The 56,716-nt window shown below is 71.0% G+C and carries 49 protein-coding genes, 1 tRNA gene and 2 pseudogenes (1 of these 52 cut by a window edge); 25 read left to right on the top strand and 27 right to left on the bottom strand.

Annotated elements, in window-relative coordinates:
• From AC3ETA_RS27700 to galU, 5 genes are all read right to left on the bottom strand, one after another.
• Positions 1–499 carry the 5' portion of a GNAT family N-acetyltransferase gene (locus tag AC3ETA_RS27700; protein ID WP_432195623.1) on the bottom strand. It extends 107 nt beyond the left edge of the window, so 499 of the gene's 606 nt are visible here — the first part of the coding sequence; it begins with the start codon at positions 497–499; the stop codon falls past the left edge of the window.
• A gap of 20 nt (positions 500–519) precedes the next feature.
• Positions 520–1,056, bottom strand: coding sequence for a MogA/MoaB family molybdenum cofactor biosynthesis protein (locus tag AC3ETA_RS27695; protein WP_432195622.1), 537 nt, complete (start codon positions 1,054–1,056; stop codon positions 520–522).
• Complete coding sequence (moaC, locus tag AC3ETA_RS27690) at positions 1,053–1,547, bottom strand: cyclic pyranopterin monophosphate synthase MoaC (protein WP_432195621.1); 495 nt, start codon at positions 1,545–1,547, stop codon at positions 1,053–1,055. Before moaC ends, AC3ETA_RS27695 begins: the two co-directional genes overlap by 4 nt.
• 86 nt (positions 1,548–1,633) lie before the next feature.
• Positions 1,634–2,959: a molybdotransferase-like divisome protein Glp gene (gene glp / locus AC3ETA_RS27685; RefSeq protein ID WP_432195620.1), complete on the bottom strand. Its 1,326-nt coding sequence runs from the start codon at positions 2,957–2,959 to the stop codon at positions 1,634–1,636.
• Between the two features lie 4 nt (positions 2,960–2,963).
• Positions 2,964–3,866 (bottom strand): UTP--glucose-1-phosphate uridylyltransferase GalU, encoded by a 903-nt coding sequence (galU, locus tag AC3ETA_RS27680; RefSeq protein WP_432195619.1) that lies wholly within the window; start codon positions 3,864–3,866, stop codon positions 2,964–2,966.
• A 92-nt stretch (positions 3,867–3,958) separates the two neighbouring features.
• On the opposite strand from galU, the gene AC3ETA_RS27675 reads away from it, so the two are divergent.
• Positions 3,959–4,573 (top strand): 5-formyltetrahydrofolate cyclo-ligase, encoded by a 615-nt coding sequence (locus AC3ETA_RS27675; protein ID WP_432195618.1) that lies wholly within the window; start codon positions 3,959–3,961, stop codon positions 4,571–4,573.
• Positions 4,574–4,643: 70 nt separating this feature from the next.
• Here AC3ETA_RS27675 and AC3ETA_RS27670 read toward each other — a convergent pair whose 3' ends face one another.
• Positions 4,644–7,421, bottom strand: coding sequence for a penicillin acylase family protein (locus AC3ETA_RS27670; protein WP_432195617.1), 2,778 nt, complete (start codon positions 7,419–7,421; stop codon positions 4,644–4,646).
• Between the two features lie 258 nt (positions 7,422–7,679).
• Here AC3ETA_RS27670 and AC3ETA_RS27665 point away from each other — a divergent pair, with 258 nt between their 5' ends.
• The 6 genes from AC3ETA_RS27665 to mscL all read left to right on the top strand — a co-directional run bounded on the left by AC3ETA_RS27665 (position 7,680) and on the right by mscL (position 13,419).
• A complete protein-coding gene (locus tag AC3ETA_RS27665; RefSeq protein ID WP_432195682.1) occupies positions 7,680–9,176 on the top strand; it encodes a potassium/proton antiporter in 1,497 nt (498 codons plus the stop codon).
• Between the two features lie 282 nt (positions 9,177–9,458).
• Positions 9,459–10,751 (top strand): MFS transporter, encoded by a 1,293-nt coding sequence (locus AC3ETA_RS27660; RefSeq protein WP_432195616.1) that lies wholly within the window; start codon positions 9,459–9,461, stop codon positions 10,749–10,751.
• A 67-nt stretch (positions 10,752–10,818) separates the two neighbouring features.
• The gene (locus AC3ETA_RS27655; RefSeq protein ID WP_432195615.1) at positions 10,819–11,154 is read left to right on the top strand and encodes an FmdB family zinc ribbon protein; all 336 of its coding nucleotides are present in this window, start codon (positions 10,819–10,821) and stop codon (positions 11,152–11,154) included.
• Positions 11,155–11,238: 84 nt separating this feature from the next.
• The gene (locus AC3ETA_RS27650; protein ID WP_432195614.1) at positions 11,239–12,081 is read left to right on the top strand and encodes an S-methyl-5'-thioadenosine phosphorylase; all 843 of its coding nucleotides are present in this window, start codon (positions 11,239–11,241) and stop codon (positions 12,079–12,081) included.
• A gap of 198 nt (positions 12,082–12,279) precedes the next feature.
• Complete coding sequence (locus AC3ETA_RS27645) at positions 12,280–12,831, top strand: hypothetical protein (protein WP_432195613.1); 552 nt, start codon at positions 12,280–12,282, stop codon at positions 12,829–12,831.
• Between the two features lie 129 nt (positions 12,832–12,960).
• Entirely contained in the window at positions 12,961–13,419 is a 459-nt protein-coding gene (gene mscL / locus AC3ETA_RS27640; RefSeq protein ID WP_432195612.1) for a large conductance mechanosensitive channel protein MscL, read from the top strand.
• A 4-nt stretch (positions 13,420–13,423) separates the two neighbouring features.
• Here the strand turns inward: mscL and AC3ETA_RS27635 are convergent, their stop codons facing one another.
• On the bottom strand, positions 13,424–13,609 hold the full coding sequence (locus AC3ETA_RS27635; RefSeq protein ID WP_432195611.1) for a hypothetical protein: 186 nt from the start codon (positions 13,607–13,609) through the stop codon (positions 13,424–13,426).
• A gap of 160 nt (positions 13,610–13,769) precedes the next feature.
• On the opposite strand from AC3ETA_RS27635, the gene AC3ETA_RS27630 reads away from it, so the two are divergent.
• From AC3ETA_RS27630 to AC3ETA_RS27615, 4 genes are all read left to right on the top strand, one after another.
• Positions 13,770–15,008 (top strand): low temperature requirement protein A, encoded by a 1,239-nt coding sequence (locus tag AC3ETA_RS27630; RefSeq protein ID WP_432195610.1) that lies wholly within the window; start codon positions 13,770–13,772, stop codon positions 15,006–15,008.
• A 47-nt stretch (positions 15,009–15,055) separates the two neighbouring features.
• The gene (locus tag AC3ETA_RS27625; protein WP_432195609.1) at positions 15,056–16,084 is read left to right on the top strand and encodes a P1 family peptidase; all 1,029 of its coding nucleotides are present in this window, start codon (positions 15,056–15,058) and stop codon (positions 16,082–16,084) included.
• Between the two features lie 180 nt (positions 16,085–16,264).
• Entirely contained in the window at positions 16,265–17,479 is a 1,215-nt protein-coding gene (locus tag AC3ETA_RS27620; protein WP_432195608.1) for a L,D-transpeptidase, read from the top strand.
• A gap of 189 nt (positions 17,480–17,668) precedes the next feature.
• A complete protein-coding gene (locus AC3ETA_RS27615; protein ID WP_432195607.1) occupies positions 17,669–18,415 on the top strand; it encodes a DUF6227 family protein in 747 nt (248 codons plus the stop codon).
• Positions 18,416–18,460: 45 nt separating this feature from the next.
• On the opposite strand, the gene AC3ETA_RS27610 is transcribed toward AC3ETA_RS27615, so the two are convergent.
• The 5 genes from AC3ETA_RS27610 to AC3ETA_RS27590 form a co-directional block, all read right to left on the bottom strand.
• A complete protein-coding gene (locus AC3ETA_RS27610; RefSeq protein WP_432195606.1) occupies positions 18,461–18,724 on the bottom strand; it encodes a hypothetical protein in 264 nt (87 codons plus the stop codon).
• Positions 18,725–18,843: 119 nt separating this feature from the next.
• Positions 18,844–20,946: a PTS fructose transporter subunit IIABC gene (locus AC3ETA_RS27605; protein WP_432195605.1), complete on the bottom strand. Its 2,103-nt coding sequence runs from the start codon at positions 20,944–20,946 to the stop codon at positions 18,844–18,846.
• A 172-nt stretch (positions 20,947–21,118) separates the two neighbouring features.
• Complete coding sequence (gene pfkB / locus AC3ETA_RS27600) at positions 21,119–22,066, bottom strand: 1-phosphofructokinase (protein ID WP_432195604.1); 948 nt, start codon at positions 22,064–22,066, stop codon at positions 21,119–21,121.
• Between the two features lie 12 nt (positions 22,067–22,078).
• Complete coding sequence (locus tag AC3ETA_RS27595; protein ID WP_432195603.1) at positions 22,079–22,840, bottom strand: DeoR/GlpR family DNA-binding transcription regulator; 762 nt, start codon at positions 22,838–22,840, stop codon at positions 22,079–22,081.
• A 172-nt stretch (positions 22,841–23,012) separates the two neighbouring features.
• Positions 23,013–24,461, bottom strand: a complete 1,449-nt coding sequence (locus tag AC3ETA_RS27590; RefSeq protein ID WP_432195681.1) for an MFS transporter — start codon at positions 24,459–24,461, stop codon at positions 23,013–23,015.
• Positions 24,462–24,745: 284 nt separating this feature from the next.
• Here AC3ETA_RS27590 and AC3ETA_RS27585 point away from each other — a divergent pair, with 284 nt between their 5' ends.
• Positions 24,746–25,711, top strand: coding sequence for a helix-turn-helix transcriptional regulator (locus AC3ETA_RS27585; protein ID WP_432195602.1), 966 nt, complete (start codon positions 24,746–24,748; stop codon positions 25,709–25,711).
• A gap of 426 nt (positions 25,712–26,137) precedes the next feature.
• Here AC3ETA_RS27585 and AC3ETA_RS27580 read toward each other — a convergent pair whose 3' ends face one another.
• Both AC3ETA_RS27580 and AC3ETA_RS27575 read right to left on the bottom strand, forming a co-directional pair.
• Positions 26,138–26,746, bottom strand: a complete 609-nt coding sequence (locus tag AC3ETA_RS27580) for a TetR/AcrR family transcriptional regulator (RefSeq protein ID WP_432195680.1) — start codon at positions 26,744–26,746, stop codon at positions 26,138–26,140.
• Between the two features lie 422 nt (positions 26,747–27,168).
• The gene (locus AC3ETA_RS27575) at positions 27,169–28,167 is read right to left on the bottom strand and encodes a sigma-70 family RNA polymerase sigma factor (protein ID WP_271664309.1); all 999 of its coding nucleotides are present in this window, start codon (positions 28,165–28,167) and stop codon (positions 27,169–27,171) included.
• Between the two features lie 203 nt (positions 28,168–28,370).
• On the opposite strand from AC3ETA_RS27575, the gene AC3ETA_RS27570 reads away from it, so the two are divergent.
• Complete coding sequence (locus AC3ETA_RS27570) at positions 28,371–28,901, top strand: GNAT family N-acetyltransferase (protein WP_432195601.1); 531 nt, start codon at positions 28,371–28,373, stop codon at positions 28,899–28,901.
• A gap of 31 nt (positions 28,902–28,932) precedes the next feature.
• On the opposite strand, the gene AC3ETA_RS27565 is transcribed toward AC3ETA_RS27570, so the two are convergent.
• A complete protein-coding gene (locus AC3ETA_RS27565; RefSeq protein ID WP_432195600.1) occupies positions 28,933–29,718 on the bottom strand; it encodes a dioxygenase family protein in 786 nt (261 codons plus the stop codon).
• 121 nt (positions 29,719–29,839) lie between these two features.
• On the opposite strand from AC3ETA_RS27565, the gene AC3ETA_RS27560 reads away from it, so the two are divergent.
• Positions 29,840–30,391 (top strand): MarR family winged helix-turn-helix transcriptional regulator, encoded by a 552-nt coding sequence (locus AC3ETA_RS27560; RefSeq protein WP_432195599.1) that lies wholly within the window; start codon positions 29,840–29,842, stop codon positions 30,389–30,391.
• A 116-nt stretch (positions 30,392–30,507) separates the two neighbouring features.
• Here AC3ETA_RS27560 and AC3ETA_RS27555 read toward each other — a convergent pair whose 3' ends face one another.
• Entirely contained in the window at positions 30,508–32,052 is a 1,545-nt protein-coding gene (locus tag AC3ETA_RS27555) for an MFS transporter (protein ID WP_432195598.1), read from the bottom strand.
• Positions 32,053–32,251: 199 nt separating this feature from the next.
• Complete coding sequence (locus AC3ETA_RS27550; RefSeq protein ID WP_432195597.1) at positions 32,252–32,896, bottom strand: TetR/AcrR family transcriptional regulator; 645 nt, start codon at positions 32,894–32,896, stop codon at positions 32,252–32,254.
• 292 nt (positions 32,897–33,188) lie between these two features.
• Here AC3ETA_RS27550 and AC3ETA_RS27545 point away from each other — a divergent pair, with 292 nt between their 5' ends.
• Together AC3ETA_RS27545 and AC3ETA_RS27540 are read left to right on the top strand one after the other, a co-directional pair.
• The gene (locus tag AC3ETA_RS27545) at positions 33,189–34,475 is read left to right on the top strand and encodes a M6 family metalloprotease domain-containing protein (RefSeq protein ID WP_432195596.1); all 1,287 of its coding nucleotides are present in this window, start codon (positions 33,189–33,191) and stop codon (positions 34,473–34,475) included.
• A gap of 166 nt (positions 34,476–34,641) precedes the next feature.
• Positions 34,642–36,324, top strand: a complete 1,683-nt coding sequence (locus tag AC3ETA_RS27540) for an IclR family transcriptional regulator domain-containing protein (protein WP_432195595.1) — start codon at positions 34,642–34,644, stop codon at positions 36,322–36,324.
• A gap of 248 nt (positions 36,325–36,572) precedes the next feature.
• Here AC3ETA_RS27540 and AC3ETA_RS27535 read toward each other — a convergent pair whose 3' ends face one another.
• The gene (locus AC3ETA_RS27535) at positions 36,573–37,160 is read right to left on the bottom strand and encodes an NADPH-dependent FMN reductase (RefSeq protein WP_432195594.1); all 588 of its coding nucleotides are present in this window, start codon (positions 37,158–37,160) and stop codon (positions 36,573–36,575) included.
• A 244-nt stretch (positions 37,161–37,404) separates the two neighbouring features.
• On the opposite strand from AC3ETA_RS27535, the gene AC3ETA_RS27530 reads away from it, so the two are divergent.
• Positions 37,405–37,480: transfer RNA gene (locus AC3ETA_RS27530), tRNA-Arg, on the top strand.
• A gap of 68 nt (positions 37,481–37,548) precedes the next feature.
• Here the strand turns inward: AC3ETA_RS27530 and AC3ETA_RS27525 are convergent.
• The 3 genes and pseudogenes from AC3ETA_RS27525 to AC3ETA_RS27515 all read right to left on the bottom strand — a co-directional run.
• A pseudogene (locus AC3ETA_RS27525) lies at positions 37,549–37,851 on the bottom strand (tyrosine-type recombinase/integrase); the annotation flags it as partial.
• A gap of 13 nt (positions 37,852–37,864) precedes the next feature.
• On the bottom strand, positions 37,865–38,089 hold the full coding sequence (locus AC3ETA_RS27520) for a hypothetical protein (RefSeq protein ID WP_432195593.1): 225 nt from the start codon (positions 38,087–38,089) through the stop codon (positions 37,865–37,867).
• Complete coding sequence (locus AC3ETA_RS27515) at positions 38,086–38,277, bottom strand: hypothetical protein (protein WP_432195592.1); 192 nt, start codon at positions 38,275–38,277, stop codon at positions 38,086–38,088. The genes AC3ETA_RS27520 and AC3ETA_RS27515 overlap by 4 nt, the downstream gene beginning before the upstream one ends.
• 277 nt (positions 38,278–38,554) lie before the next feature.
• Between AC3ETA_RS27515 and AC3ETA_RS27510 the strand changes: the two genes are divergently transcribed.
• Entirely contained in the window at positions 38,555–39,259 is a 705-nt protein-coding gene (locus tag AC3ETA_RS27510; protein WP_432195679.1) for a GntR family transcriptional regulator, read from the top strand.
• Positions 39,260–39,358: 99 nt separating this feature from the next.
• The gene (locus tag AC3ETA_RS27505) at positions 39,359–39,619 is read left to right on the top strand and encodes a cold-shock protein (RefSeq protein WP_432195591.1); all 261 of its coding nucleotides are present in this window, start codon (positions 39,359–39,361) and stop codon (positions 39,617–39,619) included.
• Between the two features lie 396 nt (positions 39,620–40,015).
• Here the strand turns inward: AC3ETA_RS27505 and AC3ETA_RS27500 are convergent, their stop codons facing one another.
• Positions 40,016–43,405, bottom strand: coding sequence for a HelD family protein (locus tag AC3ETA_RS27500; protein WP_432195590.1), 3,390 nt, complete (start codon positions 43,403–43,405; stop codon positions 40,016–40,018).
• Positions 43,406–43,505: 100 nt separating this feature from the next.
• The gene (locus AC3ETA_RS27495) at positions 43,506–43,877 is read right to left on the bottom strand and encodes a hypothetical protein (protein WP_432195589.1); all 372 of its coding nucleotides are present in this window, start codon (positions 43,875–43,877) and stop codon (positions 43,506–43,508) included.
• Positions 43,878–43,972: 95 nt separating this feature from the next.
• Here AC3ETA_RS27495 and AC3ETA_RS27490 point away from each other — a divergent pair.
• Positions 43,973–44,425: pseudogene (locus AC3ETA_RS27490) on the top strand (tetratricopeptide repeat protein); the annotation flags it as partial.
• Here the strand turns inward: AC3ETA_RS27490 and AC3ETA_RS27485 are convergent.
• Positions 44,420–46,036: a PH domain-containing protein gene (locus AC3ETA_RS27485; RefSeq protein ID WP_432195588.1), complete on the bottom strand. Its 1,617-nt coding sequence runs from the start codon at positions 46,034–46,036 to the stop codon at positions 44,420–44,422. The pseudogene AC3ETA_RS27490 and the gene AC3ETA_RS27485 sit on opposite strands and share 6 nt — an antisense overlap.
• Before the next feature lie 626 nt (positions 46,037–46,662).
• Between AC3ETA_RS27485 and AC3ETA_RS27480 the strand changes: the two genes are divergently transcribed.
• The 4 genes from AC3ETA_RS27480 (at position 46,663) to AC3ETA_RS27465 (ending at position 52,162) form a co-directional block, all read left to right on the top strand.
• Positions 46,663–47,109, top strand: coding sequence for a hypothetical protein (locus tag AC3ETA_RS27480; protein WP_432195587.1), 447 nt, complete (start codon positions 46,663–46,665; stop codon positions 47,107–47,109).
• Between the two features lie 308 nt (positions 47,110–47,417).
• Positions 47,418–48,398, top strand: a complete 981-nt coding sequence (locus tag AC3ETA_RS27475) for a hypothetical protein (RefSeq protein ID WP_432195586.1) — start codon at positions 47,418–47,420, stop codon at positions 48,396–48,398.
• Positions 48,399–48,461: 63 nt separating this feature from the next.
• Complete coding sequence (locus AC3ETA_RS27470) at positions 48,462–50,525, top strand: ATP-binding protein (RefSeq protein WP_432195585.1); 2,064 nt, start codon at positions 48,462–48,464, stop codon at positions 50,523–50,525.
• Between the two features lie 5 nt (positions 50,526–50,530).
• Entirely contained in the window at positions 50,531–52,162 is a 1,632-nt protein-coding gene (locus tag AC3ETA_RS27465; RefSeq protein WP_432195584.1) for an ABC transporter substrate-binding protein, read from the top strand.
• A gap of 576 nt (positions 52,163–52,738) precedes the next feature.
• Here the strand turns inward: AC3ETA_RS27465 and AC3ETA_RS27460 are convergent.
• The gene (locus AC3ETA_RS27460; protein ID WP_432195583.1) at positions 52,739–53,053 is read right to left on the bottom strand and encodes a hypothetical protein; all 315 of its coding nucleotides are present in this window, start codon (positions 53,051–53,053) and stop codon (positions 52,739–52,741) included.
• Complete coding sequence (locus tag AC3ETA_RS27455; RefSeq protein ID WP_432195582.1) at positions 53,050–54,765, bottom strand: MFS transporter; 1,716 nt, start codon at positions 54,763–54,765, stop codon at positions 53,050–53,052. Before AC3ETA_RS27455 ends, AC3ETA_RS27460 begins: the two co-directional genes overlap by 4 nt.
• 68 nt (positions 54,766–54,833) lie before the next feature.
• Between AC3ETA_RS27455 and AC3ETA_RS27450 the strand changes: the two genes are divergently transcribed.
• Complete coding sequence (locus tag AC3ETA_RS27450) at positions 54,834–55,325, top strand: MarR family winged helix-turn-helix transcriptional regulator (protein ID WP_432195581.1); 492 nt, start codon at positions 54,834–54,836, stop codon at positions 55,323–55,325.
• Positions 55,326–55,392: 67 nt separating this feature from the next.
• Here the strand turns inward: AC3ETA_RS27450 and AC3ETA_RS27445 are convergent, their stop codons facing one another.
• Positions 55,393–56,529, bottom strand: a complete 1,137-nt coding sequence (locus AC3ETA_RS27445; RefSeq protein WP_432195580.1) for an alpha/beta hydrolase family protein — start codon at positions 56,527–56,529, stop codon at positions 55,393–55,395.
• Between the last annotated feature and the right edge of the window lie 187 nt (positions 56,530–56,716).

Here is a 56,716-nt window from a genome sequence, read left to right as displayed (position 1 = left end):
CGTCGATGTGGAGATATCGCGGACGCAGCCCCTCCTCGCGGAATCCGAGTTTCTCCACGACCCGGCGGCTCGGCCCGTTCTCCGGGCGAATGCAGACCTCGATGCGGTGCAGACCAACGGTCCGGAAACAGTGGTCCACGACCAGCGCCACCGCCGTCGGCATCACGCCGCGGCCCGCCACCGACTCGTCCACCCAGTAGCCGACATGGCCGGAACACATCGAGCCCCAGGTGATCCCGGCCACGGTCAACTGCCCCACCAGCCGCCCCTGGTACTCGATGACGAACGGCAGCATCCGGCCCGCGCCCGCCTCGGAGCGCAGGTGGCGGACCATCTGACGGTAGGTCGGCCGGTGCGCGATCGGCCCGCTGGGCGTGGGCGGCGGAATCGTCGCCTCCCACGGGCGCAGCCAGTCCCGGTTGCGTCGGTTGACCTCGCGCCAGGCCCGCTGGTCGCGCATCTTTATCGGCCGGAGGACGATGTCGCCGTCCCCCAGCACGACGGGCCAGGATGGGCTGTTCAGCTCGCACCCCCGCTGCTCGGTCTGGGGTGGTCGCCGCCGCGGATCTGGTCGACGGCGTGGATCAGGAGGGGCTGAAGGACGGCCAGTCCGTCCTTCACCCCGCCGCTGGAGCCCGGCAGGTTCACGATCAGGGTGCGCCCCGCCACGCCGGCCAGGCCCCGGGAAAGTGCCGCGGCCGGCACCTTCTCCCGGCCGAACGCCCGGATGGCCTCCGCGATGCCCGGCACCTCGTGGTCGATCACCTCACGGGTCGCCTCGGGGGTGCGGTCGGTGGGCGAGATTCCGGTGCCGCCGGTGGTGACGATGACGTCGTACCCGGCGTCGACACCGGCGCGCAGGGCGGCGCCGACCGGGTCGCCGTCGGGGACGACCTGCGGTCCGTCGACCGCGAAGCCGAAGCCCTTGAGGCCCTCGGCGATCAGCGGGCCGCCCTTGTCCTCGTAGATCCCGGCGGCGGCCCGGTTGGAGGCGGTGACCACCAGGGCGCTGTACGGCGCGAGCAGTGCGCCGCCGATTGCCGCGTCCAGTGTCATGCCCGGCTCCAGTCGCCCGACTTGCCGCCCGTCTTCTCCTCCACCCGTACGTCCGTGATGACCGCTCCCTTGTCGACCGCCTTCACCATGTCGATCACGGTCAGCGCCGCGACGGAGACGGCGGTGAGCGCCTCCATCTCGACGCCCGTGCGGTCCGTGGTCTTCACGGTGGCCAGGATCTCCACGGCGTCGTCCGCGACCGACAGGTCCAGTTTCACACCGGAGAGCGCGAGCGGGTGGCACAGCGGGATGAGGTCCGGGGTGCGTTTGGCGCCCATGATGCCCGCGATGCGCGCGGTGGCGAGGGCGTCGCCCTTGGGGACCCCCTCGCCGCGCAGCAGCTCGATCACGCGGGGTGAGACGAGGACGCGTCCGCTGGCGCGGGCGGTGCGCGCGGTCACGTCCTTCTCGGAGACGTCGACCATGCGGGCGGCGCCCGCGTCGTCGATGTGCGTGAGGCGGTCCTGCATGGGTCGGTCCTGCGTGTTCATGCTCGTGCGACGCTCCCGGTCCGGGCCCGTCGCGGTGCGGCGCACGGGCCTGCTGTGCGCGACACGGTACCGCCAAGCAGGGCCGCTCAGCCGAGCAGGACCACCTCGACCTCGGTGCCGGGCTCGACGCTCTCGGTGTCCTCGGGGACCACGATCAGCGCGTCCGCGTGCGCGAGGGCCGCGATCAGATGGGAGCCGGCACCGCCGACCGGGCGCACCACCCCGTCGGCGTAGCTCCCGCGCAGGAACTGTCTGCGCCCCTTCGGCGAGGTCAGCGCCTCGCCGGCGGCGAGCTTCGCGGTCGTGCGGGGCCGGTGCACGTCCTGAAGACCCATCAGGGCGCGGATCGCCGGGCGCACGAAGATCTCGAAGGAGACGTACGACGACACCGGGTTGCCCGGCAGAGCGAGCAGCGGGGTGTGGTCGGGGCCGATGGAGCCGAAGCCCTGGGGCTTGCCGGGCTGCATGGCCAGCTTGCGGAACTCGATGCCGCTGCCTGCCTCGTCCTCGTCGCCGACGTGCGACAGCGCCTCCTTGACCACGTCGTACGCCCCGACGCTGACGCCGCCCGTGGTGACCATGAGGTCGGCGCGCACGAGCTGGTCCTCGACGGTGGACCGGAGCGTCTCGGCGTCGTCGGCGACGGCGCCCACGCGGTAGGCGATCGCGCCGGCGTCGCGGGCTGCCGCGGTCAGGGAGAAGCTGTTGGAGTCGTAGATCTGGCCCTCGGCCAGCTGCTCGTCGGGCTGGACGAGTTCGCTGCCGGTGGACATGACGACCACCCTCGGGCGCGGGCGCACTCGTACCGTGCCGCGGCCGATGGCGGCGAGCAGGGCGATCTGCGACGGCCCGAGTACGGTGCCCGCCGCGAGCGCCTTGTCGCCGGCCTTGACGTCGCTGCCCTTGGCGCGCACGTGCGCGCGTGCCTTCGCCGGCCTGTAGACGTGCACCTGGCCGCTCGCGCCCTCGGGGGCGGCGCTCCTGGCACGCATCCCGGTGACCGGGCCCTCGCCGAGCCCTCCGTCGGTCCACTCCACCGGGACGACCGCCTCGGCGCCGGGCGGCAGCGGGGCGCCGGTCATGATGCGGGCGGCCTGGCCGGGGCCCACCTGGGGCGCATCGGCCTGGCCCGCCGCGACGTCGCCGACGACTTCGAGCACCGCCGGGTACTCCTCGCCGGCGCCCTCGACATCCGCGACCCGCACCGCGTACCCGTCCATGGAGCTGTTGTCGAACGGCGGCAGGGAGACCTGCACCGTGACGTCGTCGACCAGCACGCAGCCCTGGGCGTCGAGCAGTTGCAGCTCGATGGGTTCGAGGGGGCGGACGGTCGTGAGGATGTCCTCCAGGTGCTCGTCCACCGACCAGAGGTGGTCCTGACCGGCGGGGCGGGGCTCGGCGGCGGTGCTCAACTCGCTACATCTCCTCGGCTACGTAACTGCGAAGCCAGGTCCGGAAGTCCGGGCCCAGGTCTTCACGTTCGCACGCGAGTCTGACAATGGCACGCAGGTAGTCGCCTCGGTCGCCGGTGTCATACCTGCGGCCCTTGAAGACGACGCCGTGCACGGGGCCGCCGACCTTCTCGTCCTGGGACAGCTGCTGGAGCGCGTCGGTGAGCTGGATCTCGCCGCCGCGGCCCGGCTCGGTCTTGCGCAGTATCTCGAAGATGTGCGGGTCGAGGACGTAGCGGCCGATGATGGCGTAGTTGGACGGGGCGTCCGCGGCGGCCGGCTTCTCGACGAGGTCGTGCACCTTGACCACGTCACCGTCCTCGGTGGGGTCCACGGCCGCACAGCCGTAGAGGTGGATCTGCTCGGGCGCGACCTCCATGAGCGCGATGACGCTGCCGCCGTGCTGCTCCTGCACCTCGACCATCCGCTTCAGCAGCGGGTCGCGCGGGTCGATGAGGTCGTCGCCGAGGAGGACGGCGAAGGGCTCGTGGCCGACGTGCGGGGCGGCGCACAGGACGGCGTGACCGAGACCCCTGGGGTCGCCCTGGCGCACGTAGTGCATGGTGGCGAGGTCGCTGGACTCCTGCACCTTCGCGAGCCGGTCGGCGTCGCCCTTCTTCTGAAGGGCGGACTCCAGCTCGTAGTTGCGGTCGAAGTGGTCCTCCAGGGGGCGCTTGTTGCGGCCCGTGATCATGAGGACGTCGTCGAGGCCCGCGGAGACGGCCTCTTCGACCACGTACTGGATCGCCGGCTTGTCGACGACCGGCAGCATCTCCTTGGGAGTGGCTTTGGTGGCCGGCAGGAAGCGGGTGCCCAGACCCGCTGCGGGGATGACAGCCTTGCTGATCCGAGGGTGAGACTGAGTCATGCCCGCAACCTTATCCGGTGCCTTTGTAGGGAATCTGAGGCTCCGGTTATTTGGCTCTCATATGAGCACATTGGGAAGGTACGGGAGAACCAATGAGTCACACCGGACGTCCGGCCGAGCCTGACAAGCGAACGTTGCGGCGAGAGTTCCTCACGGTGAGAAGCAGGTTGACGGCGGATGACGTGCGGTCATCGGCGACGGCACTGGCCGGTCGCGCACTGGAGCTGCCCGAACTGGCGCACGCGGGCACGGTGGCGGCATACGTCTCGGTCGGGAGCGAACCCGGCACTCTCGCGCTGCTGGACGCGCTGCGCGCGCGGGGCGTGCGGGTGCTCCTCCCCGCGCTCCTGCCCGACAACGACCTCGACTGGGGCGCGTACGCCGGGCAGGACTCCCTGGAGCGCGTCCAACACGGCGGAAAGATGGCCCTCTTCGAGCCCGGCGGCGAGCGTCTCGGCCCGGACGCCGTGACCGGCGCGGACGTCGTGCTGCTGCCCGGCCTCGCGGTCGACGCGCGCGGGATGCGCCTGGGCCGCGGCGGAGGCTCCTACGACCGTGTCCTCGCCCGGCTGGAACGCGCGGGAGCCCGGCCCCCGCTCGTGGTGCTGCTGTACGACACGGAGGTCGTCGAGCGCGTCCCCGAGGAGCCGCACGACCGGCCGGTGCACGCGGTGGTGACGCCCTCGGGGGTACGGCGGTTCGGCTGACGCGCCGGGTCCGGAGAACGCGGGAGGCCGCCACGCGTGCGTGGCGGCCTCCCGAATCGGCTGAGCCGGGTCAGGGCTTGAGGACGAGCGTGGCGTCCGTGGCGTCCTCGACCGCCTTGTCCGAGAAGGACCAGTCGAGCAGTTCGCCGTCGGCCCACTTGTCCGTCTGGTCGGTGTAGTGCGCGTTGTAGGCGTGCCCGGAGGCGCCGGTGAGGTTGATCCACTTCGACTTGTCGAGGTCGCCGAGGTTGACCACCATCCGCATCGACGGCACCCAGACGACACCGTAGCCGCCTGCCGCGTTCCAGCCGCTGGCGTTGACGGTGGCCTCGCCGCCGCTGAGCTTCCAGGGGCCGCGGTTGAGTGCGTACTGGAGGAACCCGGGGCCCTCGGTGCCGAGGGTCTGGTTCTTCAGGAACAGGCGGTGCAGTCGGCCCCAGTTCCAGGTGTCGATGTCCTTGCCGAGCTTGGCGGTCAGCTCCCAGCGGGCGTCGATCATCGCGCGCTTGAACAGGTCGTCGCGGTTGTCGGCCGCGGGGCGGGCGCGTGAGGCGGGCGTCGTCCACCAGTCGCTGTCCTCGTCGTTCATCAGGCTGCGCACGACCTCGAACCAGCGGTCGCCGCCGTCCGGCTGCGCCTGGTCGGGCTCGCGCTCACCGCACTCGCGCACCTTCTCCGTCTCGTCGGCGGGGCCGGTGGTGTTCACCGGGTCCACCCACAGGCACTGGCCCTCGACCCGCAGTTCCTTGGGCAGCTTGTTGCCGAAGGCGAGCTTGAGGATGTTGCGCCAGACCGAGTTGAAGTAGGCGGCCGCCGCCGAGTCGGCGTCCTGGGTGTAGTCCCAGCCCTCCAGGAGGTCCTGGGCCTCACGGATGGCCGCGGCGTTGCGGACGTCCTTGTCGGCGATGTCGATCTTCAGCAGCTTGGGCACGAGCAGCTTGGCGATCTCGCTGCTGTTGTCGAGCTGCATCTGGCGCATGTCGTCGGTGGAGATCTTGCCGCCGTCGTCGATCTTCGACTGGATCAGGTCGTTGATGCGCTGGCTGCGGGCGCCGTAGCCCCAGTCCGTGGTGAGCGTGTACGGGTACTCGGCCTTGTCGATCACGGCCTGGTTGGCGGTGACGATGTAGCCGCGGGCCGGGTCGTACTCGTAGGGCAGCTCGTCGTCGTCGATGTAGCCCGTCCAGCGCGACTTCGCGTCCCAGCCCGGCGCCGGGACGGAGCCGTCGTAGCCCTGCGGCCGGGTGGGGATCTTGCCGGGCAGCGTGTAGCCGATGTGGTTCTCGGTGTCGGCGTAGATCAGGTTCTGCGAGGGCACGTCGAACAGGGCCGCCGCGGCGCGGAAGTCGGTCCAGTTCTTCGCCTTGTCCATGGCGAAGACGGCGTCCATGGTGGTGCCCGGGTCAAGCGCGGTCCAGCGCAGCGCGATGCCGTAGCCGTCGCCGCGGTCGGGGGCGGCGGTGTCGACGGTGGCCTTGCGGCCGACCTTCACCAGCTCGTCGCTGCGGTCGGAGAGCAGGGGCATTCCGTCCTTGGTCTGACGGACGACGATCTTCTTCGGTGAGCCGCCGGCGACCTCGATGGTCTCCTGGCGGGTGGTGAAGGGCACCGTCTTGCCGTCGTACAGGTAGCCGTCGCCGGAGAGCTTCTCCAGGTAGAGGTCGGTGACGTCGACGCCGGAGTTGGTCATGCCCCAGGAGATGTTCTGGTTGTGGCCGATGACGACGCCGGGCATGCCCGCGAAGGTGTAGCCGCTGACGTCGTACTGGCACTTGCTGGAGACCGTGCGGCAGTGCAGGCCCATCTGGTACCAGACGGACGGCAGCGAGGCCGACAGGTGCGGGTCGTTGGCCAGCAGTGGCTTGCCGGCGATCGTGTACTTGCCGCCGACCACCCAGGAGTTGGAGCCGATGCCGTTGCCGTTCACGCCGACGGCGGTGGGGAGGTCGTCCAGGACTTCCTGGAGACCCGCCAGCTGGTTCTGAAGGCCCGAGGTGGCGGAGGAGGTTCCGGTGCCCGCGGTGCCGCCCGCGGACGAGCCCGTGCCCGACGCGGAGCCCGTCGAGCCGAAGGTCTTGGTGACCTCGTCGTACTGGCCCGCCTGGACGATCGTCTTGTTGCGGCTGTACGGGTACTGCGGGTACAGGTCCGCGATCTCCTTGGGACCGAGGCGGCTGGTCATCAGCGCGCGGTCGATCTCGTCCTGCATGTTGCCGCGCAGATCCCAGGCCATCGCCTTCAGCCAGGCGACCGAGTCGACCGGGGTCCACTTCCCGGGCTTGTAGTCGTTGGTGAAACCGAGGGCCGCGTACTCCAGCGAGATGTCCTTGTTGTCCTTGCCGTCCAGATAGGCGTTGACGCCCGCGGCGTAGGCCTGGAGGTACTTCTTGGTGGACGCCGACAGCGTCTTGTCGTACTCCTGCTTCGCGATCCGGTCCCAGCCCAGGGTGCGCAGGAACTCGTCGTTGTCGACCTGGCTCTTGCCGAACATCTCCGACAGCCGCCCGGACGTCATGTGCCGGCGCACGTCCATCTCCCAGAACCGGTCCTGGGCCTGGACGAAGCCCTGCGCCATGAACAGGTCCTCGTCGGAGGACGCGTATATCTGCGGGATGCCGTAGTCGTCGCGCTTGACGTCGACGGGCCCGGACAGGCCCTTGAGCGTGATCGATCCCTTGGTCTGCGGGAACGACGCGCGGACGGTGCTGATGGACCAGTACGCCCCGCCGGCCACGCCCGCTACGACGGCCAGCACCAGCACGAGGACGAGCAGGCGGGCTCTGCGCCCCTTCTTCCTGCCGGACTTGCCGGGCTGTCGACCCGTGGAGGCGGTGGTGTTGGGGGGCATCGCTGTCCTTGCTGTCCTAACGCGAGCGGCAGGCGGTCCTGGAGTGCTGGAGCAACCATAGGCGCAGGGCCAAGTCCAACTTGACGCGGAGTAGGGAACCAGCACGGACGGACGTTCGATCATGCCCCGAGGACCGTCAAGAAATCGTCAAGAGTTAGGTAAGGTAACGAAGTAGTTGGGTGCGGAGAACCGCCACTTCGTGTCCTATGTACATGAGCCCCGCGCGCGTGCGCGTAGGCCAGGGAAAGGGAACGGCCGCTGACTGTCCACGACCTCAACCAGCTCCTGCTCGTCTGCTCGCTCGTCCTGCTCGTCGCCGTCGCAGCGGTTCGGATCTCCTCGCGCAGCGGGCTCCCCAGCCTGCTCGTGTACCTGGGCATCGGTGTGCTCATGGGCCAGGACGGCATCGGCGGCATCCGCTTCGACGACGCCGAGCTCACCCAGGTCATCGGATACGCGGCGCTGGTCGTGATCCTGGCCGAGGGCGGTCTGGGCACGAAGTGGAAGGAGATCAGGCCGGCCCTGCCGGCCGCCTCCGCGCTGGCGCTGGTCGGGGTCACGGTGAGCGTCGGGGTCACCGCGACGGCCGCGCACTACCTGGTCGGACTGGAGTGGCGCCAGGCGCTCATCATCGGGGCGGTCGTCTCCTCCACGGACGCCGCCGCGGTGTTCTCCGTACTGCGCAAGATCCCGCTGCCCGCGCGCGTGACCGGCACGTTGGAGGCGGAGTCCGGCTTCAACGACGCCCCCGTGGTCATCCTGGTGGTCGCCTTCTCCGAGCACGGACCGATCGAGCACTGGTATGCGCTGGCGGGCGAGATAGCGATGGAACTCGCCATCGGCGCCGCCATCGGCCTCGCGGTGGGCTGGCTGGGTGCCTGGGGCCTCAGGCATGTGGCGCTGCCCGCCTCCGGCCTGTACCCGATCGCCGTCATGGCCATCGCCGTCACCGCCTACGCGGCCGGCGCCATGGCGCACGGCAGCGGCTTCCTGGCCGTCTATCTCGCCGCGATGGTGCTAGGCAACGCGAAGCTGCCGCACTGGCCCGCCACCCGCGGGTTCGCCGACGGGGTCGGCTGGATCGCCCAGATCGGCATGTTCGTGCTGCTCGGCCTGCTGGTCACCCCGCACGAGCTGGGCGACGACATCCTGCCGGCACTCGTCATGGGGCTGGTGTTGACCATGGTGGCGCGCCCGCTGAGCGTCATCACCTGCCTGGTGCCGTTCCGTGTGCCCTGGCGGGAGCAGGCCCTGATGTCCTGGGCCGGGCTGCGCGGCGCCGTGCCCATCATCCTGGCCACGATCCCGATGGTGAGCGGGGTGCAGGGCAGCCGGACCATCTTCAACATCGTCTTCATCCTGGTCGTCGTCTACACCCTGATCCAGGGGCCGACGCTGCCCTGGCTCGCCCGCAAGCTGAACCTCGGCCAGGGCCCCACGCCCGCCGACCTGGGCATCGAGTCGGCGCCGCTGGAGCGGCTGCGCGGGCATCTGCTGTCCTTCGCGATCCCCGAGGGCTCCAAGATGCACGGCGTCGAGATCAACGAGCTGCGGCTGCCTCCGGGCGCCGCCGTCACCCTGGTCGTCCGCGACGGAAAATCGTTCGTTCCGATGCCCACGACGGTGCTGCGGCGCGGGGACGAACTGCTCGTCGTCGCCACGGACCCGGTGCGCGACGCCGCCGAGCACCGGTTGCGCGCCGTGGGCGCCGGGGGCAAGCTGGCCGGCTGGCTGGGGACGGACGGGGCGGACTGATCGCAGGCGGCTCGGGGCGCAGGGCGGCCTGTTCACAGGCGAGAGGGTGCGCAGTGCTCATTTTCACAAGGTCAATGGCGCCTGCTCCCTGTACTATGCAGGCGTAACCCCAGATCGAACCAACTCTGCCTGACGCAGAGCTGGCGCGACCGTATGGCGGCCGGGACGTCCTTCCTCGAAGTGGGCTCCGGTATCTACCGCAGTTCCGCGCAAGAGGACAGCTCTCGGCGCCGCCCCCCACCCACAGGGGCCGTGCTACCAGGTGGCAGAAAGGCACGGGCCGTGGCGTCCACGGTCACCCACGAGGCGTCGAAGGACTCGTCGGCCGCCTCCCGCCCCGGATACGGACAGCTGCTGCGCACCCGCGGCGCCTGGACGTTCCTGGTCCCCGGCTTCGCGGCACGCCAGCCGTTCGCGATGCTGACCATCTCCATCGTGCTGCTGGTCCAGCACACCACCGGTTCCTACGGTGCGGCGGGCGCCGCCGCGGCCGTCACCGGCGTCTCCATGGCAGTGTTCGCGCCCTACAGCGGCCGCCTCGCCGACCGCTACGGACAGCGTGCCGTCCTGGTCCCGGGCGTCCTCGTGCACACCGTGTCCGGTCTGGCCCTGACCGCGCTGGCACTGGCCCACGCGCCCCTGTGGGCACTGTTCGTGGCCGCCGTGCCGACCGGCGCCTCCGTGCCGCAGGTCGGCCCCATGGTGCGGGCCCGCTGGGGCGTGAAGCTCCAGGGCTCGCCCCTGATGACGACGGCCGCGGCCTTCGAGTCGGTCACCGACGAGCTGACCTTCGTCGTCGGCCCGCTGCTGGCCACCGCCCTGTGCACCGCCGTCGACCCGGCCGCGGGCCTGGTGACCGAGGCCGCGCTGACGCTGCTCGGCGGTCTGCTGTTCGCCGCGCAGAAGAGCACCCAGCCCTCCGTCACGGCCGCCGGGCACGCACGCGTGGAGCACGCCTCCGCGCTGCGCGTCCCCGGGGTGCGCGTGCTGATCGTGACCTTCCTCGGCATCGGTTCCGTCTTCGGCGGCATGCAGGTCTCGCTTGCCGCCTTCACCGAGTCGATCGGCGAACCCGGGCTCAACGGCGTCCTCTACGGCGCTTTCGCCGCGGGCAACATGCTCTCCGGCATCGCCTGCGGCGCGATCGCCTGGAAGGTGGCCCCGCAGCGTCGCCTCGTCATCGGCTACGCCGCCCTGGCGCTGGCCGCGTCCGGTCTGTGGGCCGCGCACTCCGTGCTCGTCCTGGCGGGCCTCGGCCTGCTCGTCGGCATGTGCATCGCACCCGCGCTGATCACCGGCTACACCCTGGTCGAGAGCCTGGTTCCGGCCGGTGCCCGCACCGAGGCGTTCACCTGGCTCACCGGCGCGGTGGCGCTCGGCCAGGCCGCCGCCGTGACGGTCGCCGGGCAGCTGGAGGACCGCCTGTGGGGCGGCGCCGGTTTCCTGGTGCCGATGGGCGGCACGCTGCTGGCCCTCACGACTCTGCTGGCACTGCGTTCACGGCTCGTGGCGCGATCCGCCGGCCGTACGGTCGCACGTGGCGTGGGTCACCGCGTGCCGGTGGCAGTGGACTGAGCGGCTGGAATACGTCACTATGGACCGTCGTTAGCACTCATCGAGTGAGAGTGCCAGGAGGAAGACAGTGCCGACCTACCAGTACCAGTGCACCGAGTGCGGCGAGGGCCTCGAGGCGGTGCAGAAGTTCACCGACGACGCCCTGACCGAGTGCCCCAGCTGCCAGGGACGCCTCAAGAAGGTCTTCTCCGCGGTCGGCATCGTCTTCAAGGGCTCCGGCTTCTACCGCAACGACAGCCGCGGTTCCTCGTCGAGCAGCTCGCCGGCTTCCTCGAAGTCGTCGTCCGCCTCGGCCGACTCCTCCTCGACGTCGTCCTCCACCTCGTCGGCCTCGTCCTCCTCGGACTCCAAGCCGTCGAGCGCCGGCAGCTCCTCCAGCAGCTCCAGCAGCTCCGCCGCGTAGGACGCACCGCTTACTTCTTACGGGACCCTGTCGTCGTACGGCGACAGGGTCCTCGGCATATCCGGGTCCGGTTAGGGTGCGGACATGGCGAACAAGGCGAACGTCGAACTCGGCGTGATCGGCGGCTCCGGTTTCTACTCGTTCCTCGACGACGTGACCGAGATACAGGTGGAGACCCCTTACGGGCCGCCCAGCGACTCCCTCTTCCTCGGCGAGATCGCCGGCCGGCGGGTCGCCTTCCTGCCCCGGCACGGGCGCGGCCACCATCTGCCGCCGCACCGGATCAACTACCGGGCCAACCTCTGGGCACTGCGCTCGCTCGGTGTGCGCCAGGTCCTCGGCCCGTGCGCGGTGGGCGGCCTGCGGCCCGAGTACGGACCGGGCACGCTGCTGGTGCCGGACCAGCTGGTCGACCGTACGAAGTCCCGGGTGGGGACGTACTTCGACGGGCTGCCGCTGCCGGACGGCACCGTGCCGAACGTGGTGCACGTGTCGCTGGCCGACCCGTACTGCCCCACCGGGCGCGCGGCCGCGCTGAAGGCGGCGCACGGGCGGGACTGGGAGCCGGTGGACGGCGGCACGCTGGTCGTGGTGGAGGGGCCGCGCTTCTCCACCCGTGCCGAATCGTTGTGGCACCAGGCGCAGGGCTGGTCGGTGGTCGGCATGACCGGCCATCCCGAGGCGGCGCTCGCCCGGGAACTGGAGCTCTGCTACACATCATTGACGCTGGTCACCGACCTGGACGCGGGCGCCGAGACGGGCGAGGGCGTCTCCCACGACGAGGTGCTGCGGGTGTTCGCGGCGAACGTGGACCGGCTGCGGGGGGTTCTCTTCGACGCGGTGGCTGCGCTGCCGGCGAACGAGGACCGGGACTGCCTGTGCACGAAGGCGCTCGGCGGGATGGATCCGGGCTTCGAGTTGCCGTAGGAGTGGGGACGGGCTGGGGCCGGCCGGTCTCGCGGAGCGCGGCCCGGCTGTGACCGGGTGTCCCGGAGCGGTGGAACTTCTCGTTCGGGTGGGCGAGTTTTCCACAGCCGGTCGGTCGTCCACAGGCTCCGGCGGGCTGCGGCGCGATGGCTCATCGTGAACGGGCAAGCCGTTCCGTCGTCGCAGGTGGTGGTCCCCGTGTCCGTTGCTCCGCCGTTCCCTTCCTCCTCCTCTTCCCCGCGCGTTCCCCTGCCGCCGGGCACCGATGCCCCGGCCACCTGTGAGGTACCGCACTTCGCTCCGGTACGGGTGCGGGGCGGGCGGCATCGGCTGCGCCGGCTCGTGCGGCACCGCAGGCGGGCCCTTGCGGCCGGGCTCGCCGTGACCGCGGCGGCGCTCGTCGCGGCGGGACCGCGGGAGGCCGACGGGGCGCGAGGGCATCCGGCGGCGGAGCCGGTGCGGCAGCACCGGGCGGTCGAGCGGGTGTCCGCGCCGGTACGGATCGCCGACGGGGCCACCGTGCGGCTGCTGCGGCCCGGCGACCGCGTCGATGTGATCGCCGCGCAGGAGACCGCGACGGGCGGTGACGCGCGGGTGGTCGCGCGCGGGGCGCGGGTGACGAAGGTGCCGGAGCCGCCGGACGCCGCCGTGGAGAGCGGGGCCCTGGTCGTGCTGTCGGTGCCGCGTGCCACGGCCGCCCGCCTCGCGGGAGCGAGCGCGACGGCCCGCCTGGCGGTGACACTGTGCTGAGTCCGATCAAGGGCGACCCGCTGTCAAGTCGCTCGATGGAGGGGACCGATTGGACAGGACGGCCGAGCGCTGACGTAGGTTGCGGAGCGGTCTGTTCCACAAGCTGTGTGTGCGAGGGGTGGCTCGGAAGTGAGCGAGAACAAGGGACCGAGCGTCTGGGAGGGCTTCAAGGCCTTCCTGATGCGCGGAAACGTCGTCGATCTGGCGGTGGCGGTGGTGATCGGTGCCGCCTTCACCAACATCGTGAACGCGGTGGTGAAGGGCGTCATCAATCCGCTGGTCGGAGCGATCGGCACCAAGAACCTCGATCACTACAGTTCGTGCCTGAGCTCGTCGTGCGAGGGCGAGCAGGGCATCCAGATCCTGTGGGGCTCGGTGCTCGGCGCGACGCTCAGCTTCGTGATCACCGCGGCCGTCGTCTACTTCCTGATGGTCCTGCCCATGGCGAAGTACCTGGCCCGCGTGGAGGCACGCCGCAAGGCGAAGGAGAGCACGCACGAGGTCATCGAGGTGACCGAGCTGGAGGTGCTGAAGGAGATCCGCGACGCGCTGGTCGCCCAGCGCGGCTCGGGGCACAACGAGCAGTAACGGCTCAGATGTGGTGGGGCGGCTTCTCGTCGAGGAACCGCTTCAGGTCGGCCGCGCTGTCGCCACCGCCCGGCCGGTCGCCCCACCCACGGTCCGTGTCGTCCGAGGACTGCTGGTCCAGCGGGTCGTCGAAGACGATCGCGGTCTTCGGCTCGCGCGGCTCGGAGGCGGGGTCGGGGGCGGTGCTCATGCGTCCAGGGTACGGCCCCCGCCGGGACGTCCCTCGCGACGGCGGCTCCCGTGGCAGTGGCCGCGGGGCGGACGGCGACCGGGCAGACCACGGCCGTCCCCCGTACGCGGGTGATCCTCTACGGGAGAAATTCCCCGCTCCATCTGCTGTGCTTGTCCCCATGACGTCCAGTTCCACTCCCGCGCCGGACTCGCCCCGACCCCAGGGACGCCGACGCCCGTTGCGCAGGCTCAGCGCCCGTGGTCGTGGTGAGACCCACCGGGCCGCCACTCCGCTGGAACTCTTCTTCGACCTGTGTTTCGTCGTGGCCATCGCCCAGGCCGGCATGGAGCTGGTCCACGCGGTCGCCGAGAGCCACGCGGGCGAGGGGATCCTCAACTACGCGATGGTCTTCTTCGCCATCTGGTGGGCCTGGATGAACTTCACCTGGTTCGCCTCGGCCTACGACAACGACGACGTCCTGTACCGGGTCGTCACCCTGCTCCAGATCGCCGGTGTGCTCGTCCTGGCGGCCGGGATCTCCCGGGCGTTCGAGGACCACGAGTACCTGGCGGTGCTGATCGGCTATGTGATCATGCGGCTCGCCCTGGTGGGGCAGTGGCTGCGGGTGGCCCGGTCGAGTTCGGGGCCGGAGCGGAAAATGGCTCTGCGGTACGCCTGCGGCGTGCTGCTGTGTCAGATCGGCTGGGTGGGCCTGGTGGTCCTGCCCGAGGACGTCCGGCCCTGGTGGTTCCTGGTGATGGCGATCCTGGAGATGTGCGTGCCGCCGTTCGCGGAGCGGGAGCACCCCACCTCCTGGCACCCGCACCACATCGCCGAGCGGTACGGCCTGTTCACGATCATCGTGCTCGGCGAGACCATCGCGGCGGCCACGGTCGCGGTGAAGACCGGCATCGACGAGAACGACGCCCTGGGCGATCTGCTGCCGATCGCCGCCGGTGGCCTGCTGATCATCTTCGCCGCCTGGTGGATCTACTTCGTGGTGCCGATCCACGGACATCTGCGCTCCAACAAACAGGCGTTCCTGTGGGGTTACGGCCACTACGTGGTCTTCGCCTCGGCGGCCGCGATCGGCGCCGGCCTGGAGGTGGCGGTCGAGCAGACCGTGGGCAAGGCGCACATCTCGACGCTGGCCGCGTCGGCCGCGGTGACCCTGCCGACGGCGCTGTACCTGCTCACGGTCTGGCTGCTGCACTCGCGCCACTTCAAGGTGGGCATCGCCCAGCAACTGGTGCTGCCGACCGCTGCCCTGCTGGTGATCTGCTGCACCTTCCTGGGCGACTGGGCGGTGCTCGCGGCAGGCATCGTCTCGGCGCTCACGGTGGCGACCGGGGAGACACTGTCGGCACGCAGGACGTCCAGGGACCGCGGGACGGCGACGAGAACACCGGTGGCCTGACCGCCGGTACAGCGCCGCGCAGGGCAGGGCTGGACGAGACTGGTCCCATGACAGTTGACGCTCTGACAGATGTCGCCGGGCTGCGGGTGGGGCACGAGACGCGGGCCGGGGGCGGCTGGCTCACCGGCACGACCGTCGTCCTCGCGCCCGAGGGCGGGGCCGTCGCCGCCGTGGACGTGCGCGGTGGCGGGCCCGGCACCAAGGAGACCGACGCCCTCGATCCGCGCAACCTCGTGCAGAAGGTCGAGGCGATCGTGCTGACCGGCGGCAGCGCGTATGGGCTCGACGCGGCGTCCGGGGTGATGGCCTGGCTGGAGGAACAGCGGCGCGGGGTGCGGGTGGGGGTGGATCCTGCGCATGTCGTGCCGGTGGTGCCCGCCGCCTGTGTCTTCGACCTGGGGCGGGGCGGCGACTTCCGGGCCCGGCCGGACGCGGCCACCGGACGGGCGGCGGTCGAGGCGGCCGCGGCGTGTGAACCCGGCGCGCCAGTGCGGGAGGGGTGCGTGGGTGCCGGTACGGGAGCCACGGTCGGGCAGGTCAAGGGCGGGATCGGCACCGCGAGCACCGTCCTCGACTCGGGGATCACGGTGGCCGCGCTGGTCGTGGCCAACGCGGCGGGGTCGGCCGTGGATCCCGAGACCGGGGCGCTGTACGCGGAGTTGTTGCAGGGGCGGATCAGGTATCCGGAGGAGGACGTCCACCGGGCGGCGCGGCTGCGGCTCGCCGAGATCGCAGCGAAGAACGCGCCGCCCCCGCTGAACACGACGCTGGCCGTGGTCGCCACCGACGCGGACCTGTCGAAGGCGCAGGCGCAGAAGCTGGCCGGCACGGCGCACGACGGCATCGCGCGAGCCGTGCGGCCGGTGCATCTGCTCAATGACGGGGACACCGTGTTCGCGATGGCCACCGGGGAGCACCCGCTCGACGCCGGGCATCCGCTCGCGCTGAACGAGGTCCTCGCGGCGGGCGCGGACGCGGTGACCCGGGCGATCGTGCGGGCCCTGCGGGCGGCCGAGTCGGTGGACGGACCGGGTGGACTGTGGCCGTCCTACGCGGAGTTGTACGGGGAGGCGTAGGGATCTGCGGCGGCGGGGGCCGGCCGACGGCCCCTCCCCGCCGCTCCGTGTCGGCAATTGTCGCGGTTCTGTCACGTGACTGCATTCACCGCGAACGCTGGGAACCCGGTCCGGGGGCGGTCACCTCTTCCCCCCTGGAACGGAACGCATCCCGCAGATCGCATGAAGATGGAGCAGATCGTGACAACGCCGGACATAGCAGCGCGGCGCGCACTGGGGGCCTGTGCCGCCCTGATGATCGGCGCCCTGACGCTCACCGCCTGCGGCGGCAGCGCCAACGCCGACAACGACGACAAGGCCGGCAAGGACTCCAAGTCGTCCGCCGCGACGATCGAGATCTCGGCGAAGGACGGCTCGAACGGGGCGTCGATCAACTCGACCGGCGTGAAGGTCAGCGACGGCAAGCTGACCGAGGTGAAGATGACGGTGGCGGAGAGCGGGCAGCCCGTGCCGGGCTCCCTGTCCGCCGACGGCGGCACCTGGAAGCCGAAGGAGCAGCTGGAGCGCGGAACAAAGTACCGCATAGCCGCCACCGCGAAGGACGGCGAGGGACGCAGCACCGCCGCCGGCTCCACCTTCACCACGGTCTCCTCGGCCAACAGCTTCATCGGGACGTACACGCCCGACGACGGCACCACGGTCGGCGTCGGGATGCCGGTGTCGTTCAGCTTCGACAAGGCGATCGGCGACAAGAAGGCCGTCCAGTCGCACATCACCGTCTCCTCCAGCAGCGGGCAGAAGGTGGTCGGGCACTGGTTCGGCGAGCAGCGGCTCGACTTCCGGCCCGAGGAGTACTGGAAGGCCGGCTCCAAGGTCACGATGAAGATCGACCTGGACGGCGTCGAGGGCGCGAACGGCGTCTACGGCGTGCAGAAGAAGACGGTCACCTTCACCATCGGCCGCTCGCAGGTCTCCACGGTCGACGTCGACACGCAGACGATGACGGTCGTGCGGGACGGAAAGACGATCAAGTCGGTGCCGATCTCCGCGGGCAGCTCGGAGTTCACCACGTACAACGGGCAGATGGTGATCACCGAGAAGTTCGAGAAGCTGCGGATGGACAGCAGGACCGTCGGCCTCGCCAACGCGTACGACATCCCGGATGTGCCGCACGCGATGCGGCTGACACAGTCGGGCACCTTCATCCACGGCAACTACTGGTACAACAAGGGCAACCCGCCCTTCGGCCGCCAGGGCACCAGCCATGGCTGCGTCGGTCTGCAGGACGTGCAGGGCGGGCAGGGGGACACGCCGTCGAAGTGGTTCTTCGAGAGCTCGACCGTCGGCGACGTCGTGGTCGTCAAGAACTCTCCCGACAAGACCGTGACGCCGGACAACGGGCTCAACGGCTGGAACATGGCGTGGAGCGAGTGGGTCGCGGGCAGCGCCGTGTGATCTCCGTGTGATCCACCGAAGTGCCGTCCGAGCAGGGATTCTTGACAGTTCGTCGGGCCGCGCGGGAACTTCTCGCGCGGCCCGCGCGTTTTGCCGGACGTACGTTTTCTCGGTTCCCGGACATGATGTCCGACCGAGGGGCTACGGTATGCACCCACAAGGTGACATGCAGCAACGCCGGGAGAAACCTTGAGCGTTCCGTACGAGACGGCAGCGTACGAACCACCCGAGTCGGCGGAGTCTCCGGAGGAGCATCTCGCGCGACTCCTCGGCCGTGCCCTGAATTCCTTCGAGCTGCCCGACGAGGCGATACGACGGCTCGACTGCGCGCTGGCGCACGACAGCTCGCTGCACTCCGCGCACCACAGCGCGGGGCTGCACCGCGAGACGTACCGGCACACCTGGCTGCTCGCCGACGGCTCGGCGCTGACCCTGTGGGAGCTCGTCCACAACACCGCGCGCGGCCGCGATCCGCAGCACGAGGTGTACGCCGACGAGGAGGAACTGCGCGCCGCGACCGCACGGCTGCCGCTGCCGCCGGACGCCCCGGACTTCGAACTGCCGGTGACGGTGCAGCTGTCGCCGATACCCGCGCCCCGGCACGCGTACGTGCCGGACGACTCGGCGGACCACGCGCGTCGGCTGCTGCGCCGGGCGGAGAACGCCGACCGGCCGGGCACGGAGACGGCCGCGCTGCTGACCACGGCGTTCGCGCACCAGATCACGCAGGCGTTCGGGCGCCCGTGCCGTGCGGGCCGCGCCGGACTGTGCTTCTCGCTCTACGAGCACGCCTTCCTGCTGCGCGACGGCGAGGAGGTCTCCCTCTGGGAGGTCGAGCACACGGCGACGCCGGACGGGCGGCACATGTGCGAGGTGTACGTCACCGAGGACGCGGCGCGGGACGCGATGGAGCGGCGGGCGGCGCAGGTGTCGTAGCGCCGAAGCGGCATCGGTGGAGCGCCGGTTGGGGCCGCCGGCCGGTCAGTGACCGTCGCGGGCGTCGCCGAGCCGGCGCACCAGGCCCGCGAAGGCGTCCCGTTCCGCCGGGGTGAGTTCGACGACCTCCAGCGCGGGGGCGGTCTGCCGCTGGTGCGGGAGCCCGGGGAGCATCGGGGCGGCCTGCCAGACGGTCGCCTCGGGGCGGTTGCGGCGCAGGAGGCGGACGAGTCCCATCACCCAGAGCACGGCCGCCAGGGCGAGGACGACGGGGCCCAGCAGTTGGAGGACCGAGACATTTTCCGGCATGCGCCCCAGTAGACACCACGGTCCGGGCCTATCGGCCCGGACCGTGACGTATATCGCAGGTGCCGTGAACAACTCACAGCGCCCGAAAGGGACAGGTGGCCGGCTCCTCCGGCGGCGAGTTACGCCGCCACCGGCTGCTTGGCCTCCGTGGTGGCGGCTGCCGGGGACTTCGCGGCCGGTGCGCCGTCCGGGGCCGTCCGGCGCATGCCCTTCAGCACGATGACCAGGCCCGCCGTGACGGCCGTACCGGCCGCGATGGCCAGCAGGTAGAGGAACGGCTTGCCGATCAGGAAGGTGACCCAGATGCCGCCGTGCGGGGCGCGCAGGGTCGAGCCGAAGGCCATCGTCAGCGCGCCGGTGACCGCGCCGCCCGCCATCGAGGCGGGGATCACGCGCAGCGGGTCGGCCGCCGCGAACGGGATCGCGCCCTCGGAGATGAAGGAGGCGCCCAGCACCCAGGCGGCCTTGCCGTTCTCGCGCTCGGCGGTGGTGAACAGCTTCTTGCGGATGGTGGTGGCCAGGGCCATGCCGAGCGGCGGGACCATGCCGGCGGCCATGACGGCGGCCATGATCTTCATCGCGGAGTCGCTGGGCGCCGCGACCGAGATACCGGCCGTCGCGAAGGTGTAGGCCACCTTGTTGACCGGGCCGCCGAGGTCGAAGCACATCATCAGGCCGAGCAGGACGCCGAGGAGGACGGCGTTGGTGCCGGAGAGGCCGTTCAGCCAGTCGGTCATGGCCTTCTGCGCCTCGGAGATCGGCTTGCCGATCACCACGAACATCAGGAAGCCGACGACCGCCGAGGAGACCAGCGGGATCACCACCACCGGCATGATGCCGCGCAGCACCGGTGGGATGTCGATGCGCTGGATGGCGAGGACCACACCACCGGCGATCAGGCCGGCGACCAGACCGCCGAGGAACCCGGCGCCGATCGTCACGGAGATCGCGCCGCCGACGAAGCCGGGCACGAGACCCGGCCGGTCGGCCATGCCGTAGGCGATGTATCCGGCGAGGACCGGGACGAGGAAGCCGAAGGCCGCCGCGCCGATCTGGAACAGCAGCGCGCCCCAGCTGTCGACCTGACCCCAGTCGAAGTGCTCGGTGACCGACTTGGCCTCGTTGATCTGGTAGCCGCCGATCGCGAAGCCGAGGGCGATCAGCAGACCGCCGGCGGCGACGAACGGGACCATGTAACTCACGCCGGACATCAGCCACTTGCGCAGCTTGGTGCCGTAGCCCTCGCCGGGCTCGCCCGCGCGCTCCACCGGAGTGCCGGGCCGGGCGGCCGCGGTGGCCTCGCCGCGCTCGGCCTTGGCGCGGACCTCGGCGATGAGGGCTGCCGGACGGTTGATGCCCGCCTTCACGCCGACGTCGACGGTGGGCTTGCCGGCGAACCGGTCCTTCTCGCGTACGGCCACGTCGTGGGCGAGGATCACGCCGTCCGCCGCCGCGATGACGGCCGGGTCGAGCCGGGTGAAGCCGGCCGAGCCCTGCGTCTCGACGACGAGTTCGACGCCTGCCTCACGGCCCGCGTTCTCCAGCGACTCGGCCGCCATGTAGGTGTGGGCGATGCCGGTGGGGCAGGAGGTGACGGCGACGATCCGGAAGGGGCGCTCGTCGTCGGCGGGAATCCCGGCCGGGGCGCCCGGCGCCGGGGCGTTCACGCCCTCGGTGTGCGCTCCCGGCACCGGGGCCGTCGTGTCCGTGGCGGCGTCGGCGGAGGCCGCCACCGACGACGCCACGGAGTCTTCGGAAGGCGCGGCCTCGGCCGCCTGGGGCTCCTCGCCCCGGATCAGCGCCGCCGCGGACGCCGGGTCCCCCACCGACCGCAGCGCGTGAGTGAACTCGGTGTTCATCAGCTGCCGGGCCAGCGAGGACAGAATCGTCAGATGGGCGTCGTCGGCGCCCGCCGGAGCGGCGATCAGGAAGATCAGGTCGGCCGGGCCGTCCGTCGCGCCGAAGTCGATGCCGGCGGCGCTGCGCCCGAAGGCCAGCGTCGGCTCGGTGACGTGCTCGCTGCGGCAGTGCGGGATGCCGATGCCGCCGTCGAGCCCGGTGGGCATCTGCGCCTCCCGGGCGGCCACGTCGGCGAGGAAGCCCTCCAGGTCGGTCACCCGGCCCTTGGCCACCATGCGCTCGGCGAGGGCGCGCGCCGCCGCTTCCTTGGTCTCGGCGGACAGGTCGAGATCGACCAGGTCCGGGGTGATCATGTCGCTCATCGCGGGCTCCTTCGCACGCGTATCGCCCGGGGAGTCTCGTGGGCGGAGAAGGGGACGGGGACGCCGTGGGGGGTGGCGTGGGTGGGGTGGGGGGCCGGGGTCGCGGGGAGTAACACCGAGCTTCGCCACCCGTGGGCCGTATCGGCAAAGACCGTGACTGGCGCCGCGTTCGTCATGACACCGGCTCCTGCAGTACGCGGTCCACCGGCACCTCGGCCGTGACCGTCACCGCCGCCAGGTCCAGGTCGGCCGGGGACGGCATCACGCTGCCGGGGAGCTGTACGGCCGCTGCGCCATGGGCGACGGCCGAGGCGAGGGCCTCCGGGCCGCTCCCCCCGGCGATCAGGAACCCGGCGAGGGAGGAGTCGCCCGCGCCGACATTGCTGCGTACGGCGTCCACCCGCGCGCTGCCGAACCAGGCGCCCGCGTCGTCGACGAGCAGCTGTCCGTCCGCACCCAGGCTCGCGAGCACGGCGCGCGCGCCCATCCCGCGCAGTTCCTCGGCGGCCTTCACCGCGTCGCCCACGGTGGCCAGAGGGCGCCCGACGGCCTGCGCGAGCTCCTCGGCGTTCGGCTTCACCACGTCCGGGCGGGCGCGCAGCGCTTCGAGGAGGGCGGGCCCGGAGGTGTCCAGCGCTATCCGCGCGCCGCCCGCGTGCGCCCGGGCGACGACATCGGCGTACCAGGACGGCGCGAGTCCGCGCGGCAGGCTGCCGCAGCAGGCGATCCAGTCCGCGTCGCGCGACTGCTCGCGGACCGTCTCCAGAAGGAGTTCCTGCTCGGCCGCCGACAGCTCGGGGCCGGGTGCGTTGATCTTCGTGAGTACGCCGTCCGACTCCGCGAGCGCGATGTTCGAGCGGGTGGCGCCGGCGACCGGGACCGGCGCGACCTCGATGCCCTGCGCGTCGAGCAGGTCGGCGACGAGCGCGCCGGGCGCGCCGCCGAGGGGCAGCACCGCGACCGTGCGCCGCCCGGCTGCCGCGACCGCCCGCGAGACGTTCACGCCCTTGCCGCCCGGGTCCATGCGCTCGCCGGTGGCGCGGACGACCTCGCCGCGGTCGAGGGAGGGGACCTCGTAGGTGCGGTCCAGGGACGGATTCGGGGTGACGGTGAGGATCATGCGCACTCGTTTCTAGACACACAGCACTTCCGTACCGCCGCGCTCGATGGCGGTGGCGTCTTCGGGGCTCAGCCCGCTGTCGGTGATCAGCAGGTCCACGTCGCTCAGGTCACCGAAGCGGGCGAAGTGCTCCTGGCCGTGCTTGGAGGAGTCGGCGAGCAGCACCACCCGGCGGGCCGCGGCCACGGCCGCGCGCTTCACGGCCGCCTCGGCGAGGTCGGGGGTGGTCAGACCGTGCTCGGCGGAGAAGCCGTTGGCCGCGACGAACAGGACGTCGGCCCGGATCTCGCCGTACGCCCGCAGCGCCCAGGCGTCCACGGCGGCGCGCGTACGGTGCCGCACGCGCCCCCCGATCAGATGGAGCTGGATGCCGGGGTGGTCCGCTAGGCGGGCCGCGATGGGCAGGCTGTGCGTGACGACGGTGAGGGACGCCTCCAGCGGCAGCGCGGCGGCCATGCGGGCCACCGTCGTGCCGGCGTCGAGGATCATCGTGCCCTCGGCGGGCAGCTCGGCGAGGGCCGCCTTGGCGATACGGTCCTTCTCGTCGGCCGCCGTGCCCTCCCGCTCGGCGAGGTCCGGCTCGAAGTCCAGGCGCCCGACGGGGATGGCACCACCGTGCACCCGGCGCACGAGCCCGGCGCGGTCGAGGGCCTTCAGGTCCCGGCGGATGGTCTCCGCCGTCACCTGGAACTCCTCGGCCAGCGACAGGACGTCCACCCGGCCGCCGTCGCGGGCCAGCCGGAGAATCTCCTGCTGCCGCTCCGGTGCGTACATGTCCGTTTGCCTCCGAACTGTGCCCGAACTTGTGGTTTCGCGAGGAGGCTACGCCCGGATTTCCGGAAAGTAAACAGGTTCGGGCCCAATCGGGCATGACTGGGCCTTCAGTACGGGGAACACGGAAACGACAAGGGGCCCGGCACCGAAGTGCCGGGCCCCTCCCCCGCTCTCAGCCCGCGAGCGCGGGCTCCTTGTCCGTCGCCGGCCCCGGGTCGTCGGCCCCCTCGACGTGCTGCGCCGGCCGCTTGGGCAGCGCCGACATCAGCAGGAAGATGACGCCCAGCACCGCGGCGACCCACCACAGCGCGTGCTGGAAGCCGTCCGCGAAGGCCAGGCCGGCCGCTGTGCGCTCCCTGGCCTCCGCCAGCCGGTCGTCGACGACCCCGTAGAAGACCACCGAGACCAGACCGAGGCCGAGCGCGTTGCCCATCTGCTGAACGGTGTTGATGAGGCCCGACGCCGAACCGGAGTGCTCGCGCGGCACCTCGGAGAGGATCGCGTCCGTCAGCGGCGCCACGATCAGACCCATGCCGACGCCCATCACAACCAGCGGCAGGGCCATCTGCCAGGGGGCGATGGACAGGCCGTAACGGTTCGCCTCCCAGATGTAGAGCAGGACGCCGAGCGCCATGACCAGCGCGCCCGCCTGGAGCACCTTGCGGCCGAAACGCGGGACCAGCTGCTGCACGGACAGACCGGCCGCCGTCGAGACCGCGATCGAGAACGGGATGCCGGTCAGACCGGCCTTCAGCGGGCTCCAGCCCAGACCGAACTGCATGTACAGCGTCCAGACCAGGAAGAAGATGCCGAGCGCCACACCGAACACGGTCTGTACGGCGATGCCGGCCGCGAAGCTCTTCACCTTGAACAGCGACAGTTCGACGAGCGGCGAACCATCGCGGGCCGCCTTCCGACGCTCGAAGGCCACCAGCACCGCGAGGACGACGAACGCGCCCGCCATCGACACGTACCCCCACACCGGCCAGCCCAGCTCACGGCCACGGGTCAGGGGGTAGAGCAGCATCAGCAGACCGACGGTGACCAGCGCGACGCCGACGAGGTCCAGCTTCAGCGCCTTCGGCGCCTTGGACTCGGTGATGAAACGGCCGCCCAGGATCAGACCCGCGATGCCGACGGGCAGGTTGATCAGGAAGATCGGGCGCCATTCGAGACCGAACAGGTTCCACTCCGTCAGCAGCGCGCCGAGCAGCGGACCGGTGACCGCGCCGAGTCCGACGACCGCGCCGAACAGCCCGAAGACCTTGCCGCGCTCGTGCGCCGGGAACGTGGCGTGCACGATCGACAGGACCTGCGGGACCATCAGTGCCGCCATCGCGCCCTGGAGGATGCGGGAGGCGACCAGCATCTCGGGGTTGGCGGCGAAGCCGCACAGGGCCGAGGCCAGCGTGAAGCCGCCGATACCGATCAGGAACAGCTTCTTCCGGCCGTGTATGTCACCCAGACGGCCGCCGGTGATCAGACCGGCGGCGAAGGCGAGCGCGTAGCCGGCGGTGATCCACTGGATCTGGCTGAACGACGCGCCGGCCTCCCGCTGGATCGACGGAATGGCGATGTTGACGATCGTGACGTCGACGAGGTCCATGAAGGCCGCGGTCATCACGATCGCCAGGGCGAACCATCGACGGCGGTCGGTGGCCGCGGTGGCCGCGGTGGCCGCGGTGGCCGCGGTGGCCGCGGTGGCTGCGGGGGCCGCGGTGGCCGCGGTGGCCGCGGTGGCTGCGGGGGCCGCGGTGGCCGCGGTGGGCTGGGGGGTGCGCTTGCTGGTGGGCTGCGGCTGGTCGCTGGTCACTCGCGCCGGTTCTGTCTCGGTTGCGGTCATGGCTCAAAGCTATGGCCCCATTAGGTCAGATCATGTCCTAGTTCTACGGCATCCTCGAAATCATGACGACGGACACTCCGGCACGGCTCCTGACACTCCTCTCCCTCCTCCAGACGCCCCGCGAGTGGCCCGGCGGTGAGCTCGCCGACCGGCTCGGGGTGTCCCGGCGCACGGTGCGGCGTGACATCGACCGGCTGCGGGACCTCGGATATCCCGTGCAGGCGACCATGGGGGCCGACGGTGGCTACCGGCTCGTCGCGGGCAAGGCGATGCCGCCGCTCGTGCTGGACGACGAGGAGGCGGTGGCGATCGCGGTCGGGCTGCGGGCCGGGGCCGGGCACGCGGTCGAGGGGGTGGAGGAGGCGTCGGTGCGGGCGCTGGCGAAACTGGAGCAGGTGCTGCCGTCGCGGCTGCGGCACCGGGTGAGCACGCTTCAGGCCGCGACGACGGCGCTGACCAGTGGGGACGGGGCGAGTATCGCGCCCGAGACGCTGACCGTGATGGCGTCGACCGTGGCGGGGCGGGAGCGGTTGCGGTTCGCGTACCGGGCGAAGGACGGGACGGAGTCGCGGCGTCTGACCGAGCCGTATCGGCTGGTGTCGACCGGGCGGCGTTGGTATCTCGTGGCGTACGACCTCGATCGGGGGGACTGGCGGACGTTCCGGGTGGACCGGGTGAGTGAGCCGTTCGCCACCGGGGCGCGGTTCGCTCCGCGGGAGTTGCCTACGGGGAATGCGGCGGAATATCTGCGGCAGTCGGTGTGGCGGCGGCAGGAGGCGTACGAGTTCTCGGTGACGTTCGATGCGCCGGTGGAGTTCGTGGCGGCTCGGGTGCCTGGGTGGGTGGGGGTGCCGGAGGCCGTGGACGGCGGGGAGCGGTGCCGGCTTCGGGGGGCCGTGGGGGACGCGGTGGAGTGGATGGCGGTGCGGCTGGCGATGGTGGGCTGCGAGTTCGTGGTGGACTCGCCGGAGGAACTGGTGCGGTGTGTGCGGGAGTTGGGCGGGCGGTTGAGTCGGGCCGGGGGGTGATGCCTGCGGCGGCCTGTGCGGGGTGGTGGGGGTACGCGTAGCGCCTGCGGGTGTGGGGTGGGTCGGGGCCGTGCCGGGGGGTCTCCGTCCTCGGTCGGGCGGTTGCCCGGCATGAGAAGGGCGCTGTTCGTTGACGCCCGCCGCTGCGGGCGGACACCCCCCGGCACGTCCCCTCACCGCCGTACGCGGCTGCAACGCCCTGCCTCCAGGGGCGCGGGGAACTGCGCGAACGGTTGTGGCGGCGACGGTCACGGCTTGGCGCAGGCCCGCTGCAACGCCTGCCTCCAGGGGCGCGGGGAACTGCGCGAACGGTCGCGACGGCGACGGTCACGGCTTGGCGCAGGCCCGCTGCAACGCCTGCCTTCAAGGGCGCGGGGAACTGCGCGATCAGCCCCCACGGACCCGCAGCCGGACACCTCGGCCCCCTCAGACCGCCGTGATGTCCTCCCACGGAAAGTTCCGCAGGGCGTCCAAGTTGCGCAGAGCCTGCGCCGCCGGGCCCTGGGGGCCGTCCGCGGGGGCGTCACCCGTTGCCCAGGTCTCTACGGCCACGCGGACCGACGCCGCCGCCACCGCCGCGGCGAAATGGTGAGCGGCAACGTTGTCGGTACCGCTTCTTTGCGCCAAAGCCTCGGCCAGTTTCGCCTCCGACTCGTGGCACACCTCGGCCCAGACCTTGCGCAGGGCGGGGTTCGAGATGGCGAGGCGGACCAGGGTGCGGGCCCACTCCCAGGAGGCCGCCGAGACGCCCGCGCCGGGGGTGAGGGTGTGGCGCAGGGCGTGCTCCAGGGCCTGAGGGACGGGCAGCTCGGCGGGGGCGTTGCGGACCGCCTGGGCCCAGCGGTCGGCGCCCACCGCGTAGAGCGGGGACACCGCCTCCTCCTTGGTGGCGAAGTAGCGGTAGAACGTGCGCGGCGCGATGCCGGCGGCCTGGGCGATGTCCTCGGCTCGGGTGGCCCGCAGTCCCCGTCGCACGAAGAGCGCGGCCGCGGCGCGGGCGATCTCCATACGGGTGGCAGCCTTGCGCCGCTCCATCAGGGAGGGCGACGAGGTGGCCGAGGGCTGTGCGGGGGTGGGGCTGGTCACGTTCGGCAGGCTATGCCCATGTGGCACAATCTGCCATCCGGGCGGGCCACCCCGTGGTTCAGGTACGGGGTGACCCGCCCGTCCGGACGTGCGGAAGCAGAAGGAGCCGGGCCCCGGCACCCAGGGGGGATGGGCGCCGAAGCCCGGCTCGGGGAAAGTCCCGGCGCCGGGGGGAGTGCGTCGGGACTTGGTCCGGTGGTGGTGAGGTTCGTCGGTCGGTCTGCGTCCGGGGCCCGAGGCGGTCGCCTCGGGTCCGAACTCCCTTGCCCGCAGGTCTTGTTCCCGGTGGCCCCTGCATTGAAGCGGCGTTACATCGCCATGTTTGCGCGGTCTTTGGCCACCGGGCGTACGCCCCCGCCTGTGCCCGAGAGTCAGGCCGCCGCGTCGAAGCCGGTGCTGCGCGCCAGCTTCTTCAGCTCCAGCAGGGCGTGCTTCTCGATCTGCCGGATCCGTTCGCGGGTCAGGCCGTGCTCCTTGCCGACCTCGGTCAGGGTGCGCTCGCGGCCGTCCTCGATGCCGTAGCGCATCTTGATGATGGACGCCGTGCGCTGGTCGAGGCGGCCGATCAGGTCGTCCAACTCCTCGCTGCGCAGGAGGGTGAGGACCGACTGCTCGGGCGAGACCGCCGAGGTGTCCTCCAGGAGGTCACCGAACTGCGTCTCCCCCTCGTCGTCCACCGACATGTTGAGGGACACCGGGTCACGGGCCCAGTCGAGGACGTCCGCGACGCGCTCCGGCGTCGAGCCGAGCTCGGCGGCGATCTCGGTGTGCTCGGGGTCGCGGCCGTGCTCGCGGTTGAACTCGCGCTGGACGCGCCGGATACGGCCCAACTCCTCGACCAGGTGGACGGGGAGGCGGATGGTGCGGGACTGGTCGGCTATCGAGCGCGTGATGGCCTGACGGATCCACCAGGTCGCGTACGTCGAGAACTTGAAGCCCTTGCGGTAGTCGAACTTCTCCACCGCGCGCACCAGGCCGGCGTTGCCCTCCTGGATCAGGTCGAGCAGGGGCAGGCCGCTGCGCGGGTAGCGCCGGGCCACCGCGACGACCAGGCGGAGGTTGGAACGGATGAAGATGTCCTTGGCGCGCTCTCCGTCGGCGACGAGGGCTTCGAGCTCGTCGCGGGTGGCGTCGGCCTTGGCCTCCTCGTACCCGTCGAGGACCTGCCTGGCGAACACACCCGCCTCGATGATCTGCGACAACTCGACCTCTTTGGCTGCGTCGAGAAGCGGCGTACGCGCGATCTCGTCGAGGTACATGCCGACCAGGTCGCGGTCCGCGATCTCGCCGCCATGGGCGCGAACACTGCTTGCCGCGTCGGCGGTCCCGCCGGTGGCGGACTGACGACGGGCGACGGCACGGGTTGCCATGCGTGCTCCCTTGCGGTGGGGTCCCCCCGCTCGAGCGCACTCGAGAGAAGGGGAGGGCGGGCGGTGGTTCGTTGAACGTTCGGGACTCTTGTCGAGTGCCCGCCGTTCGATGGAAACAACGACTGGAATCAGGACAGAATTCCCAACCCGCCCCCCTATTTTTCTGATCTTGCAGTATCCTGCCGGGCCACAGGGGAGGACCGATGCCGTCGGGGTGTACAGAAGTGCAGGTCAGGCCGGGAGTCGAGAGTGACCTCGATGCCCTCGTCGCCATCTACAACCACTACGTACGCGAGACGCCCATCACCTTCGACACCGCGGTCTTCACGCCGGAAGAGCGCCGCCCTTGGTTGCTCTCCCACCCTGAAGACGGCCCGTACCGCCTGATGGTTGCCACGGAGCCGGACTCCACGGGCGACTCACAGCGGATTCTCGGCTACGCCACATCGAGCCCGCACCGGCCGAAGCCCGCGTACGCGACCTCCGTCGAAGTGACGATCTACCTCGCGCCGGAGGCCGGCCGGCGCGGCGTCGGCACCCTGCTCTACACGTCCCTGTTCGACGCGCTCGCCGGCGAGGACCTGCACCGCGCCTACGCGGGCATCGCCCAGCCGAACGAGGCGTCCGTCCGGCTGCACGAGCGGTTCGGCTTCCGGCACGTCGGCACGTATCGCGAGGTGGGCCGCAAGTTCGGCCGCTACTGGGACGTGGCCTGGTACGAGAAGGACCTCTGAGCCCATCGGCACAGGCGGCTGCGACGGGCTCTCAGCCGAACTGCACCGAGCGCTTCGCCAGCCCCATCCAGAACCCGTCGATCACCGACTTCTGCGCCGCCTGCTCGCCGGCCGCGTCCGCCGCGCCCATCGTCACGAAGAGCGGGGCGAAGTGCTCGGTGCGCGGGTGGGCGTAGCGGCCGGCCGGGGCCTTGTGCAGGAAGTCCAGCAGGGCGTCCCAGTCACGGCTCTCCAGCGCCCCGCGGCCCCAGTCGTCGAACTCCACGGACCAGGCGGGGATGCCGCCCTGGCGCAGTGCGGCCAGGTTGTGGGTGAAGAAGCCGGAGCCGACGATCAGCACACCCTCGTCGCGCAGCGGCGCCAGCTTGCGCCCGATCTCCATCAGCTCGACGGGGTCGAGGGTCGGCATGGAGACCTGGAGGACGGGAATGTCCGCCTCGGGGTACATCTCGACGAGGGGCACGTAGGCACCGTGGTCGAGGCCGCGGTCCGGGATGTCCTGCACCGGGGTGCCGGGGGCACGCAGCAGTCTGCGCACGGACGCGGCGAGTTCGGGTGCGCCGGGGGCCGGATAGGTCACCCGGTAGTAGTGCTCCGGGAATCCCCAGAAGTCGTGGACGAGAGGAACGCGCTCGGTGGCACCGATGGCGAGGGGGGCCTCCTCCCAGTGGGCGGAGACCATGAGGATCGCCTTGGGGCGCGGCAGCCCGGCGGCCCAGGCCGCGAGCTCGCCGGGCCAGACCGGGTCGTCCGCGAGCGGTGGGGCGCCGTGGCTGAGATAGAGGGCGGGCATGCGCTCCTGTGCGGCGGCGGACATGACGACGGCTCCCTCCGGAGACCTGAGGCCTTCAGGTGCTTTAAGTCTAAACATTCCTTACGGGAAAACCGTACGGCCAGGTAGTTAAAATTTCAAGGAGAGCTCTCGTACAGTGGAGTACATGAACACGGCATCGACCCCCGCGCCGCCCCCGTCCGCGCCCGCACCCGCCCCGTCCGCGCCCACGCGGGAGACCCGCTGGCTCACCGACGAGCAGCAGCGGGTCTGGCGCACCTATCTGGACGCGGTCACGCTGCTGGAGGACCACCTGGACCGCCAGCTCCAGCGGGACGCGGGCATGCCGCACATCTACTACGGCCTGCTGGTCAAGCTCGCCGAGTCGCCGCGCCGCCGGCTGCGGATGACCGAGCTGGCGATGTACGCCAAGATCACCCGCTCCCGTCTCTCGCACGCCATCGCCCGGCTGGAGAAGAACGGCTGGGTCAGGCGCGAGGACTGCCCCGACGACAAGCGGGGCCAGTTCGCCGTGCTGACCGACGCCGGCACGACGGTGCTGCAGGAGACCGCGCCGGGCCATGTGGAGGCCGTGCGGCAGGCGATGTTCGACCGCCTCACCGAGGAACAGCAGAAGGCCCTCGGCGAGATCATGCGGATCGTCGCCGAGGGCCTGCAGCCGACGGAAGCGGGTGCGGACCTGCCCTGGCTCCGCTGAACCGCTCATTCAGTGGGGCCTGGGCAGGTCCTGGAGGCCGTACGTACGGAGCGTCCCCATCCCCGTACGTACGCCTGGTCCCAAGGGGGTACGACCGGACGGTCGTCGTCGCGCGACTAGTGCGCGACGACCGGCACCGCCACCTCGTCCTGGGCGCCCTCCTCGGAGGAGGCCACCGTCGAGCCGCCCGGGCGGCCGGCGTTGACGAGGGTCAGCGCGATGCCCGCGGCCACGACCAGGATGCCGACGGCGAACCAGATGGCGCTGGTGTAGCCCTGCACCATGCCCTCCAGCTGGACCAGCTGCTGCTGGGACTTGTTGGAGGCGCCGGCGATGTGGTCGGCGATGTAGGACGTGGTCGCCGAGGCGGCGATCGTGTTCAGCAGGGCCGTACCGATGGCGCCGCCCACCTGCTGCGAGGTGTTGACCATCGCGGAGGCGACACCGGCGTCCTGCGGCTTGACGCCCTGGGTGGCCAGGGACATGGCCGGCATGAACGCGGTACCCATGCCGAGGCCGAGCAGCAGCATCGCGGGCAGCAGGAGCGCGGCGTAGGAGGAGCCGATCTCCAGCTGCGTCAGCAGCAGCATGCCGAGCGCGGCGACCAGGAAGCCGGGGCCCATCAGCAGCCGCGGCGCGACCCGGGTCATCAGACGGGTGCCGATCTGCGTGGAACCCGTGATCATGCCCGCGATCATCGGCAGGAAGGCGAAGCCGGTCTTCACCGGCGAGTAGCCCTTGACGATCTGGAGGTAGTAGGTGAGGAAGAGGAACAGGCCGAACATCGCGATGATCGCGAGGCCGAGCGAGAGGTAGACACCGCCGCGGTTGCGCTCGGTGACCACGCGCAGCGGCAGCAGCGGGGCCTTGACCTTGGACTCGACCAGGACGAACGCCAGCAGCAGCACGCCGGAGGCGACGAACATGCCGATGGTCAGCGAGTCGCTCCAGCCCTCGGACTCGGCACGCGTGAAGCCGTAGACCAGCGAGACCAGACCGAGGGTGGACAGGATCACGCCGGGGATGTCGAGCGCGGAGCGGTTGCGGCCGCCCTCGGGCTCACGGATGACGTACCAGGCACCGGCCGCGGCGACGATGGCGAACGGGATGTTGACGAAGAACGTCCAGCGCCAGTCCAGGTACTCGGTGAGGAATCCGCCGAGGATCAGACCGACCGCACCGCCACCACCGGCGATGGCGCCGTAGATACCGAAGGCCTTCGCGCGCTCCTTGGCGTCCGTGAACATCACGGCGAGCAGGGAGAGCGCGGCCGGGGCGAGCAGCGCGCCGAACGCACCCTGGAGGGCACGGGCGCCGAACATCATGGCCTCGTTGGTGGCGGCGCCGCCCAGCGCGGAGGCCGCGGCGAAGCCGCCCAGACCGACGACGAAGGCGCGCTTGCGGCCCCAGAGGTCGGCGATACGACCGCCGAAGAGCAGCAGACCGCCGAAGGCGAGGGCGTAGGCCGTGACGACCCACTGCCGGTTGCCGTCGGAGATGCCCAGGTCCTGCTGGGCGGAGGGCAGTGCGATGTTCACGATGGTCGCATCCAGGACGACCATCAGCTGGGCTATCGCGATGAACGCGAGCGCTTTCCAGCGGTTGGGGTCGACGGCGGCGCCGAGGGCGCTGCCGGGAGCCTTCGCGGCTGTTTCAGACATGGGGATACCCACTTCGGGACTTCGTGACGGAAAAAGCGAAAGGAAAGGGGACGGCTCGTCGGCTGTGACGGCCGGTGAGATTCAGGTTCGGGTGATTCGAATACGTCGGTCGATTCGAATACGTCGGTTGAATACGTACAGTTGCTTCGAATACGTACGGTGTGGTGACTGCCGTGGCGCTCTGAACTGAGCGGTCGGGTCAGGCCTTGCGCATGTCCTCCATGGTCAGCGCCGTGCCCGGCAGGACCGAACGGGCCGGGGCCCGCAGTCCGTCCAGGAACAGCTGAAGATGACGGTGGACATAGCGGTCGGCCAACTGGCACCCGGTACCGGCCGGGGGCCGGCTGAGCTGGGCCGCGGCGATCATGACGTCGCCGACGTCCACGTCGGAGCGGAGCTGGCCGGCCGCCTTGGCGCGGTCCATGATCTCTCCGACGAGGCGCTCGCACCGCTCGCGCGAGGCCTCCAGGTCCGGGTGGTTCTGGTCGAAGGTGCTCTGGACCATCGGGCACAGCGCGCTGATCCGCTCGTCGGCGGCGGCGTGCACGAAGCGCTCCAGGGCCTCGAAGGCATCCCCGGTCTGCGTGAGCGCGAGCTCGGCCGCCGCCACCGTACGGTTGATGACGGAGCAGACGACCTCGCGGACGAGTGCGTCGCGGTCGGGGAAGTTGCGGTACACCGTGGCGTTGCCGACGCCGGCCCGGCGGGCGATCTCGTCGAGCGGCACGTCGGGGCCGAACTCGACGAACATCTCCCGGGCGGCGGTGACGATCCGCTCCCGGTTGCGCAGGGCGTCGGCACGCGGCCGGGGCGCCTTGCGCGCTACGGGGGTCACGGTCTGCACGGCGTACTCCTGATGCTGCTGGGGTGGCGGTCGTTGCCGCCGGGTGACGATCCGGGGACGCCGTCCCCGTTTCGCTCGGACACATGGCTAAACGGGGAGACGATCCCCGGTTATTTCCCGACCGGGAAAAGATTCCATGTGACCTGAGTCACATGCGATCGAGTATGCGTTTCCCGGGAAGAAACCCACGTTCGGTCTCCTCCAGCGCGCGCCCAAGCACCCCTCGACACAGGGTGATCGAGAGGGTGCAGCACGCAGGCCGGCGGGCTGCCATGGACTGAAGGGCCCATGCATGCAGCCGAGCCGTCGGATACGCCCCCGCCGTGTCGCCGCCCTCGCCTCCGTGACCGCCCTGACCTTCGCGGTCAGCACCTCGGCAGGCACCGGGCACCTCACGGCGGGTAACTCGACGGTGGCCGGGGCGGGCCCGATCTCGCCGGAGCACCCCTCCGCCCTGCGCCCCTGCATGATCACCGGCCGGCCCACCATCCAGATGTCCGAAGGAATGCCGACCGCGCGCGGCTACTCCCGCTCCACCGGCACCGTCCGCGCCCTCACCGTCATGGTCGACTTCCCCGACGCGCCCGGTCCGGGCCGCGCGCTCGACCGCTTCGACGAGTTCTTCCCCCAGACCCAGGACTGGTTCCGCACCAGTTCCTACGGCCGCCTCGACTACCGCCCCGAGACCCCGATATCCGGCTGGCTGCGGATGCCCAAGTCCTTCCGGGCCTACGGCATAGAGCGCGGCGCCCCCTTCGATCCCGGGTACCGGCGGCTGGTCCAGGACTTGGTGGTCGCCGCCGATCCGAAGGTGGACTTCCGGGAGTACGACTTCCTGAACGTCCTGGTCACCCCGAACGCCGGCCCGTCGGCCCTGGACACGGTCCTGTCGGTGACCTTCGCGGGCAACACCGAGGCCCCGGTCGCCGACGGCGTCTCGGTGGCCAACGCGTCCTTCGTCTACTCCCGCCAGGACGACGGCTCCGGCACCTACCACCGCACCGGCTACCGGGTCCTCCCCCACGAGAACGGCCATGTCTTCGGCCTGCCCGACCTCTACACCGCCGAGGGCGGGGGCGCGGTCGGTCACTGGGACATCATGAGCGAGGACTGGGGGGCCAACAACGACATGCTGGGCTGGCACAAGTGGAAGCTGGGCTGGCTGGACGGCGCGCAGGTACGGTGCGCCGCGAACCCGGGGACCGCGGAGTACGCCCTGACCCCGCTGGCCCGCGAAGGCGGCCCGAAGCTGATCTTCGTGCCGCTGAGCCGCCGCAGCGGCTACGCCCTGGAACTGCGCACCCGCGAGGGCAACGACGAGTCCGTGTGCCGCCCCGGCGTCCTGATCTACAAGGTCGACGCGGACGTGGACACCGGGATGGGCCCGGTCAAGGTCCAGGACTCCCACGAGGACAGCGGCGGCTGCACCCGCAGCCCGAACGTCCACGCGGAACTGTCGGACGCGACGTTCGGCCCCGGGGAGGAGTTCCGGGACGAGGGGCGGGGGGTGAAGGTGACGGTGCTGGGGGTGGATCTGGCGGGGAGTTATCGGGTGCGGGTCGGGGTGGGGCGGGGGTGATGGGGGGGAGTTGAGGGTTCGGCCGGAGTATCCACGGGGGCTCGGCGCCGGAGTATCCACGGGGGCTCGGCGCGGATATCGGTGCTCGGGTGTGTGCCCGGGTCGCCGCGTGCGTGCGCGGGGCGGATTACGGTTGAGGCTGCCGCGAACGCCGTACGGAGAGCCGATGCCCGCGAAGACGACCCTGGACGACGACCGTGCCGTGCCCGCGGAGGCGGTCACGCCGCTGATCCGGGGTGTGACGGTACTGCGGCGGCTGACCGAGGCCGGCGGGACGCTGAGCGCGAGCGGCCTGGAGCGCGGCACCGGCCTGGCGCGCTCGACGGTGGACCGGATCACGTCCACGCTCGCGCGCATGGGATACGTCCGCCTCGACGGCCGCGACATCATGCTGGCCCCGCGCGTGATGGAACTCGGCAACGCCTACCTGGCGGCCCTGGCCCTGCCCTCCCTCCTCGCCTCGCACGCGGACGCGCTCGCCGACGAGCTCGACGAGTCCGTGTCCCTGGCGGTCGCCGACCGCGACGGCATCCGGTTCATCCACCAGGCGACCCGCCGCCGCGCGATGTCCCTCAGCTTCCGCATCGGCGACCTCCTCCCGGCCGAACGCACCTCGCCGGGCCCGCTGTTCGCGACGGAATGGACGGACGAGCGGTGGCGGGCGTGGCGCGAGCGCAGGGCGGCGGACCCGGACGACCGCGGCTTCCCGGCCGCGCCGTGGCAGTCGCACACGTCCTCCGACGAGGACTTCGAACGCCGGGCGGCGCGGGCGCGCAAGGACGGCTGGGCGCTGGACGACCAGTTGATCGAACCGGGGCTGGTCGCGGTGTCCGTACCGGTACGGGATCCACGGGCGGGCGGCCGTATCGCCTGCGTGGCGAACGTCGTGAGCCACACCAGCCGGCACACCGCCGCCGACCTGCGCGACACGCTCCTGCCCCGCCTGCGGACGGCGGTGGCGGACATGGAGCGGGAGCTGCGCGAGGCGCCGGAGCCGCGCCCCGCGACCGCTCCGGCGGGCCTCGCGACCTGGACCGGCGCCTCCAAACAGGAACTGGGCAGGGAGTTCGTCGAGTCGCTGGCGCGCGGGCTGACCGTACTGACCGCGTTCGGGGAGGGCAGGGCGGAGCTGACCCTCACGGACGTGGCGAACGCGACGGGGCTGGCGCGGGCGACGGCCCGACGCGCGCTGATCACTTACGAACACCTGGGGCTGGTACGCCCGTCGGGCACCCGCGCCTTCTCCCTGACCCCCCGGGTCCTGTCCCTCGGCTACCCGCCTCTGTCCCGCACGTCCCTGGCCCAGATCGCGACCCCGCACCTGGCCGAACTCGCCGACCGGGTCCACGAGTCGGCGTCCCTGGCGGTGCTGACGCCGTCGGCCGAGGAGATCCAGTACATCGCCCGGGCCGCCACCAGCCGCGTGATGAGCGTCAACATCACGATCGGCACGCGACTGCCGGCGTACGCGACGTCGATGGGCCGGGTACTGCTCGCGGATCTCCCGGACGCCGACGGCCAGTTGACCGCGGCCCTGCACGACCTGCGCCCCCTGACGCCGCGCACCATCACCGACCCCGCGACCCTGGAGACGACCCTTTCCCACGTCCGCACTCACGGATACGCCCTGGTCGACGAGGAACTCGAAGCGGGCCTGCGCTCAGTGGCAGTCCCGGTCCGCGACCGCACGGGCCGAGTGGTCGCGGCCCTGAACGTGGCCATGCATGCGGCGCGACGATCGATGGCGGAGTGCGTACGGGAGGTGCTGCCCGAGCTGCTGGAGACGGCAGGGCGGGTGGAGGGGGATCTTCGGGTGGCGGGGCGGTTCGGTGGGGTGGGGGTGGGGTGACGGGGTTGGGCTGACGCCGGGCGGAGGGCGACAGGGCCGAGGGCGACAGGGCGAGGGCGACACGGCGAGAGCGACAGGGCGAGAGCGACACGACGAGAGCGACGGCGACACTGCGAGGGCGTGCAGAGACGTGGCTTCGCACAGGCCCGCGAGGCCGGATGGGACGGTGGCTGCCGAGAAGGCGGATGGGACGGTGAACGCCGTCGGATGCGGAAGCCCTGGTGAGTCACCGCATGCCACCCGCCGCCTCAGCCGTCGTACGGCCTGACGGCGCGGCCCTCGCGCAGGGTGAGCCCCCACCAGGCGAGCTGGTCCAGCAGCACGGAGGCGGCCTTGGCGGTGCCGTCCTGATCATGGGGATGCCCGTCCTCGTCGAACTGCTCCCAGGCCATGTGAAAGCTGACCGTGTCGCGCAGGGTGACGGCGTGCAGCTCGGCGAAGACCTGACGCAGCTGCTCGACGGCGCGCTGACCGCCGGCCATGCCGCCGTAGGAGACGAAGCCGACGGGCTTGGCCCGCCACTCCCGGTAGACGTAGTCGATGGCGAGCTTGAGCGAGGCCGGGTACCCGTGGTTGTACTCGGGCGTGACGACGACGAACCCGTCGAGCCCACCGATGCGCTCGGCGAGGGTCGGAGCGTCACCGGACCCGTCGGACCGCTCCAGGGTGAGCTTGAGCTCGGAGGCGAGGTCGGGCTCGGACAGATCGATGACATGCGTCTCCATGTCCTCCCGCCGCCCGATCTCCGACAGGAACCACCGGGAAACCCGATCGGCGAACCGCCCGGGCCGAACACTGCCTACGAGTACGCCGATCTTGAGCGGGGACGCGGACATGGGTGTACCTCGATTCCGGGATGACGGTCAGGGGTGATCGCGGGGCTCCTGTGATCCGACCCCGCAGAAGCAACGTAAAATCTCAAGTTTGCTTGAGGTCAAGCGGCCCCAGCCGCGACGGGCACGCCACGGCGACCACCCCTCCTCCCCCTCCACCCCCGAAGATCACCAAGCCCCTCACCGATCACCGACAACCAAGGCGAACCCCGAGGAACGAATCCGCTACGCTGTCAGGGCACCTTCCGCCTTCGTAGCTCAGGGGATAGAGCACCGCTCTCCTAAAGCGGGTGTCGCAGGTTCGAATCCTGCCGGGGGCACCAGCGCAAAGGCCCCGGACCGATCATGGTCCGGGGCCTTTGACATCCACTTCTGACATCAACGCGGGCGGTCACCCGCGATCGGGGCGCCTCTTCCTGAGCAGCCGGTCCATGTGGCTCATGGCCTCGCGCTGCGTGTCCTGCACGACGTGCGTGTAGACATCCATCGTGATGCTGATCTGCGAGTGGCCCAGGATCTCCATCACGACACGGGGTGCGACTCCGGCGGCCGTGAGGAGGGTCGCGGTTCCGTGGCGGGCGTCGTGGAGACGGATGACGCGGAGGCCGGCGGATTCGGTGACGCGCGTGAATGAGCGGTAGAGGTTGCGCGGCTCGACGGGACGGCCGGTGCGGGTGGCGAAGACGTAGTCCGAGGCACTGTTCCGGTCACCGTCCCCTCAGGGTGCGCAGGACGGCGAGGCGGGTCCACGTGTGGATGGTGAGGAGTTCCCCTGACTCGAAGATGAGTTGCTTCGCACCCTGTGGGAGTTGGAACAGCTCCCGCACCCGGCAGGCTCGGCCCCCGAGGTCGATGATGTCGCCGCGCTGCACTGTGGTCGAGGTGACTTCGATGTTGACGACCAGGGCGTCGCCTGGAACTCGTCCCTTCACCGGGCCACCGCCTCGGAGTCGGAGCGGTCGCGCTCCGAGTGGCACGGACAGCCGCACGCCTCGTAGATCACCGGCACGTCGGCCGGCGCCGTGGCCGGAGAAGACTCCGCGCACACGAGGTGCGTACCGATGCAGCAGGCAGCGGAGCGGTAGGCGTAAGCAGGGTCGTCCATGGGGCGTGGCGGCATCAGCGGACCCCTACGAGCGTCGACCAGGCATCGCCCGACAGATGGGGAGCGACGACCACAGGCCGCCGCGACGCCCGCACCCGTGCCTCCCAAGCCAGTACATAGGGACGGACCAGGGCAACGTCCTCGCCCTTGAGGGGCCGCTGGTGGTCCGGGACTGCGGGGGCCCAGCCGAGCACGATGGTCGAGGGGTCGGTAGCCGTAGGAGAAGCGACAGAGGGCGGTAAACGGCGGCGGGGCCTGCCCTTCGGGAGGGGCCGCACTCTGGTGACAGCGCATCGCGGAGCGCGTATGGGAGCCGGGCGACCGACTGCCCTCCCGGGCCCAGATCGGCCAGGAGTACGGCGTGGGCGAGAACGTGGTCCGCAGGGCTCAGGAGTTGCTGATCTCTCAGGGGGTACTGGAGGGGCGGGCCGGTTCAGGCAGGTACGTCGCCGAGCCGCGGCAGCGAGTGCGGGTCGGGCGATCGTCGGCGCGGGAGCAGCCCAGCGGATCGCCGTCCCGGGCCGACATGAACGCCGTTGGCCGACAGGGCGATTGGGAGAGCCGAACGGCCGCCAAGGTGCCGGCGCCTGCCGAAATCGCAGCGCGACTCGGGATCACCGAGGGCGAGTTGTGCGTCCGGACGACGTACGAGTTCCTGGCGGACGGCAAGCCCGTTCAACTGTCCGCGAGTTGGGAGCCGTACGACCTCACCGCGGGCTCTCTCGTCGTCCTCCCCGAGGGCGGACCCCACGCCGGGGCCGGAGTCGTGAACCGCATGGCCGCAATCGGCGTCACCGTCAGCCACGCCGTGGAGCAGCCGGAGCCGCGAATGGCGACCGCCGAGGAGGCATCGCTGCTCGGCATCCAGAAGGCCGCGTTGGTCACCCACATCCGGCGGACCTACTACAGCGACCAGGGCAGGCCGGTCGAGACGGCCGACATCGTCGTGCCCGCCGCCCACTGCGAGATCGTCTACGAGATCCCGATTAACCGGTAATCGCGCACCCCCACAGCGCGGCCCTTGACGCCATCCACTCCGTGGGGTCACCCTCTGTCGAGCCTTTTCGATCTTGTGGGATTAGTAAGGGGAGGGCAGATGAGTCGCCGTAAGGAGACCCGGAAGGTCACCGCGGCCGTGACCGCGACTGTGCGTGAGTGGCGTGACGAGGAGGGTTGGGGTGTCCTTGACTCGCCCGAGACTCCAGGAGGGTGCTTCGGCCATTACTCCGACATTCAAGCGCCCGGCTTTCGCACGCTGTCACCAGGGCAGCAAGTCGATCTCGTCTGGGAGGCGCCCGGCTTCAAGCAGGACGGGTACGACTACCGCGCGGTGAGCATCGTGCCCAGGCGCGTCTGACATCCACGGCTGACATCAACGAGGCCGGACGGCGGCATACAGCAGCACCCTCGGGGTGACCGTCGGACCGGCCGTCGACGGCTCCAGGGGCGGGCGCGGATCGAACTCCTAAAACGGGTGTCGCAGGTTCGAATCCTGCCGGGGGCACAACGCTTTACCGCTCTGACTTGGGGTTTCTCCCCCAGGGAGGGCTCCTGCTCGGCCTCGGACTCCTCGTCCGGGGCCGTTTGCGTGAGCGGACGGAGAGTTGATCGCCCGAAGTCTCTCCAGCAGATAAGCGTCATCCGGCACGGGCTCCGGCCCGGTCTTCTCCGGGCCATCGGGCTCTGGCTCCGCTTCGGGCACCCAAGGAGCGCACGAGCGGGCACGGAAGAATCGCGCTTCTGTCGAAAGTGGTTACGCTTCTCCGGAGCCCAGGGCGGTTTCCGCGTCGTGGCCGCCCCAACTGTCGGGGGTGCGCCACAGGACCTGAACCCCGAACACACCGAACACGGTGTCGGCCGACCAGTCCTCGGCGGGCGGTTCGCAGAGCACCAGGTAGAGGCGGTCGGCAGGAGCGGGCAGGGTGTGGTTGATCTCCAGGAGGCGGGTGGCTCCCGCGCGGAGGTCGGCGTAGGTGGAGCGGCCGGCACCGAGGACCTCGTAGAGGAAGTGGCCGTCGTCCGCGATCCGGCTGACGTCGACGACCGGGGAGTCGGTCGGCTGCAAGTCCTCCCAGAGCAGGGCGGCCTTGAGAGCATGCCGTACCGCCTCGTGCTTTCTGCACGTGCGGTCGGCGGTCGCCGCGCTCTGCAGTGAGTCCAGAAGCTCCTGCGCTGGCGCGGGCGTGGCGGGCAGGTCTTCGGCGGGGGTCACGGGCTCGGTTTCCTTCTGCTCGGGCTGCTGTTCGGCGGTGGAGGGTGCGTCGTCGGTTTCGGGTTCGTCCGTGGCGACCCGGCGCTGGAGGGCCTCCCGGGCTTCGTGCAGGGCCTGGGCCCAGCCGGCGCGTGCCAGGTCCGTCTGGAGGGGGTTCAGGTCCAGTTCGCCGTCCTTGAGCGTGCGGTTGGTGTGCGCCGCGAGGTCGCGCAGGAGGCTGAGGCGGTGCTTGTCCGGGGATCCGAGCACGCGACGCACGTCCACCCAGTCCGCCTGGTCGCGGCGGAGGACGCGGTTGGCCATGCCCTTGAGCTCGGACAGACGGTCACGGGCGTTCTCCGGAACGGTTCCGTCACCGTTGGTCAGTTCGTCGAGAACGCTGAGCGCCGCCAGGTAGCGTTCCGCCATTCTCGGCGAGATGGGCTGGCGGCCACGCTGGTCCGCGGTGAGCAGGCAGTGGTTCGTCTCGTGAGCGAACACCCAGCAGTCCAGTACCGCGCCGGGACGCGGGGGGACCGAGCCGTGGCGGACGGTCAGGACCAGAGGGACGTCGATCGCGGGCGACAGGGCCTTGACCCGGTACCGGCCACCGGGTGCCCGGCCGGTCACGCGGACTCGGACGTCCGTACCGATGTCGGGGACGTCAGCGTCTGCCATGCCTGGTTCGCCTTCGGTGGGTGCTGGTTCGGTACTGCTGCCGTCGGTGTTCGTGAGGGCCTCCGGGAGCGGGGGCGTGTGCAGGACGGTCAGGCTCTGGGTGCTGCGGGTGAGCGCGACGTACAGCTGGCGCAGTCCGGCCGGGCCTCGGTCGGCGATGGTGGCGGGTTCGACGACGAGGACGTGGTCGTACTCCATGCCCTTGGCCTGGGCGGCAGCCAGCACGGACACCGCCTCGCGTCCCTGTTCGGTGATGCCCTCGGCCAGGTCCAGCTGGCGGCTGATCTCGTCGAGCCAGCCGGAGTCGTCGGGGACGATGACCGCCACGGAGCGCAGGGTGTGTCCGTCGCTGGTGCCGATGAGGCGGGTGGCTTCCGTCACAGTGTCGTCGAGCAGCTTCCACGGCTCGGTTGCGACCGTCCGTACAGCGTCCTCGCCCGCCGCACGCACGGCCTGCGGGTACGGCAGCGTGGGGGCGACGGTACGGGCCAGGGGGGCGACGAACTCCATGATTTCGGCGGGCACGCGGTAGCTGGTGTTCAGCTCGGCCACGCGCCAGTCGCCGTGGTCGGACAGGAGGGTGCCGAGGCGGTCCCAGTCGGTGTGGGTGTGGGGGCCGGTGGCCTGGGCGAGGTCACCGAGGATGGTCATGGAGCCCTGCGCGGCGGAGCGCCGGCGCAGGGAGCGGGCCTGCATGGGTGTCAGGTCCTGTGCCTCGTCGACCACGATGTGCCCGTACCGCTGCGGGGTCTCCCCGGTGATGAGATACCGGAGTTCTTCGAGGCAGACCCGGTCGTCGAGCGTCCAGGGATCGGCGTCGGCCGTGTCGGCCCGAGGGCGACGCAGAGCGGCCTGCTCTGAGGCGTCGAGAATGCCCTCGGCGCAGGTGCGCAGGAGGTCTTCCGAGTCGTAGAGGGTGCGGAGGGCTTCCCTGGCGCCGGGCGAAGGCCAGACACGTTCGATGAGGCGCTCGACCTGACGGTTGCGTTCCAGGTCGCGGCGGATAGTGTCGTCGCGGCTGCGGCGAGGGGCGACGGCGACGAGTTCCCGCAGCAGGCGGTCGACGAGCAGCCCGCGGAAGCGGTCGCGGCGCTCACGGTAGGAGCCGTCGCCTTGGCGCACGTCTTCGAGGAGCGACAGCATTTCGGAGCGCGGGACACGCAGGGTCGTGCTGCCGACGGTGACGGTGAGCTCAGGCTTGGCCCCCTCGTAAGAGGCAGTGGCGGTGAACTCGTCGACGGCCTCGGGACGGCACTCGATCTCGACGCGCCGCCGCAGGACGGCCGCCATACGCTCGTCGGACTTCACCACCCGCGCCTGGGGGGTGTCGGTGCCGAGGACCTCGCCGTCCCACAGACGGGTCACCTGCACGGCGTTGACGTTCCGGGTGCCGAGCGTGGGCAGCACCTGGCTCACGTAGTCCAGGAACCGCTGATGGGGGCCGACGACGAGGACGTCCTGGGCTTTGAAGTGGCCGTTGTTGACGAGCCAGGTCACGCGGTGCAGACCGACCGCCGACTTGCCGGTACCCGGGCCGCCCTGCACCACGAGGATGTCCGAGGGCGAGCCGGTGACCAGGGCCATCTGGTCGCGGCGGATGGTCTCGACGATGTCCCGCATGCTGCCGCTGCGCGAGCGCTGAAGCTCACGCAGGAGGAAGTCGTCGGGCTGCAGCGGCTTCTGGCGCTGGACGCGGGCGATGTCGGCGGGCGTCGGGACGGGCGGGCTCGGTGCTCCCTCCTTCTGCGTGACGGTGGCCGGCTCCGCGGGCTGGGCCTCCCGCTGGGCGTCGTCTGCTCCCGGCCGTGGCTGCGGGACGGGGGCGGTGGCAGTGATCTCGTCGAAGTAGTCCTCGACGACGCGCTGTACACAGCGCAGTCGCCGCCGCAGGAGCACCTCGCCCGGGGCATCGGGCAGCGCCTCGAACCACTTCTTGGCCAGCCGACTGGTCCACAGTACGACGATGGTGTCGCGGGTACGGACGTCGGAAACGGCACGTCGGCCGACGTACCAGGTCTTCGGCCCCCTGCCGGGCTCGTCCTCGTCCGGTGCGTCGACGCGGCCGATGACCAGCGACTCGTTGCCGAGTCCGTCGTATGCCGCGGCCCGCTCCTCGGCCACGATCCGGTTGGCGACGCTGTCCTTGCCGCTTGCGGAGGCCATGGCGACCGAGCCCCCGGTCATTTCGGCCAGCCGCGCGGCATAGCAGTCGTAGGCGCGGTCCACCGCCTTCTGCTCGAGGACGATGATCTCTTCGCGCGTGGTGGTGCCCATGTACATGTCCCCTCCCCTTGCAGCACCCCGGAGGACGCTGCGACGGGCATACGCCCGGCCCCGTCGAAATAACTATCAGAGACCTGCTGGTAACAAACAGTCAGATGGTCAACGTCCCGACCAGCTCGCCGACCTCCGTCCGCCAGGCGCGAACCTGGTCGTGCGTGGGGCCGATCTCGTACTGGTGGTAGTGGCATCCCAGGCAGAGGTGCGCCCAGACGGCGTTGGTGCGGCGAGCGGTCTCCGCCGCGGTGCAGCAGTGGAGGCACAGCATCTTGGCCCGCATCGTGGTGTCGGCGAGCCCTGGCACCGCGGCGTCGAGCACGCGGTCGATGGAGAGCTCCAGGGCGGTCCGCAGAGCGAGGGAGGCTCCGCGGTGCCGGCCGGCGGCCGTGGCACCCGTACGGGCGGCAAGCAGCTGATCTGCCGTCAGCAGGAGCTCCTCGACCGAGGTGGTGGGAGTGCTCCTCACCCAGTCACCCCCGGCTTGCGCACCTTCTGCGGCATGGTCTCGATGTCGTCCACGAAGCGGTGGAGGTCGGGGATCTGCGCTCCCCTGGTGTGGCGCGCCGCCAGCGAGCGGCGATCCGCCTCCTCGGCGGCGACTACCGGGCCGCCCTGCCCGAGTTCGACGCCCTCGCCGACGCCTACGCCCGTATCGCCGGGCCCAACGGCGAGCAGGCCCGCGCCTGCCGCGCCCAGGCGGCCCGCTGCCGCGCCGGACTCGGCCAGGTCACCGACGCGCTCGCCGCGCTCCAGGGCGTGCTGAACGTCGTGCGGGCCGTCGACAGCGATGTGAGCGAGGAAGCCGTGGAGCTGCGGCACAACATCGGGATGCTGCTGCTCGCCCAGGGCCGGACCGCCGAGGCGCGGCAGGTCCTCGAACCACTCCACCAGGACATGTGCATGGTGTTCGGCCCGGAGGACGAGATGACCGTCGAGATCGCCGAGGCGCTCGCCGTGATCCGCCTCGACCTCGGCGGTCGGAGTGGGCCGCCCCCTGGGATGCAGCGGTCATAGGTCGGGGCGTGTGACGTTCGCGGGCTTTCTCGCCGGGCTCAGCGCCTGGATGATGCGGGCCAGGTCGGCCGGGGCGGCCGTGAGGTGGACCGGTCGGCCCGCGTCGTCGAGTTCGGCGATCTGCCAGCTTCTGGGGACGCCGTCACCGTCGCCGCCGCGGGGGAGCCGTATGTCCTTGACGGTGAGCCGCTCCACTGGAATCCGCTTCGCCGCGAACCGGCCCGGGCCGGGGTGGGGTGTGACGGCGGGCGGGCCGCCGCCGAGGACGACGTGGGTACCGAAGTTGTTCGGGTTGTAGTCGGTGGACTCCAGGAAGCGGGCGGACAGGAAGACCTCCTCGTCCCCGTCGGAGGACTCCGGGGAAGTTCGGGGCACCGCGGCCCTCCGGGGCGTACGGATGCGGGTCGCGCGCCAGGCCCAGGTGAACAGGCCCAGCGTGGCCAGGGAGCCCGCGACCGCCCAGGTGAGGTCCCAGGGGGAGGCCGGCGGGTTCGTGGGGTGGAGGTAGCAGAGCGGCAGCAGCCACAGGGCCGTGGCGACCAGGGCGCCCGCGAACGGAAGCGCCGACGGCAGGACCTCGTCGGCGGGCTGCCGGCGGCCGCGTCGGCGCAGCACTACCAAGGAGGCGGGGTAGCCTGCGGCCAGGGCGCACCCGGCGGCGATGACGGCGACCTCTCCGCCGCTGTTGAAGTGCTCGCGCCAGACGTGGTGTTCCCCGGTGACCTCCCTCACCCCGCCGCGCCAGACGGTGAGTTCGACGCGGTCGCCGGGCCGGAATCCCCGGGCGCCCTCCTGCGAGACCGAGAGCCGCTCCAGCGGCCGGCTCTCGGCGAAGTACAGCCAACTGCGCTGCCTTCCCTTGCCGACCTCGGCCCGCGTGATCACGGCCGACAAGGTGGTCAGGCACTCTCCGTCAGGCTCTCGGCTTCGCTCGGGCGCGGGGGATCCCGGCCCTTCCGCGGCGGCCGCTTCGGCGGTGCACGGGGCAGCCGACGTCCACGCCTGTTTCACCGACTCGGTGGCCGGCACGAACCAGGCGGCCAGGCCGGCGCCCGCCAGCAGCAGCACGCACAGGGTCAGCGGCACGGCCGTACCGCGTCCGGCGGTGCGCTTCGAGATGACGGCGACGTGGCTCGACTCCGGGCTGCCGTACAGGCGGTGCAGCGCGCGGAGAGCGTCCAGCTTGGCGTCGAAGTCGGGCCGGTCGTCCGAGGACACGGCGGCCGGCAGGGGCAGGCGGCGCGTGGGTCCGCCGCGCAGCACCAGCTCGACCCGGTGGATCTCCTGGCCGTGGCGCCCGTACTGCACGTACACGCGCAGGTCGGCGATGTCGCGCCATGGCACGCTGCGGCGGCGCAGCAGCGTGCGGGAGTGCACTCCGTACGCGTCGGCGCTCATCTGGACGACAGCCCCGTGCAGGCACGCGACGCCCAGCAGCGCGACGAACAGGCCCACGTAGACCCACACGTCCACCAGCCCGTCCCCGTACGCCACGCGCACCACGGCCAGCCCCGTCCCGGCCAGGCTCGCCCCGGCCGCCGCGAGGGCGACGAGCCGCCGCACGGGGCGCTTCAGGTGAGAACGACAGGTCACTTCCCGGACACCGCTCATGAGCGGAATCGTGCCATCGGCGGGGTTGCGCCTGCCTGTGCGGTGTACGGCAGCCTTCCGGCCCGCGACGCTGCCGGGTCGGGCACGTCGTGAGGGGCGCGGAGGAGCGGAACGCGCGCGTACGGCGTCGGGACCATCCCGTAGCCTCCTCGCCCCGCAACCCCGGCGCTGCCCCGTGTGTCCAGCCGTGGCTTCAACGGCCGAGAGCTGTCGAAGAGAGGACTCCCATGCCTGGTCTCAGGTGTGGCTGCGGTGGCGGGCTGACTGCGACCGTCTTGGCACTTGCGGCAGTACCTCAACTCATGATGGCCGAGTACGTCCCGTACGGGGGCCTTCGTCCGGCATGCCGAGAGCACGCACCGGGCACCGCAGGCACCGCAGGCACCGCAGGCACCGCACAGGATGTTCGAAGCACCCCCTGGGAGATCCAGAGCATTTCCCTGCGCCATTTCCCTGCGCCATTTCCCTGCGCCAAGCGCCCTCTGAGAACGGAGGACTCATGCATCGAGGGTGCGGGCGAACTGGATTCCGTGACGGTTGAGGTGGCACCATCAGGGTCGCCGAAACCCGCGAGTGCGAGTCCGTGGCCGACGGCCCACAGCAGCAACTCCTCGAAGGATGTGTCCATGCGGCTGGCCCTGAAGGCGTCGGACCCCGTGCGAACCCGGTCCCTGCGAAGGGTCCTCCTCACACTTCTGGTTGCCGCTGTCGCCGCCGCCCTGGCGATCGGCTGCATCGCGGTTGCCAACGCGGTGAACCAGCCGGAACTCCGGATACGCGGCATCCCCCGCGACGGCGTGCTGAACGCCGCCGAGCTCTCCGAGACCACGCTCACGGTGGACGTCGTCGATCGCAACGACGACGGGACTCTGGCCAATGAGGCGCTGCGCAATGTCGAGGTCAGGCTGAACGGCGAGATCGTCCCCACCCTGTGGGTCGGAGGCCACAGGGTGCTCGATGTGGGGGCGTTGCGGGACGGGGAGTACGAGCTGACAGTGACCGCCGACCCGGGCCTGCTCTCGCGCGAGATCACTCTCAATCGCCGCTTCATCGTGGACACCACCCAGCCCTGACCTCAAGGTCCTGACGCCGTACGCCCTGACGCTCGACCTGGGCATACGCCGCCGGCCCTGCTCGTCGCGAACAGCCTCGGGGAGTTCGTCCCCAGTGAATCGGTCTGTCATCAGGCCTATGGCTCTGGCGGTTTGACGGCTCCCGCCCAGGACCGCCCCATACTGCTCACGCCCAACTCGGGTTTATTCAGTCGGCGTTGTACCTCTGCGTCAGGTGACTCGACCTGATTACCGGAGTGAAAGCAGGGTAGGTGCCGCAGCTGAGCCGTCGGTGCGACGACGAACAGGATCCGTCATTGTCAGCCTCAGTGCCCGCGTTCAGAGACCACGACGACTTCGCCGCGTACGTGGAAAGGTACGGTCCCCGCCTCCTGCTGTGGATCTGGGACAGGGCGGAGGGGGAGTCGGGCCACCAGGTCTCCTGCGCGGAGTTCGGCTCTCTGCAGAGCATTCCCATGAGCGCGGTCCGGGCCATCGTCGGCCATCTCAGCGCCGAGGAGCTGATCAGCTCCCACGGTGGACACGGCACGGACACGGGTGCTCCCGTGGTGACGCTCCGGAGCGCGGGGGCGGAGCGGGCCCGCCGGCTGCAGGCCCTGCGCGCGAACTCGGTCCAGCGGGGCCGTCACGCGGCACGCGCCGTACTGCACTGGATTCACGCCAACCCGCACCGGCAGCCGCTGCGGATCAGCGGATTCCTCGATTCGCCGGACGTCTTCTTCCTCGGTGAACCCCTCTCCCGGAGCGAGGTCGCCCGGGCCCTCACCTATCTGGCCGAGGAGGAACTGATCACCTGTGAGGGGCCGCCGTTCCACAACGACGTCGGCTCACACGTGGCCCTCACCTCGCAGGGGGTGAGCGCCGTGCTCAGCGGCTCCTCCGACATCGTCGCGTACGTGGCACAGCAGCACGAGCGCCGTCGGCCCGCCCAGCACACCCATATAGAGGCCGAGAGAATCGGGCACATCACCCAGGGCGACTCCGACAACAGCGTGCACAACAGCATCGAGGTGCACACCGCGCTGGCACCCGCCGACCTCGCCCGGCTCATCGCGGAGCTGGCACCGGGGCTGAACCTCGAACCGGAGTCCCGCGCAGCCCTGCTGCGCAGCGCGGATGTCCTGGCGCGCGGCGGCAACGGCGACAGCGACGACAGCCCTGGGCCGGACCGGCAACGCGGGCTGATGGAGGGGATGCGGCGCCTGCTGGGGGGCGCCCCCGACACGGTCGGCAGACAGTTCCTGCTGGACGCTGTCGGCCAGGCGCTGGGAAGGCTGCTCGGAAGCTGAGCCACCCGGAGCACACAGCACGACGACGTCACCGGAGACGATGTCAGAACGGGGGAGAGGGCGATGCGGATGCCCTTGTACGCACGGGACTCCATCCTGCGCGCGTTGGTGCCCCGTCTGGTCGGCCTGGCGGCCGACCGACGGCAACTCGTCCCCCAGGAACACCGCGGCGACCTCCCCGTGACGCTGCTGACCGGCCGCCACGGCATGGGCAGGACAGCGGTCCTGGACTGGCTGGAGGAGGCCTACCGCGGGCGCGTTCCGCTCGGCAGGGTCGATGCCGCCCGGATCGAACAGGCGCGGTGGTCCGGTTCCACGGCGGCCAACACGTCGGCCGTGGTCGAGATCCTGGAGCAACTGGTGTGCCGGCTGGCGCCCATGGTCCCGGGTGCCGGACGGCTCCGGTTCTCCCGTCTGCTGCCGGGACTGTTCGCCGTCTCCAGCTGGCACCGCGGCAGCGAGGTCGAACAGGCCCTGGCCCGCGACCGGTTCGCGCGCCTCCTCGTGGCCTGCGGTCTCGAGAAGGGCACGGCCGACGCGGACGGCAGCCAATGGACCTACGACGTCAGCGAGCGCCTCGCCGACCCGGACCGGCGCCGGCACGACCTGGCTCCTGTCACCGAGGCGGTCGTCCAGCAGTACTTCAGCCGGCACACCCGGAGCCGCGCCGAACGGTTTGTGCACCAGTGGTACCGGAGCCGTTTCCCGGGCGCCGAGGACGGTGAGGCCGCCCTGATCCGGCTGAGCCTGCGCTTCCACCAGGGCGGCGACTTCCAGCACGCGGTCGAACACACCCTGATCGCCGCGTTCCTCGAAGACCTCACCGACGCCCACGGCCGGTGGCAGCGGATCAACCGGACACCGCGCCCCCTGGTCCTGCTGGACAACGCGCACACCGCCGCCGGACAGCGCGTGCTCGGTCTGCTGCTCGAACACCGTGCCGCGCCCGAGTCCGCCGCCCGCGACCCGCTGGTCGTCGTCGCGACCCGGCTGGGCGACGGCGCGGACCTCTACCCGGACGCGACGCGCCGCGAGCTGCCCGAGCTGATCCACGCCTCCGGCTGGGAGCGCACCGTCCCCGGCTCGCCTTCGGCGGGACTGCTCGTGATCCCCCTGGCACCGCTGACCCACGACGACCTGTTGCTGATGCTCGACCCGGCCGAGGGCCCACTCCACCACCATCTGCCGTCGGCACTGCACGCCCTGACCCAGGGGCACCCGCAGGGCAGCAGTCTGCTGTGCGAGGCGGTCGTACGCGCCAGTGGACAACACGCCGTCGCACCGGAGGAGTTGCTCGACCTGTCGGCCGAGGAGGGACGACCGGTCGCCGAGGTGCTGCTGGAGCAGCTGATTCCGCAGCCCCAGCTGCGCGCCCATCTGATACCGCTGGCCCTGGCCCGCGACCGGGAGGCCGCACAGGCGCTGGTGCCGGCGTCCGCACCGGCCGGGGGCGGCTTCCCGGGCGCCGGGCTCTCGTCCGCCGTCCAGTACCTGGAGGAGCACTGGACGGCCGGGACGGCCGGCTCCGCCCCCGCCACAGGTTTCGTCTCCGACCCGTTCCTGCGCGCCCTGCTGGTCCATGCGGCCCGTACGACCTCCGCGGCGGCCCCGCCTGGACGGCGCTGGGAGGATCTGCACGCTCTTCTGCGCGAGCACCACGCGGCGCGGGGAGCCGGGCACGAGCCCGACGTGCTCCGGCACAGCCTGGCGACGGGGGGCGCGGATCCGGTGGTGAGCGCGCTGACCGAGTACTTCGGCACCTGGGAGGCGGGCCGCTGGCTGGACACCCTCCGGTACACCGCCGAGGCCCCCCGGCCCCCGTCGGACGGATGGCCCGACGACCGCGCCGAGATCGCCCGCGGTGCCCATGACCACCGCTACGCCGAGACCGACGACGTACGCAGGTCCGTCAACAGGCTGCTGCACACGCTGTGGTACCTCTCCGAGACCTACGCGGAACCCCTGCCCGACCTGTGTGACGACCTCGGCTCCGAGCTGGCGTTCCTGTCGATGCGGCATCCCTCTGGGCGCGCCGTGCTCAACGATGCCGCTCGGACCTGGCCGGCCGCGGCACGCGAGCGAAGGCCCTACCCGAAGTACGGCTCTACCCGAGACGACGAGGAGTGAGGACCGTGCTGAATCGCTTCAGGAACCGTGCTCTGGGACCGGCCGACAAGGCGGTCGTCCTCGCGGTGGGCGTCGTGCTGCTCGCGGCGGTCGCCTTCGTGGTCGTACGGCTGCTGCCCGAGGAGTGCGGCGGCGGCCTGGAGGCGGCCGGGGACGAATGCGTGGGCGTGACCGCCGGAGTGCTCGAGGGCGATCCGGAGCTGGAGGGCCTGATACGCGCCGTGGCGGACGAGAACGCCCGGGTGGAGAAGGGCTGGAAGTCCCCGGAGAACGGGCAGGCCCGCATCCCCTACGTGCGGGTCGCCCTCATGATGCCGTTCACCACCGATGCCACCAGCGCCATGAGCACGGAGCAGATCGCCCGCTCGCTGGCGGGTGCCCACGCCGCCCAGCTGCGGGCCAACGCGCAGGCGGGGCCGCGCTACCAGCTGCTGCTGGCCAACGACGGGAAGGACCTGGACCACTGGGAGCCCGTCGTCGACCGGCTCACCGGGATGACCGACGACGAGGCGCCGCTGGTCGGCGTGTTCGGCATGCCGAGCAGCACTCCGGACACGCTCGCCGCGGCCAGGGCACTCTCCGCTCACCGGATCCCGGCGATCGGCCCCATCCTCACCTCGACCACCATGGAGGCCGGGTACCTCTTCAAGACGTCCCCGTCGAACAAGCTGTTCGCCGAGGCGCTGCGGGAGTACCTCGAGAAGAACCCGGGGAACGGTACGGGCTTCCTCGTGTCGGACCGGCGAGAGCGGGACAGCTACTCCGCCGACCTGCGGGAGGTCTTCCTGGCGCACTTCGGCGAGGAGTACGGGCTGAAGCAGCGGCAGGCGTCCTATCTGGGACTGACCGGCGACGACGAGGGCGTCCCCCAGCGCTTCTCCGACGCCGCCCGGAGCATCTGTCTGACCAAGGCGGACACGGTCTTCTTCGCGGGACGCGATCACGATCTGCCCCACCTGGTGGGCCGGCTGGCGAACGAACCCTCCTGCGACCACGGGAAGCCGGTGCGCATCCTGAAGGTGGGGATCGGCATGGATCCCGAGTCCACCACGACGGACATCACCGAGCAGCTGCGGGAGGCCCGGATCACCCTCGTGGACGCCGCCTCCGTCGACACTCGGTCCTGGGCGGGGAACGAGAAGCTCCCGGCCGGGCCTCGCGGCTTCCTGAAGCAGTTCGAGAAGCTGCGGGCGAAGCTGCGAAACGACCCGGCGCACAAGCAGCCATGGGGGAACAAGCCTCTGGACGACGGCTACGCGGTCATGTACTACGACGCCTTCACCGTGCTCTCCCAGGCCACCGGCCGAGCGTACGACGACATCAACGGCGGCGCGGGGACGGGGAAGGAAGGAGAGGCAGAGACCGGCGGTGCCCCGATCCTGCCGAGTCATGACGACGTCTACAACACCGTTGTCAACATGAACATCCTCGGCACCCAGTCCGGTGCGAGTTGCGTCAACTGCGTACGCGGAGCCAGCGGCACCTTCGGCTTCGACGACTCTCCGGACACCCGCAAATGGGCAGTCTGCAAGCCCGTGCCCGTCATCGAGTACCCGGAACCGGCCTCCGGCGCGAAGACGAAGGCGGCCGGGACCTACCGCAGCTACGAGGACATCTTCAACGGCGCCTGTCCCTGACGGAACCTGGACCGGGGTCAGGCCGGACCGAGCCTCTCGGCGTGCACCTGTCGTGCCGGGACCTGCAGGTCTCGCATGCCGAAGAGCACAGCTCTCGTCCTGACGGGTGGGCCACTGTTCACACGTCGCGTGAGGAGCATGCGGAGCGTGGGCCCGGTCCCTTGACGCCGGAACCGTCGGATCTTGTCCGGGGCCGTTTGCGTGAGCGGGAGGACGTCACCGTCGCGGTGGGCCGGAGGCTCGCGGCCGACCGGCCGTCACCTTGCCCAGCTCGCGATCCGGCGGAGAGGGCTGCTACTCCCCTGGTGCACCCACAGGAGAAAATCAGCCTTCCGCGCTCCAGCACGGCCCGCCATGGGACGCCCCACGGTCGCCGGATGCGTGAGCGGCGCGTGAGCGGACTGCGCAGCAGGAGCCGTCCTGAGCCGGATGGGCCGGTCATGCCGCACGGCGCATGGGGCCGGTCCCCGTGCGGCTCCGGCCCGCGGCGGGTTGAGGGTGACGCCGGATCAGAGTGTGAAGGGCCCCGGATCCGTCGGGGGAACGGCCGGATCCGGGGCCCAGGTGCGGTGGTGGTCAGGGGATCTGACGCAGGCGCGGGACGATCACGTCGCGGACGTGGTCCTGGACGGTCTGCATCGGGATGCGCCGTGCTTCGAGGACCACGGTGTCGTGTGCGGCGGCGTGCTCGCGTACCGGCGGGCGGGACTCCCACTCGACGCCGCTGCCGACCAGGACGGCGATGAACCGGCCGGTGTCCAGCAGGGAGAGGGCCTCCTCGTCACGGGTCACACCGACCGCCTTGAAGCCGCCGGCCTCGATGATGTCGGTGGAGGCGTCGACCAGATGGCGCTCGCGGCCGAGGACCAGGACGTTCTTCTCGTTGCTCATGCCGTCACCTCGGTGGGCTCGGTGGGCTCAGCCGCCTTGCCGGCAGCCCGTGAGTGCTTGGGGAGGGCCAGGAAACCCGCCGCCGCGATCAGCAGGATGCCCGCGTCCAGCAGCAGGACGGTGCGGAAGGCAGAGGAGTGGCTGACCGAGTCGGCGCGGGCGATGGCCGAGCCGAACGCGCCGGCGGCCTTGGGGTCGTCCGTCAGGCAGCTGGCCGGGACCTTGCTCGGGTCGACCGAGTCGGCGCGCTGCTGCACGCAGGTGCGGAAGTCGGCGAGCTGCTCGTCCTGGGAGGTGATGCCGGCACCGCTGAGGGCGGACTTCAGCACCGGGGTGGCCTCGTCGGCGGCGTCGCCGGCCGCGTTGCCGACCTGGGCGAAGAAGACCACGCCGGTCAGCGCCACGCCGAGCGCCATGCCGAGCTGCTGGACGGTGTTCAGCAGGCCGGAGGCGTTGCCCGCCTGCTCGCCGGGGACCTGGCCGAGCAGGAGGTCCAGGGTCGGCGCGACGATGAGGCCGAAGCCGATGCCGGAGACGATGTGCACCGGGATGATCTGCCAGGACGCCAGGCTGTGGCCGTACTGGGCGACCAGGACGGCGAAGGCGACGAAGCCGACCGCGTTGACGATGCCGCCGGCCACCAGCACATTGCGGCCGAACCTGGGGACCAGCTTGTCGGGGGCGTTGCCCGCGCCGATGCCGACGCCGATGGCGAAGGTGGCGGCCGTCAGACCGGCATGCATCGGCGTCCAGCCGAGTCCCTGCTGCAGGAAGAGCGTCCAGACGAAGAAGAACCCGCCGACCGCGATCCAGAACAGGAACCACACGGCCATGCCGATCGAGAACGAACGGGAGCGGAACACCCCGAACTCGACCAGTGCCGAGCCGACTTTGGCGAAGCGGCGCTTCTCGTAGGCGAGGAAGACCGCGAGCAGCACCAGGGCGCCGGCGATCATGCCGTAGATCCAGGTCGGCCAGCCCAGGCGGCGGCCCTCGGTGAGCGGATAGACCAGCAGCACCACGGCGGCGATGGCGAGCGGCATGCCGAGCAGGTCGAGCTTGGGACGCTGCGGGGCGCGGGACTCGCGGATCACCAGGGCGCCGGCGATCAGCGCGGCGATCCCGACCGGGACGTTCACCAGGAAGATCGGGCGCCATTCCCAGCCGAACAGGTCCCACTGCACGACCACGCCGCCGAGGGCGAGGCCGAAGACCGCGGAGGAGCCGGTGACCGCGCCGAAGATGGCGACGGCCTTGCCGCGCTCGCCGGGCGGGAAGACCACGTGCAGGATCGCCAGGATCTGGGTGACCATCAGGCCGGCCGCGGCTCCCTGGAGGAACCGGGAGACGATCAGCATCTCGGGGTTGACCGCGACGCCGCACAGCAGCGAGGCGACCGTGAAGCCGGCCATGCCGATCAGGAAGACGCGCTTGCGTCCGAAGATGTCGCCGAGCCGGCCGCTGAGGATCAGCAGGGCGGCGAAGGAGAGCACGTACGCCGCTATGACCCACTCGATCTGGGCGTAGTCGGCGTGCAGGTCCCGCTGGATGCTCGGGACTGTCACGTTGACGATCGTCGTGTCGACCAGGTCCATGAACCCGGCGATCAGGACGACCGCGAAGGCCATGCGGCGCTTCGGGTCGGGTGCGCCGCCACCCGGAACTTCCTGCGGCGGGGCGGCGGGACTACTTGCGGAGATGTCTTGGGTCACAGAAACCAGTATGCACTTTTAGTGACTATCCCTCAAGGTGATAATTCTCTGGGGGTACTATGGTGAGCGTGAGTACTCAATTGCTGTTCGACCATCCCGCCTGTGTGATGACCCACCTCAGCGCCCACGTGCAGGAGCAGCTCGTCGACGTGCTCGCACCGCTGGGCATCCACCCCCGCCAGTTCGGCCTGCTCAACCTGCTGATCGAGGAGGACGGTCTCAGTCAGCACCAGCTCGCCGGACCCCTGAAGGTGCACCGCAACGTGATGGTCGGCCTGGTCGACGAGCTGGAGCAGCGCGGCCTGGTGGAGCGCCGCCGGCATCCGACCGACCGCCGCGCCCACGCGGTCCATGTGCTCCCGGCCGGCCGCAGCCTGCACGCGGAGGCGGAGACCCTGGTCAACGGCTTCGAGGCCCGGCTGCTCGGCGGGCTGGAGCCGGACGAGGCGCAGACCTTCGTCACGCTGCTCAAGCGGGTCTTCGTACACGCCGGGCTCGACCACGACCTGCACCCCGGACTTCTCGCGTCGTCCGGTGCGGCCCTCGCCGAGGGCCGCTGACAGCAACGGCGGACGCCGGCAAGGGGCCTGCCCTCCGGAATCACCGGCGGGCAGGCCCCTTGTCGGCTCAAGCGCGGTCGGCCAGCCGCCCCGCGACCAGGTCGGCGGTGCGCAGGGTGTAGGAGTTGATCAGGTTGAGGCTGGTGTGCGCCTCCCTGGGGTGCACCTCCAGCGAGTGCCGTCCCGACCACGCCCGGTCGAGGTCGTACAGCCCCTCGACCGGGAAGATGTCGTCCAGCGCGCCGCAGATGCTCAGTACTTCGGTCGCCGGCGCCGGGCCGGGCCCGATCGCCAGTTCGTCGAAGCGCGGCTGCAGGTCGGTGCCGGGCGCTACGTCGAAGGCGAACCGGAAGTTGTCCTTCAGCCGGCGCGGCAGGCCGTCGAACTTGGCGATCGCGGGTCCGCCGCCGAAGTTGACGACGCACCGGAAGTGCTCGCCGAGGTCCCGGGCCACCCGCAGCGCCAGATAGCCGCCGAAGCTGATGCCGGCGAAGGCCAGCCGGTCGGCGGCGATCCCCGGCTCGGTGCGCAGCTTCTGCAGCAGCTCGGCGACCACCCGCTCCATCTCCACCAGCACCGGGGTACGGCCCAGCCGCAGCCCCTGGCCCGGACCCTCGAAGAGCACCGCGGCGATGCCACGCTCCAGGTAGGCCTCGGCCAGCGCCACCATCTCGACCTCGGTGGCGGAGTCCAGGCCGTTGGAGAGCACCACCGCGGGCAGCGGCTCGCCCGATGCGCGCATCGCCTTGGTGCGCAGCACCCAGTAGCCCGCGCCGGTGCCGGGCAGCGACCCTTCGGTGATCTCCAGGTCGGTGCCCGCCAGGCTGCCGAGGAAGCAGTCCCGGATGCGCCCGCGCAGCTGCTGCTTGACGGCCCGGTCGTCGAAGTACTGGAACTCCGCCCAGTGGTAGGCCGCCGCGGCGCCGCGCAGCGCCCGGCTGCGCCCGGCCACCGTGCCGGACTGCTCGGCGAGGACGACGTAGTCCTCGGCCCGGGTCGTCCAGCGGTCGCGCCAGCGGTTCCAGAACCCGGCGGAGGCGAGGTCCAGGTCGTCGGCGGGGAAGCCGTCCAGGGCCGCCGCGATGTCACCCCAGTGCACCTGCGGGGCGTAGCGCGCGTTGAGGAACATCAGCCGCGGGAAGAGGTAGCCGAGCGCACGGTACACATGCTCGGGCACCCGAAGGCGGTCCGTGGTCTCACTCATCGGAGCCGCCCTTCAGCAGTACGACCCGGGCCGGGCCGCAATGGAGACGCCCCGGCACCCGCACACACTCCACCGTCTCCCCCATCAGCACCACCTCCCACCAACACAACCCCCGCCGGGCCGCAACACAGACGCCCCCGCACCCGCACACACACCGCCGCCTCCCCCATCAGCACCACCTCCCACC

It is taken from the genome of Streptomyces sp. bgisy027 (assembly GCF_057710365.1).
The sequence above is the reverse complement of the archived record's forward strand: the minus strand, read 5'-3'. Positions and strand labels throughout refer to the sequence as shown.

Excerpts from the sequence above, each read along its gene's own strand:
- AC3ETA_RS27695 (WP_432195622.1), bottom strand. The coding sequence starts at position 1,056 with ATGACACTGGACGCGGCAATCGGCGGCGCACTGCTCGCGCCGTACAGC.
- moaC (WP_432195621.1), bottom strand. The coding sequence starts at position 1,547 with ATGAACACGCAGGACCGACCCATGCAGGACCGCCTCACGCACATCGAC.
- galU (WP_432195619.1), bottom strand. The coding sequence starts at position 3,866 with ATGACTCAGTCTCACCCTCGGATCAGCAAGGCTGTCATCCCCGCAGCG.
- AC3ETA_RS27675 (WP_432195618.1), top strand. The coding sequence starts at position 3,959 with ATGAGTCACACCGGACGTCCGGCCGAGCCTGACAAGCGAACGTTGCGG.
- AC3ETA_RS27670 (WP_432195617.1), bottom strand. The coding sequence starts at position 7,421 with ATGCCCCCCAACACCACCGCCTCCACGGGTCGACAGCCCGGCAAGTCC.
- AC3ETA_RS27650 (WP_432195614.1), top strand. The coding sequence starts at position 11,239 with ATGGCGAACAAGGCGAACGTCGAACTCGGCGTGATCGGCGGCTCCGGT.
- AC3ETA_RS27635 (WP_432195611.1), bottom strand. The coding sequence starts at position 13,609 with ATGAGCACCGCCCCCGACCCCGCCTCCGAGCCGCGCGAGCCGAAGACC.
- AC3ETA_RS27630 (WP_432195610.1), top strand. The coding sequence starts at position 13,770 with ATGACGTCCAGTTCCACTCCCGCGCCGGACTCGCCCCGACCCCAGGGA.
- AC3ETA_RS27625 (WP_432195609.1), top strand. The coding sequence starts at position 15,056 with ATGACAGTTGACGCTCTGACAGATGTCGCCGGGCTGCGGGTGGGGCAC.
- AC3ETA_RS27610 (WP_432195606.1), bottom strand. The coding sequence starts at position 18,724 with ATGCCGGAAAATGTCTCGGTCCTCCAACTGCTGGGCCCCGTCGTCCTC.
- AC3ETA_RS27605 (WP_432195605.1), bottom strand. The coding sequence starts at position 20,946 with ATGAGCGACATGATCACCCCGGACCTGGTCGATCTCGACCTGTCCGCC.
- pfkB (WP_432195604.1), bottom strand. The coding sequence starts at position 22,066 with ATGATCCTCACCGTCACCCCGAATCCGTCCCTGGACCGCACCTACGAG.
- AC3ETA_RS27595 (WP_432195603.1), bottom strand. The coding sequence starts at position 22,840 with ATGTACGCACCGGAGCGGCAGCAGGAGATTCTCCGGCTGGCCCGCGAC.
- AC3ETA_RS27590 (WP_432195681.1), bottom strand. The coding sequence starts at position 24,461 with ATGACCGCGGCCTTCATGGACCTCGTCGACGTCACGATCGTCAACATC.
- AC3ETA_RS27585 (WP_432195602.1), top strand. The coding sequence starts at position 24,746 with ATGACGACGGACACTCCGGCACGGCTCCTGACACTCCTCTCCCTCCTC.
- AC3ETA_RS27580 (WP_432195680.1), bottom strand. The coding sequence starts at position 26,746 with ATGGAGCGGCGCAAGGCTGCCACCCGTATGGAGATCGCCCGCGCCGCG.
- AC3ETA_RS27575 (WP_271664309.1), bottom strand. The coding sequence starts at position 28,167 with ATGGCAACCCGTGCCGTCGCCCGTCGTCAGTCCGCCACCGGCGGGACC.
- AC3ETA_RS27570 (WP_432195601.1), top strand. The coding sequence starts at position 28,371 with ATGCCGTCGGGGTGTACAGAAGTGCAGGTCAGGCCGGGAGTCGAGAGT.
- AC3ETA_RS27565 (WP_432195600.1), bottom strand. The coding sequence starts at position 29,718 with ATGTCCGCCGCCGCACAGGAGCGCATGCCCGCCCTCTATCTCAGCCAC.
- AC3ETA_RS27560 (WP_432195599.1), top strand. The coding sequence starts at position 29,840 with ATGAACACGGCATCGACCCCCGCGCCGCCCCCGTCCGCGCCCGCACCC.
- AC3ETA_RS27555 (WP_432195598.1), bottom strand. The coding sequence starts at position 32,052 with ATGTCTGAAACAGCCGCGAAGGCTCCCGGCAGCGCCCTCGGCGCCGCC.
- AC3ETA_RS27545 (WP_432195596.1), top strand. The coding sequence starts at position 33,189 with ATGCAGCCGAGCCGTCGGATACGCCCCCGCCGTGTCGCCGCCCTCGCC.
- AC3ETA_RS27540 (WP_432195595.1), top strand. The coding sequence starts at position 34,642 with ATGCCCGCGAAGACGACCCTGGACGACGACCGTGCCGTGCCCGCGGAG.
- AC3ETA_RS27535 (WP_432195594.1), bottom strand. The coding sequence starts at position 37,160 with ATGTCCGCGTCCCCGCTCAAGATCGGCGTACTCGTAGGCAGTGTTCGG.
- AC3ETA_RS27515 (WP_432195592.1), bottom strand. The coding sequence starts at position 38,277 with ATGCCGCCACGCCCCATGGACGACCCTGCTTACGCCTACCGCTCCGCT.
- AC3ETA_RS27505 (WP_432195591.1), top strand. The coding sequence starts at position 39,359 with ATGAGTCGCCGTAAGGAGACCCGGAAGGTCACCGCGGCCGTGACCGCG.
- AC3ETA_RS27500 (WP_432195590.1), bottom strand. The coding sequence starts at position 43,405 with ATGGGCACCACCACGCGCGAAGAGATCATCGTCCTCGAGCAGAAGGCG.
- AC3ETA_RS27485 (WP_432195588.1), bottom strand. The coding sequence starts at position 46,036 with ATGAGCGGTGTCCGGGAAGTGACCTGTCGTTCTCACCTGAAGCGCCCC.
- AC3ETA_RS27480 (WP_432195587.1), top strand. The coding sequence starts at position 46,663 with ATGCGGCTGGCCCTGAAGGCGTCGGACCCCGTGCGAACCCGGTCCCTG.
- AC3ETA_RS27470 (WP_432195585.1), top strand. The coding sequence starts at position 48,462 with ATGCGGATGCCCTTGTACGCACGGGACTCCATCCTGCGCGCGTTGGTG.
- AC3ETA_RS27460 (WP_432195583.1), bottom strand. The coding sequence starts at position 53,053 with ATGAGCAACGAGAAGAACGTCCTGGTCCTCGGCCGCGAGCGCCATCTG.
- AC3ETA_RS27445 (WP_432195580.1), bottom strand. The coding sequence starts at position 56,529 with ATGAGTGAGACCACGGACCGCCTTCGGGTGCCCGAGCATGTGTACCGT.